This window comes from Streptomyces sp. NPDC023723, from assembly GCF_040639815.1.
Classification (GTDB): Bacteria; Actinomycetota; Actinomycetes; order Streptomycetales; family Streptomycetaceae; genus Streptomyces.
The window spans coordinates 55,663-110,099 of the sequence record NZ_JBFAAP010000010.1 but is presented as its reverse complement, the minus strand read 5'-3'; the positions used below and the strand labels follow the sequence as shown (position 1 = coordinate 110,099).

The 54,437-nt window shown below is 70.4% G+C and carries 69 protein-coding genes (2 of these 69 only partly in view); 52 read left to right on the top strand and 17 right to left on the bottom strand.

Going from position 1 to position 54,437, the window contains the following annotated elements; all coding sequences use genetic code 11:
- Positions 1-1,041 carry the 5' portion of a tyrosine-type recombinase/integrase gene (locus tag AB0G32_RS14515; RefSeq protein ID WP_361162513.1) on the bottom strand. 333 nt of this gene lie to the left of the window's left edge, so only the first 1,041 of its 1,374 coding nucleotides appear in the window; the start codon lies at positions 1,039-1,041; its stop codon lies off the left edge, out of view.
- Between the two features lie 188 nt (positions 1,042-1,229).
- On the opposite strand from AB0G32_RS14515, the gene AB0G32_RS14510 reads away from it, so the two are divergent.
- The 3 genes from AB0G32_RS14510 to AB0G32_RS14500 all read left to right on the top strand — a co-directional run bounded on the left by AB0G32_RS14510 (position 1,230) and on the right by AB0G32_RS14500 (position 3,028).
- Positions 1,230-1,607, top strand: coding sequence for a hypothetical protein (locus AB0G32_RS14510; RefSeq protein ID WP_361162512.1), 378 nt, complete (start codon positions 1,230-1,232; stop codon positions 1,605-1,607).
- 420 nt (positions 1,608-2,027) lie between these two features.
- Positions 2,028-2,261: a DUF6233 domain-containing protein gene (locus AB0G32_RS14505; protein WP_361162606.1), complete on the top strand. Its 234-nt coding sequence runs from the start codon at positions 2,028-2,030 to the stop codon at positions 2,259-2,261.
- Positions 2,262-2,359: 98 nt separating this feature from the next.
- Positions 2,360-3,028, top strand: a complete 669-nt coding sequence (locus AB0G32_RS14500) for a hypothetical protein (protein WP_361162511.1) — start codon at positions 2,360-2,362, stop codon at positions 3,026-3,028.
- A 100-nt stretch (positions 3,029-3,128) separates the two neighbouring features.
- On the opposite strand, the gene aroA is transcribed toward AB0G32_RS14500, so the two are convergent.
- Positions 3,129-4,439 carry a 3-phosphoshikimate 1-carboxyvinyltransferase gene (gene aroA / locus AB0G32_RS14495; protein WP_361162510.1) on the bottom strand — a complete coding sequence of 437 codons (1,311 nt, stop codon included), beginning with the start codon at positions 4,437-4,439 and terminating at the stop codon, positions 3,129-3,131.
- A gap of 583 nt (positions 4,440-5,022) precedes the next feature.
- Between aroA and AB0G32_RS14490 the strand changes: the two genes are divergently transcribed.
- Together AB0G32_RS14490 and tcmP are read left to right on the top strand one after the other, a co-directional pair.
- Positions 5,023-6,321, top strand: a complete 1,299-nt coding sequence (locus tag AB0G32_RS14490; RefSeq protein WP_361162509.1) for a hypothetical protein — start codon at positions 5,023-5,025, stop codon at positions 6,319-6,321.
- Positions 6,322-6,721: 400 nt separating this feature from the next.
- A complete protein-coding gene (gene tcmP / locus AB0G32_RS14485; protein ID WP_361162508.1) occupies positions 6,722-7,903 on the top strand; it encodes a three-Cys-motif partner protein TcmP in 1,182 nt (393 codons plus the stop codon).
- A gap of 17 nt (positions 7,904-7,920) precedes the next feature.
- Here tcmP and AB0G32_RS14480 read toward each other — a convergent pair whose 3' ends face one another.
- Both AB0G32_RS14480 and AB0G32_RS14475 read right to left on the bottom strand, forming a co-directional pair.
- A complete protein-coding gene (locus tag AB0G32_RS14480) occupies positions 7,921-8,667 on the bottom strand; it encodes a phage Gp37/Gp68 family protein (protein ID WP_361162507.1) in 747 nt (248 codons plus the stop codon).
- A gap of 945 nt (positions 8,668-9,612) precedes the next feature.
- Positions 9,613-10,305 (bottom strand): hypothetical protein, encoded by a 693-nt coding sequence (locus AB0G32_RS14475; protein WP_361162506.1) that lies wholly within the window; start codon positions 10,303-10,305, stop codon positions 9,613-9,615.
- Positions 10,306-10,422: 117 nt separating this feature from the next.
- Between AB0G32_RS14475 and AB0G32_RS14470 the strand changes: the two genes are divergently transcribed.
- Positions 10,423-11,268, top strand: coding sequence for a hypothetical protein (locus AB0G32_RS14470; protein WP_361162505.1), 846 nt, complete (start codon positions 10,423-10,425; stop codon positions 11,266-11,268).
- A gap of 119 nt (positions 11,269-11,387) precedes the next feature.
- Positions 11,388-11,570 (top strand): hypothetical protein, encoded by a 183-nt coding sequence (locus AB0G32_RS14465; RefSeq protein ID WP_361162504.1) that lies wholly within the window; start codon positions 11,388-11,390, stop codon positions 11,568-11,570.
- Between the two features lie 403 nt (positions 11,571-11,973).
- Here AB0G32_RS14465 and dnaB read toward each other — a convergent pair whose 3' ends face one another.
- The 10 genes from dnaB to AB0G32_RS14415 all read right to left on the bottom strand — a co-directional run bounded on the left by dnaB (position 11,974) and on the right by AB0G32_RS14415 (position 23,067).
- Positions 11,974-13,410 (bottom strand): replicative DNA helicase, encoded by a 1,437-nt coding sequence (gene dnaB / locus AB0G32_RS14460; RefSeq protein WP_361162605.1) that lies wholly within the window; start codon positions 13,408-13,410, stop codon positions 11,974-11,976.
- A 16-nt stretch (positions 13,411-13,426) separates the two neighbouring features.
- Positions 13,427-13,993, bottom strand: coding sequence for a DUF721 domain-containing protein (locus AB0G32_RS14455; protein WP_361162503.1), 567 nt, complete (start codon positions 13,991-13,993; stop codon positions 13,427-13,429).
- Positions 13,990-14,553 (bottom strand): hypothetical protein, encoded by a 564-nt coding sequence (locus AB0G32_RS14450; protein WP_361162502.1) that lies wholly within the window; start codon positions 14,551-14,553, stop codon positions 13,990-13,992. The genes AB0G32_RS14455 and AB0G32_RS14450 overlap by 4 nt, the downstream gene beginning before the upstream one ends.
- A 42-nt stretch (positions 14,554-14,595) precedes the next feature.
- The gene (locus tag AB0G32_RS14445; RefSeq protein WP_361162501.1) at positions 14,596-14,865 is read right to left on the bottom strand and encodes a hypothetical protein; all 270 of its coding nucleotides are present in this window, start codon (positions 14,863-14,865) and stop codon (positions 14,596-14,598) included.
- 295 nt (positions 14,866-15,160) lie between these two features.
- Entirely contained in the window at positions 15,161-17,473 is a 2,313-nt protein-coding gene (locus tag AB0G32_RS14440) for a hypothetical protein (protein ID WP_361162500.1), read from the bottom strand.
- 1,268 nt (positions 17,474-18,741) lie between these two features.
- Positions 18,742-19,653, bottom strand: a complete 912-nt coding sequence (locus AB0G32_RS14435) for an FAD-dependent oxidoreductase (RefSeq protein ID WP_361162499.1) — start codon at positions 19,651-19,653, stop codon at positions 18,742-18,744.
- On the bottom strand, positions 19,650-20,240 hold the full coding sequence (locus AB0G32_RS14430) for an isochorismatase family cysteine hydrolase (RefSeq protein WP_361162498.1): 591 nt from the start codon (positions 20,238-20,240) through the stop codon (positions 19,650-19,652). The genes AB0G32_RS14435 and AB0G32_RS14430 overlap by 4 nt, the downstream gene beginning before the upstream one ends.
- The gene (locus AB0G32_RS14425) at positions 20,237-21,406 is read right to left on the bottom strand and encodes a helix-turn-helix transcriptional regulator (protein ID WP_361162497.1); all 1,170 of its coding nucleotides are present in this window, start codon (positions 21,404-21,406) and stop codon (positions 20,237-20,239) included. The genes AB0G32_RS14430 and AB0G32_RS14425 overlap by 4 nt, the downstream gene beginning before the upstream one ends.
- Positions 21,407-21,613: 207 nt before the next feature.
- Positions 21,614-22,312 carry an AAA family ATPase gene (locus AB0G32_RS14420; protein ID WP_361162496.1) on the bottom strand — a complete coding sequence of 233 codons (699 nt, stop codon included), beginning with the start codon at positions 22,310-22,312 and terminating at the stop codon, positions 21,614-21,616.
- Positions 22,309-23,067, bottom strand: coding sequence for a GntR family transcriptional regulator (locus AB0G32_RS14415; protein ID WP_361162495.1), 759 nt, complete (start codon positions 23,065-23,067; stop codon positions 22,309-22,311). Before AB0G32_RS14415 ends, AB0G32_RS14420 begins: the two co-directional genes overlap by 4 nt.
- A gap of 379 nt (positions 23,068-23,446) precedes the next feature.
- On the opposite strand from AB0G32_RS14415, the gene AB0G32_RS14410 reads away from it, so the two are divergent.
- From AB0G32_RS14410 to AB0G32_RS14335, 16 genes are all read left to right on the top strand, one after another.
- Positions 23,447-24,043, top strand: a complete 597-nt coding sequence (locus AB0G32_RS14410) for a hypothetical protein (RefSeq protein WP_361162494.1) — start codon at positions 23,447-23,449, stop codon at positions 24,041-24,043.
- Positions 24,044-24,109: 66 nt separating this feature from the next.
- Complete coding sequence (locus AB0G32_RS14405; protein WP_361162493.1) at positions 24,110-24,301, top strand: hypothetical protein; 192 nt, start codon at positions 24,110-24,112, stop codon at positions 24,299-24,301.
- Between the two features lie 203 nt (positions 24,302-24,504).
- Positions 24,505-24,786 carry a hypothetical protein gene (locus AB0G32_RS14400; protein WP_361162492.1) on the top strand — a complete coding sequence of 94 codons (282 nt, stop codon included), beginning with the start codon at positions 24,505-24,507 and terminating at the stop codon, positions 24,784-24,786.
- 160 nt (positions 24,787-24,946) lie between these two features.
- Positions 24,947-25,348: a hypothetical protein gene (locus tag AB0G32_RS14395; RefSeq protein WP_361162491.1), complete on the top strand. Its 402-nt coding sequence runs from the start codon at positions 24,947-24,949 to the stop codon at positions 25,346-25,348.
- Entirely contained in the window at positions 25,348-25,545 is a 198-nt protein-coding gene (locus tag AB0G32_RS14390; RefSeq protein WP_361162490.1) for a hypothetical protein, read from the top strand. The genes AB0G32_RS14395 and AB0G32_RS14390 overlap by 1 nt, the downstream gene beginning before the upstream one ends.
- A complete protein-coding gene (locus AB0G32_RS14385) occupies positions 25,538-25,708 on the top strand; it encodes a hypothetical protein (RefSeq protein WP_361162489.1) in 171 nt (56 codons plus the stop codon). The genes AB0G32_RS14390 and AB0G32_RS14385 overlap by 8 nt, the downstream gene beginning before the upstream one ends.
- 114 nt (positions 25,709-25,822) lie before the next feature.
- Positions 25,823-26,110 (top strand): WhiB family transcriptional regulator, encoded by a 288-nt coding sequence (locus tag AB0G32_RS14380; protein WP_361162604.1) that lies wholly within the window; start codon positions 25,823-25,825, stop codon positions 26,108-26,110.
- A gap of 184 nt (positions 26,111-26,294) precedes the next feature.
- Positions 26,295-26,486 (top strand): DUF5999 family protein, encoded by a 192-nt coding sequence (locus AB0G32_RS14375; RefSeq protein ID WP_361162603.1) that lies wholly within the window; start codon positions 26,295-26,297, stop codon positions 26,484-26,486.
- A 113-nt stretch (positions 26,487-26,599) separates the two neighbouring features.
- Positions 26,600-27,172 (top strand): hypothetical protein, encoded by a 573-nt coding sequence (locus tag AB0G32_RS14370; protein ID WP_361162488.1) that lies wholly within the window; start codon positions 26,600-26,602, stop codon positions 27,170-27,172.
- A 151-nt stretch (positions 27,173-27,323) separates the two neighbouring features.
- Positions 27,324-29,894 carry a hypothetical protein gene (locus AB0G32_RS14365; protein ID WP_361162487.1) on the top strand — a complete coding sequence of 857 codons (2,571 nt, stop codon included), beginning with the start codon at positions 27,324-27,326 and terminating at the stop codon, positions 29,892-29,894.
- 227 nt (positions 29,895-30,121) lie between these two features.
- Positions 30,122-30,598 carry a hypothetical protein gene (locus tag AB0G32_RS14360; protein WP_361162486.1) on the top strand — a complete coding sequence of 159 codons (477 nt, stop codon included), beginning with the start codon at positions 30,122-30,124 and terminating at the stop codon, positions 30,596-30,598.
- Positions 30,595-30,903, top strand: coding sequence for a hypothetical protein (locus AB0G32_RS14355; RefSeq protein ID WP_361162485.1), 309 nt, complete (start codon positions 30,595-30,597; stop codon positions 30,901-30,903). Before AB0G32_RS14360 ends, AB0G32_RS14355 begins: the two co-directional genes overlap by 4 nt.
- A gap of 561 nt (positions 30,904-31,464) precedes the next feature.
- The gene (locus AB0G32_RS14350) at positions 31,465-33,258 is read left to right on the top strand and encodes an ATP/GTP-binding protein (protein WP_361162484.1); all 1,794 of its coding nucleotides are present in this window, start codon (positions 31,465-31,467) and stop codon (positions 33,256-33,258) included.
- A gap of 17 nt (positions 33,259-33,275) precedes the next feature.
- Positions 33,276-33,695: a conjugal transfer protein TraB gene (locus tag AB0G32_RS14345; protein ID WP_361162483.1), complete on the top strand. Its 420-nt coding sequence runs from the start codon at positions 33,276-33,278 to the stop codon at positions 33,693-33,695.
- A gap of 80 nt (positions 33,696-33,775) precedes the next feature.
- Positions 33,776-35,914 (top strand): chromosome segregation protein ParM, encoded by a 2,139-nt coding sequence (locus AB0G32_RS14340; RefSeq protein ID WP_361162482.1) that lies wholly within the window; start codon positions 33,776-33,778, stop codon positions 35,912-35,914.
- A 76-nt stretch (positions 35,915-35,990) separates the two neighbouring features.
- Positions 35,991-36,179: a hypothetical protein gene (locus tag AB0G32_RS14335; protein WP_361162481.1), complete on the top strand. Its 189-nt coding sequence runs from the start codon at positions 35,991-35,993 to the stop codon at positions 36,177-36,179.
- Here AB0G32_RS14335 and AB0G32_RS14330 read toward each other — a convergent pair whose 3' ends face one another.
- Complete coding sequence (locus AB0G32_RS14330; protein ID WP_361162480.1) at positions 36,180-36,341, bottom strand: hypothetical protein; 162 nt, start codon at positions 36,339-36,341, stop codon at positions 36,180-36,182.
- A 154-nt stretch (positions 36,342-36,495) separates the two neighbouring features.
- Here AB0G32_RS14330 and AB0G32_RS14325 point away from each other — a divergent pair, with 154 nt between their 5' ends.
- The 7 genes from AB0G32_RS14325 (at position 36,496) to AB0G32_RS14295 (ending at position 40,508) form a co-directional block, all read left to right on the top strand.
- A complete protein-coding gene (locus AB0G32_RS14325; protein WP_361162479.1) occupies positions 36,496-37,041 on the top strand; it encodes a hypothetical protein in 546 nt (181 codons plus the stop codon).
- Between the two features lie 126 nt (positions 37,042-37,167).
- A complete protein-coding gene (locus AB0G32_RS14320) occupies positions 37,168-37,938 on the top strand; it encodes a hypothetical protein (RefSeq protein ID WP_361162478.1) in 771 nt (256 codons plus the stop codon).
- Positions 37,939-38,017: 79 nt separating this feature from the next.
- Positions 38,018-38,266, top strand: coding sequence for a hypothetical protein (locus AB0G32_RS14315; RefSeq protein WP_361162477.1), 249 nt, complete (start codon positions 38,018-38,020; stop codon positions 38,264-38,266).
- Positions 38,267-38,425: 159 nt separating this feature from the next.
- Complete coding sequence (locus AB0G32_RS14310; protein WP_361162476.1) at positions 38,426-38,557, top strand: hypothetical protein; 132 nt, start codon at positions 38,426-38,428, stop codon at positions 38,555-38,557.
- Positions 38,557-39,006: an RRQRL motif-containing zinc-binding protein gene (locus AB0G32_RS14305; RefSeq protein ID WP_361162475.1), complete on the top strand. Its 450-nt coding sequence runs from the start codon at positions 38,557-38,559 to the stop codon at positions 39,004-39,006. The genes AB0G32_RS14310 and AB0G32_RS14305 overlap by 1 nt, the downstream gene beginning before the upstream one ends.
- Before the next feature lie 57 nt (positions 39,007-39,063).
- Positions 39,064-40,188 (top strand): tyrosine-type recombinase/integrase, encoded by a 1,125-nt coding sequence (locus AB0G32_RS14300; RefSeq protein WP_361162474.1) that lies wholly within the window; start codon positions 39,064-39,066, stop codon positions 40,186-40,188.
- The gene (locus tag AB0G32_RS14295; protein WP_361162473.1) at positions 40,185-40,508 is read left to right on the top strand and encodes a helix-turn-helix transcriptional regulator; all 324 of its coding nucleotides are present in this window, start codon (positions 40,185-40,187) and stop codon (positions 40,506-40,508) included. Before AB0G32_RS14300 ends, AB0G32_RS14295 begins: the two co-directional genes overlap by 4 nt.
- On the opposite strand, the gene AB0G32_RS14290 is transcribed toward AB0G32_RS14295, so the two are convergent.
- The gene (locus tag AB0G32_RS14290; protein WP_361162472.1) at positions 40,499-40,750 is read right to left on the bottom strand and encodes a hypothetical protein; all 252 of its coding nucleotides are present in this window, start codon (positions 40,748-40,750) and stop codon (positions 40,499-40,501) included. The genes AB0G32_RS14295 and AB0G32_RS14290 overlap by 10 nt on opposite strands.
- 1,179 nt (positions 40,751-41,929) lie before the next feature.
- Between AB0G32_RS14290 and AB0G32_RS14285 the strand changes: the two genes are divergently transcribed.
- Positions 41,930-42,769: a hypothetical protein gene (locus tag AB0G32_RS14285; protein ID WP_361162471.1), complete on the top strand. Its 840-nt coding sequence runs from the start codon at positions 41,930-41,932 to the stop codon at positions 42,767-42,769.
- 30 nt (positions 42,770-42,799) lie between these two features.
- On the opposite strand, the gene murJ is transcribed toward AB0G32_RS14285, so the two are convergent.
- A complete protein-coding gene (gene murJ / locus AB0G32_RS14280; RefSeq protein ID WP_361162470.1) occupies positions 42,800-44,482 on the bottom strand; it encodes a murein biosynthesis integral membrane protein MurJ in 1,683 nt (560 codons plus the stop codon).
- A gap of 263 nt (positions 44,483-44,745) precedes the next feature.
- On the opposite strand from murJ, the gene AB0G32_RS14275 reads away from it, so the two are divergent.
- The 21 genes from AB0G32_RS14275 to AB0G32_RS14175 all read left to right on the top strand — a co-directional run.
- Positions 44,746-45,294 carry a hypothetical protein gene (locus AB0G32_RS14275; protein ID WP_361162469.1) on the top strand — a complete coding sequence of 183 codons (549 nt, stop codon included), beginning with the start codon at positions 44,746-44,748 and terminating at the stop codon, positions 45,292-45,294.
- 2 nt (positions 45,295-45,296) lie between these two features.
- The gene (locus AB0G32_RS14270; protein WP_361162468.1) at positions 45,297-45,584 is read left to right on the top strand and encodes a hypothetical protein; all 288 of its coding nucleotides are present in this window, start codon (positions 45,297-45,299) and stop codon (positions 45,582-45,584) included.
- Between the two features lie 123 nt (positions 45,585-45,707).
- Positions 45,708-46,292, top strand: coding sequence for a hypothetical protein (locus AB0G32_RS14265; protein WP_361162467.1), 585 nt, complete (start codon positions 45,708-45,710; stop codon positions 46,290-46,292).
- On the top strand, positions 46,289-46,627 hold the full coding sequence (locus AB0G32_RS14260; protein ID WP_361162466.1) for a hypothetical protein: 339 nt from the start codon (positions 46,289-46,291) through the stop codon (positions 46,625-46,627). The genes AB0G32_RS14265 and AB0G32_RS14260 overlap by 4 nt, the downstream gene beginning before the upstream one ends.
- Positions 46,627-46,794, top strand: a complete 168-nt coding sequence (locus AB0G32_RS14255; RefSeq protein WP_361162465.1) for a pRL2-8 — start codon at positions 46,627-46,629, stop codon at positions 46,792-46,794. Before AB0G32_RS14260 ends, AB0G32_RS14255 begins: the two co-directional genes overlap by 1 nt.
- Positions 46,795-46,888: 94 nt before the next feature.
- Positions 46,889-47,869 (top strand): ATP-binding protein, encoded by a 981-nt coding sequence (locus tag AB0G32_RS14250; protein WP_361162464.1) that lies wholly within the window; start codon positions 46,889-46,891, stop codon positions 47,867-47,869.
- A complete protein-coding gene (locus AB0G32_RS14245; protein WP_361162463.1) occupies positions 47,866-48,132 on the top strand; it encodes a hypothetical protein in 267 nt (88 codons plus the stop codon). The genes AB0G32_RS14250 and AB0G32_RS14245 overlap by 4 nt, the downstream gene beginning before the upstream one ends.
- On the top strand, positions 48,129-48,341 hold the full coding sequence (locus AB0G32_RS14240) for a hypothetical protein (protein WP_361162462.1): 213 nt from the start codon (positions 48,129-48,131) through the stop codon (positions 48,339-48,341). Before AB0G32_RS14245 ends, AB0G32_RS14240 begins: the two co-directional genes overlap by 4 nt.
- Before the next feature lie 14 nt (positions 48,342-48,355).
- Entirely contained in the window at positions 48,356-48,676 is a 321-nt protein-coding gene (locus tag AB0G32_RS14235) for a hypothetical protein (RefSeq protein WP_361162461.1), read from the top strand.
- 82 nt (positions 48,677-48,758) lie between these two features.
- A complete protein-coding gene (locus tag AB0G32_RS14230; RefSeq protein ID WP_361162460.1) occupies positions 48,759-49,061 on the top strand; it encodes a hypothetical protein in 303 nt (100 codons plus the stop codon).
- 89 nt (positions 49,062-49,150) lie between these two features.
- A complete protein-coding gene (locus AB0G32_RS14225; protein ID WP_361162459.1) occupies positions 49,151-49,828 on the top strand; it encodes a GGDEF domain-containing protein in 678 nt (225 codons plus the stop codon).
- Positions 49,825-50,268, top strand: a complete 444-nt coding sequence (locus AB0G32_RS14220) for a hypothetical protein (RefSeq protein WP_361162458.1) — start codon at positions 49,825-49,827, stop codon at positions 50,266-50,268. The genes AB0G32_RS14225 and AB0G32_RS14220 overlap by 4 nt, the downstream gene beginning before the upstream one ends.
- A complete protein-coding gene (locus tag AB0G32_RS14215) occupies positions 50,265-50,543 on the top strand; it encodes a hypothetical protein (protein ID WP_361162457.1) in 279 nt (92 codons plus the stop codon). The genes AB0G32_RS14220 and AB0G32_RS14215 overlap by 4 nt, the downstream gene beginning before the upstream one ends.
- 26 nt (positions 50,544-50,569) lie before the next feature.
- The gene (locus AB0G32_RS14210; protein WP_361162456.1) at positions 50,570-50,743 is read left to right on the top strand and encodes a hypothetical protein; all 174 of its coding nucleotides are present in this window, start codon (positions 50,570-50,572) and stop codon (positions 50,741-50,743) included.
- Positions 50,744-50,754: 11 nt separating this feature from the next.
- Positions 50,755-51,615: a histone-like nucleoid-structuring protein Lsr2 gene (locus AB0G32_RS14205; protein WP_361162455.1), complete on the top strand. Its 861-nt coding sequence runs from the start codon at positions 50,755-50,757 to the stop codon at positions 51,613-51,615.
- Positions 51,615-52,085 (top strand): hypothetical protein, encoded by a 471-nt coding sequence (locus tag AB0G32_RS14200; protein WP_361162454.1) that lies wholly within the window; start codon positions 51,615-51,617, stop codon positions 52,083-52,085. Before AB0G32_RS14205 ends, AB0G32_RS14200 begins: the two co-directional genes overlap by 1 nt.
- Positions 52,085-52,261, top strand: coding sequence for a hypothetical protein (locus tag AB0G32_RS14195; protein WP_361162453.1), 177 nt, complete (start codon positions 52,085-52,087; stop codon positions 52,259-52,261). Before AB0G32_RS14200 ends, AB0G32_RS14195 begins: the two co-directional genes overlap by 1 nt.
- Positions 52,262-52,283: 22 nt before the next feature.
- Entirely contained in the window at positions 52,284-52,445 is a 162-nt protein-coding gene (locus AB0G32_RS14190) for a hypothetical protein (RefSeq protein ID WP_361162611.1), read from the top strand.
- Between the two features lie 117 nt (positions 52,446-52,562).
- Positions 52,563-53,750 (top strand): site-specific integrase, encoded by a 1,188-nt coding sequence (locus tag AB0G32_RS14185; RefSeq protein ID WP_361162452.1) that lies wholly within the window; start codon positions 52,563-52,565, stop codon positions 53,748-53,750.
- On the top strand, positions 53,747-54,082 hold the full coding sequence (locus AB0G32_RS14180) for a helix-turn-helix transcriptional regulator (RefSeq protein WP_310875186.1): 336 nt from the start codon (positions 53,747-53,749) through the stop codon (positions 54,080-54,082). The genes AB0G32_RS14185 and AB0G32_RS14180 overlap by 4 nt, the downstream gene beginning before the upstream one ends.
- Positions 54,083-54,278: 196 nt before the next feature.
- Positions 54,279-54,437, top strand: partial view of a hypothetical protein gene (locus AB0G32_RS14175; RefSeq protein WP_361162451.1) — the start only. Its footprint extends 1,941 nt past the window's final position; the window shows 159 of its 2,100 coding nt (coding positions 1-159); the start codon lies at positions 54,279-54,281; its stop codon lies beyond the right edge, outside the window.

Genomic DNA, 54,437 nt, shown 5'->3' with positions numbered 1-54,437 from the left:
GCGCTCGTTGGCCCGGCGGAACGCCGACTGCCACGTGGAAGGCTTGAGCGGAAACCCGTCCTCGCCCAGCCACAGCGCCAACGGCTCCCGCGGCAGGCCGGCGGCATCCACACGGAACAGGTTCCGCCGCACGCCGACGCCGATCTTCGAGTACGCCCAGGCGCGGGAAGAGCCCACCACCGTCAAAGCGTGACGCCCCGCGCGACCCACCGGAACGAACTCCTCCAGCCCGACGTACCGCTCACGGGCCCGCGCCCGCTCCACCACGGCCGAACGCTCGATCGACAGGTAGTGGTGCCACGCCCGCAGCGTCCGCCGATTCCCGAACACCCTGCGCGCCTTTTTCCGCTTGGCCACCTGAGCCGCGAGGTAGATCTCGCCCCGTCCCCCTGCGACGGGAGGAAGCTCGGTCGTCAGCAGACTCGCCCCCTCGCCCAGACGCATGCCGGTGTAGACGAGCGAGTCGGCGAACAGCGCATTGCGCTCACCGTGCCGGCCACGCCACTTCGGGTCCGGCCTGCCATCCGGCAGCTCTCCCCGCAGCCCGACATTGCGCCACAGCAGGTAGTCAACGAACTGCACGATGTGCAGGGGCTCTTGGTCGTCGTCCACGTCGTACTCGGCGTTGACCCGGACGCGCTTCGGTCCCTGCGGCGTCATCACCGTCTTGTCGATGTACCGGAACGGCTCGTGATCCAGCAACTCCTCGTAAAGGGCCCACTCCACCCATTTGTCGAGAGCTGCGATGGACCGGCGCCACGTGGCAGCGCTGATCGAGTTCTCATCGTCCATGCGCATGCGGACAACCTTGTAGGCGCGCAGATCAGCGCTGTCCGTCTCCCATATCGACTTCCCTCCCCGGGATTCGTGCAGGAACCGGCAGTACAGCATGATGTCGCGCATGTAGCCCTCGTGCCCGTTGTCCGACCGCACGCCCCAGCTGTCGAGTTCGCGCCCGAACCGGTTCAACTGGACGTCGTACGAACCGTCGGGGCCGAGGATGAAGCACTTGCCGTCGCATGCCCCCGCCCGTTCCAGCACGGCCGACGCGTCGAAGGGCCACGGACCAGCTGCCCGAGCCTGCGCAGTCCGATGCAAGAGGACCACGGCCTCCGGCGCCGACTTCCCGAAGGGGGCGACGACTCCCTGTCGAGCGGTGGCAGTTGACGTGCTGGAACTGGCGCGCTTCATCGGACCCCCTGAGACAGCAGCTACGCGAACATAACTGCGTGCTACGTGAGACAGAACGAAGCGCCAACATAAACGCCGACCTCGCCGTCGACTCCGGCCAGGCCCTCCTCGACCTCGGCGACACCGCCCGGGCCCACCAGCTCATCACCGACGGCGAACGCCTCCTGCCCGCCACCCGGGACAAGACCCGCAGCATCTTCCTCGCCTACCGCGCCACCAGCCACCTCGACGCAGGCGAACCCGAACCCGCCGCGGCCGCCGCCACCCACGCCCTGCTCCTGGCCCGCCACACCCACGCACCCCGCTGCACCAGCCTCATCACCGCCCTCCTCCCCCGCTTCCAGCCCTACCAGCATGCAGAAGGCGTCGACGAACTCCTCCACCTCGGCGGGGCCAGCCGCAGCACGGGAACGTAAGCCGGAAACTTTGTCGTAGGCCAACGCCGCAGGCTCTGGGCACCGACGACGACCAGGTCGCGTTCGACGCCGGCAGCACACCAGCGACACCGTGCAGCCGGAGTCCAGTGCCTCGATCCCGCGCGGGTGACGTCACTCCTCACATGCACAGTGAAGGTCTCCGGGCGATCCGCAGTGCCTCCCCGGCGGGCCTGGTCGTGGACGGTCCCGGCAGCTGGCCGACCGGGCGTCCGCAGTCCTTCCCCGGCACTGGGGGCGAGTCGTAGGGTGGGCGGATCGCTGAGAGGGGGGGCACCTTCTCCTAGCGCCCGAAGTGGCCCGTCATCTGGGGATTGTCCTGGTGGCGGGCTGCATTTTTCAGACCCGTAGTATCGAACACGTGAACGATCCGCTCGTGTCGACCCGGCTTGAGAGCGGCGCCTGCTCGAGGAGCAGCAGAGAGCAGAGGCGCGCCCGCCGGCGCCGGACTGGCTGCTGGAAGCGGGCCTGAACCGGGACGCCCCGGCCGTGTACGTGCATGCCGGGGACTGCTGGTATGCGGGGAAGCGGTCGCGCGGGGTGGACCGGGCGGTAGCGCTGCGGGCGCTGGCGGAGGGCGTGACGGCGTGCTCGCACTGCCGGCCGGACAGCGAGCTGGGATTCCTGGAGGGGTGATGCAACCACCTCCTGCCGACGGAGAAGGTCAACGTCTGGCGGCGGTGGGCACATCCGCCCGGTCCCGACGGGGTGTACGAGACCGGGCGGACGATCGGGTGCTGCACTCCTCAGGCCCCACCGTCGAGGTCCGGAAGACCGCGGGCACGTCGGTGGAGATCGCCCTGTCCCGCCACGCCGGCGAGCGGGACATCATCACCTCGATGTCACCGCGCGACGAGGCCCTGCGGACGGCCGAAGGCGGCCGGCCCTCGCAACACCACCTGCTCCCCGGCCACACCCCAGGCCCCGAACCGGTACCGCCCGGGCCCGGGCCGGGCGTGCGCTACTACAACCACATGCCCGCCCGCGAGATCCGCGCCACGCTCGGGACCGCAACCTGGAACCGGTACCTGACCGTCTGCCTGAAGCGCAGCCCCTACGAGAAAGTCCTCTCGCTGTACTTCCACCGCCACCGCACCGAACCACGCATCGGCATCGCGGCGTTCATCGGCTCCGGCGAGTTCCGCGACGCGTTCAGCTGGCCGCTGTACACCGACGCGACGGGCGCCGTCATGGTCGACGTCGTCATCCGCCACGAACACCTCCAGGCCGGCCTGGACACGCTGTGCGCCCGGGTGGGCCTGCCCCCGCTCGTACTGCCCCGCGCCAAGGCCCAGTTCCGGCCGCCCGGAAGCGACTACTGCCGTCTCCTCACCCCCGCCGCCCGCCAGGCCGTCGAGGACGCCTACGCCACGGAGTTCACCCACTACGGATACACCTGGTAGCCAGGCACCCGTTCCCAGGTCGGGGTCGACTGTGTTCACCAAGGGATCGCCTGCTGCCCGTGTGACCAGCAGGCGATCCCTCGAACGGCAGGTGGGGTGGCTACGCGGCAGGAGCGGCGGCCGTCCCGGTCAGGCGCACCAGGTCGCCGGCGAAGCCCGGGTAGCTCGTGGCCACCGACTCCCAGCCGTCGATGACGGTCGGTCCCTCGGCCGCGCACGCCCCGGCGACGGCGGCCGTCATCGCGATCCGGTGGTCGCCGTGGCTGTCGACGCGGGCCGCGCGCAGCCGGGAGGTGCCCTCGATGACCATGCCGTCCTCGGTCTCGGTCACCCGCACCCCGAAGGCCCGCAGCATCGCCGCGGTGGAGGCGATCCGGTCCGACTCCTTGGCCCGCAGGTCCTGCGCGCCGGAGATGACGGTCATGCCGTCGGCGACGGCGGCCGCCATCGCCAGCACCGGCACCTCGTCCACGATCCCCGGGATGTCCTCGGCAGTCAGCTCGATGGCCCGCAGCCGCGACGCGCGCACGACCAGCGTCCCCGTTGTCAAGTCGAAGTCGATGTCGGCGCCCATCCGTTCCAGCACGCCGACGAAGTCGCTGCGCCCGAAGCCGGGGTAGAGGTTGTCCATGGTGACCTCGCCCTGGTCGGCGAGGAGCGCGGCCACCGCCCAGAACGCCGCCTGGGACGGGTCGCCGGGCACGGCGAGGTCCGTGCCCGTCAGCTCCCCCGGCTCGAGGGTCACCCGGTGCCCGTCGACCCGCACCCGACCGCCGAACTCCAGCAGCATCTCCTCGGTGTGCCGCCGCGTCGGGTGGATCTCCTCCACCGTGGTGGTGCCCGTCGCGGACAGCCCGGCCAGCAGCACAGCGCTTTTGACCTGAGCGGACGCCACCTCGGGGGCATAGGTGATGCCGGTCAGCGCGCCGCCGCGGACCACGAGCGGGGCCAGCCTGCCGCCTTCGCGTCCGTCGACCGTCGCACCCATGGCGCGCAGCGGCTCGGCGATCCGGTCCATCGGCCGCCTGCGCAGGTAACGGTCCCCGGTGAGGACGGACAGGCCGTCGATCCCGGCACAGACTCCGGCCGTCAGCCGGATGCCGGTGCCGGCGTTGCCGTGGTCCAGGACGTCGTCCGGCGCGTGCCGGATGGGTCCTTCCACCCGCACACGGCCCTCACCGGCGTCGGTGACGTTCACCCCGAACCGTTCGACCGCCCGCAGCGTGTGCGTCACGTCCTGCCCCCGGGACAGGCCGGTGATCACACTCGGGCCGTGCGCGATCGCCGCCAGGAGAGCAGCCCTGTGCGACATGCTCTTGTCACCGGGCACCCGCAGCGAACCGCGGGCCGGGGCCGCCCCGGTCACCTGGAGGCTCGAAACGGCGTCAAGACCGGAAAGATCGGCAGTCATGGATCTTCTCTCTGCAAAGGGAACAGGCAAGGCCGGCCACGGCACCGGTCGGCACCCGCCGTGTCCGGAAGATCACACCTCGACCCTACGCTCCGGCCACGGCCCGACGGGACCGAATCCGCAGAACCGAACGCCCCGGCCGCGCCCCCTGGCCGAACGACCCGATTAGCCGAGGTAGGTGATCTGGAGCACCGTCTGCCGTCCGAGCCCCGACCACGCACTCGCGACCGGGGCGCCGGGCCTCAGCGTGCCAACTCGAAGATGACGGTTCGCTCGGGCAGTCCTCGGCGCGCTGCTGGAGCCGCTCAAGACGGACTTCACCTCGCCGACGCGCGCCCCGATCTGCCGCGCCGCAGCGAGTCCGAGGACGACGGGCACGGCGGTACCGCGACAGCGGCCGAGACGGGGACGGAGACGGTCCCAACCAGGTCAGCCACCCTGTCAGCTGACCACCCGATCGGTTTCGGCCTGAACAACTGGTGCTCTTAGGCCAGTTGACGCGATCTCCCCACGCGGTGTGACCATCCGAGGCAGCATACGCAGCGAACTGGTACGACTACTCAACGCGACGAAATGGGGGATGATGGCCCGCCAGCCGAACCCGGACCTCACCAACACCCTGACGATGCTCCACACAGCCGTCGTGCACACGGACAAGAACATCCGGGACGCGCTCGACAAGAGCGTCGACAAGCTGGAGTCGGCCGGCCGGGACGCGCATGAGAAGACGACCAGGGAGGTCGTCGACGAGCTCGGCAGGATGCGCGCGAACTTCCGCGACGTCTACAACAAGCTGAACTCCAACGGAGAATCGCTCAACAGCACCGTCCAGGACGTCGTCGCCCAGTTGCGCGCCGAACTGAGGGAGGTGCGCGTCGTGCTCGCGGATCTCACCGCGCCCGCACCAGCCCCACTCACCAGCCCGTCCTCGCACGCATCGGCCGAGCAGAAGACATCCGGCGCCGAGGGCGGCCATCGTGACCCCACCGTCGCGCCCGTCACGACCCTCACCGAGTCGGACGGCGACCGGGAAGACAATGCCCTGCAGCCCGCGATTCCCGCGCAGCGCTCCGCCGAACAGGAACCGGACTCCTCGTCCAGCCCGGAAATGTCGGCCGACGTAGTCCGCCAGGCCGTCCGTGACGTCCTTACCGAGGAACTCGCCCCCGTGCTCACCGCACTCACCACCCCGGTCAGCACTGGCGGCGGCCCGGCTGGCAACGATCAGGATGCCTCGGACCGAGTGCGCGAAGCGGTTCGAGAGATCAAACAGGAGGCGGGCGCCGCCCTGGCTGAAGCCCGGTCCGCGCTCGCCTCACTGCGGCAGGAGATCGCGGACCTGCACGCCGCCGTGGAAGACCTGCGGCCGCAGCCGGACGCTGCTACCGAGCCCGTAGCCCCCGAAGCAAGCCAGGAACACAGCTCCCTGCTGAAGACCGCGGCCCGCGTCTCCTCGGCCAGCCTGCTGTGCCACCGCGACATCTGGGAGTTCATCACCGCCCACGCGGGACGGCACCCGCACTTCCGCGTACCGCCGGAGGTCGCCGACGAGGGAGACGAACGGATCCGCGCCGCCCTGTCCGGCCGCTCCCTGATCGCCCTGCTGATCAGTCTCCACTCCGTCAAACACACCGCCAGCGACGGCGACGGCGACCAGGAGCTCGCCGCCGCTTTGTACGAGCGGATCGAGGAAAGCCTGAAGAACCTCGCCCCCAGCGGTCAGCCGGTCACCATCACCCTCGACGACCGCACCGCTCCCGGAACCCAGACGGCCGCGACCCATGACGAGGCCGACCGCGAGCCGGAGACCCACGGCGCCCCGCAGGCTCCCGCGGAGCCGGACACGGACCCGGACAAGGAGGCCGGCCCTCCTGCCGCATGAACGACCTGGCTAGGCGCCGTCGCTCAACCCGGTGCCTAGCCACTCCACGCACCAGCGGCTGTCAAGGCAGCCCGGCGCCCACCGTTCAAGTCGGCTCCTGAAGCGAGGCCAGCTGCGGCAGTACGCCGACATCCCCGCCTCGCGCGCCAGGCGATCCTTCCGGGCCCGGCGCAGCACGGCTGCCCGCGAAACCCTGGCCAGCTCGGTGAGCCCCGAGCGTTTCACGGCGAGGTCCTCACTCGAACGGCTTGCCCCTGCAACCGCGCCCCGGCGCCATACGCTCTCAGCCAGCGCAGCCGTGCGGGCACCGGGAGCGGGGCATCGGGCCTCTTGTCGGACTCCGGAACGTGGCTGACGATGCGTAGCAGACGGTTGTCCGAACCGTGACGAGGTGGGGGCCATGTCGACGGGAACAAACGGGGACTACTGGAAAGACAAAGCACTGCCCAGCGTTTTCAAGCATGACCTGCTGAAGCGCTATCTGGCACAGTTCGGCGGCATGCTGAGCGGCCAGTCGCACGACAAACGGGTGGTCTACCTGGACGGGTACGCGGGCGAGGGCCGTTACGAGAACGGCGAGCCGGCCTCCGCGGAGCTCGCGCTCAGGGTCGCCTCCTACTTCCGCGCCCGGCACGGGGTGACGGTGGAGGGCTTCTTCACCGAAGCACAGGCCAGGTCGTTCCAGCGGCTGCAGCAGGTCGTGGAGGGCTACCGCCGCCAGGGCGTCGTCGCGCACGCTCACCGCGGGGAGGTCGACGGCGTCCTCGACAGCGTCATCAAGCGGGCTGCGGGCAGGCCGCTGTTCCTCTTCCTGGACCCGTGCGGGCTGGTGCTGCCCCAGGACCGGCTCGTGGACGTGCTAGCCAGGCAGCGGCCGGACAAGAAGCCGGCGACCGAGCTGCTGATGAACTTCAGCATGATGGCCGTGTGGCGGCTGGGCGGGCACGTCCGTTCGCCCAACGGTAACGAGACCTCGCTGCGGCGCTTCGACGAGGTCTGCGGGGGCTCCTGGTGGCGCGAGTACTTCGCCGAGGCGGCGGTCCCCGGCGCGCAGGCCGGCGCCGCGGAGGACGCCATCGAAGCGGTGGCAGCCGAATACACCCGCCGTCTCAAACACCGCACGGGCATGTTCGTGCAGTCCGTGCCGGTCTCGCATGCACCGCACAAACGCGCCGTCTACCGGCTGGTGTTCGCCACCCGCAGCCAGTACGGACTGTGGGTCTTCGGCGACACCGTGGCCCGGGCCCGCACGGAATGGTGGAAGACCCTGGAACTGCAGGAGACCCGGGACGACCCCGACGCACTGTTCTCCGCCGCCTCCATCCGGCGGCCCGACCCTGCCACCGTGGAGAAGGAAGCCGTCCCGGCGATGGCCGCCAACCTGGAAAGACTGCTGAGCGCCGGGCGCCCGGTCCGGCTGGTCGACCACACCCTGGCCGTCTTCGGCGACTACTTCGGGCAGGTCACCGATCCGGCCGCCCGCAAGGCCGTCAAGTACCTGCACAGCCAGGGCAAGACCCCCACCACAGGCATCGGCGGGGACAAGACCCGCGCACTGGTCGTGCAGCCCGCACGCCCCTGACCGCGCCACCCGCGGTGCTACACCGTCGCGGGCAGCGGCATCTCATCCCAGGTACGGCCGTCCAGCTCGCGGCCGCCGGCCTTCGGCGTACGGCCACCCCACTGCTTGAAGAAGAACGCCACACCGGCCTGCTGGCACACGTCCCGGATCTGCGCAACCCAGGCCTCGTCCAGCGGCCGGTGCCCGCGCCCGGACTCGCCGCCCGCGATCACCCAGTCGATCCCGGACAGCTCGAGCCCGTCCAGCGGCCCCAGCAGCGGCTCGCACGACAGGAACCGCACCGCCGCCGGCACTCGCCGCAGGTCGTCCACGCGCGGCAGTTCCTTCGCGCTCTCCACCGACACGCCCATCCACAGGTTGTCCGGCCACTCCAGACGGCCGGCGACCTGCCGAACGCGCCGCGCCCGCTTGGTCAGCACCTGGTAGGTGTGCTGCGGGGTGTCGGCCATCACCTCGAAGACCCGGCGCACGTAGTCCAGCGGAACCCGGGCGTGAAAGAGATCGCTCATCGAGTTCACGAACACCGTGCGCGGGCTCTTCCACCCGTAGGGCACCCGCAGGGCGTCCGGATGGACCGTCAGCCCGAAGCCCGGGCCGGAGGTCCGCGGATCACCGTCCGTCTGGTACTTCGGCGAGCCCATCGCCTTCAGGCGCTTCGCCAGCGTCAGCGCGTAGCAGTTGTCGCAGCCCTCCGACACACGGTCGCAGCCCGTGGTCGGGTTCCACGTCGCCTCGGTCCACTCGATCGCACTACGGTCGCTCACTGGTCCCCTCCTGCTGTGTGCTGCCCAACGATGCCCTCCGCCGCCGCGTTGCGGGAAGCGATGACCGGGACTGCTGATGTTCGTAACCGATCCTGAACATTCATCGAATAGAACATGTGTTCACACCGTAGTTGTCCACGCACTGCCCGTCGAGCGGCCCCGCGCAGCCCCTCCGGCCTCCTGGCGCCAGCCCGCACCGGCCACCCACCGCTCAGACCTCGGTTTCCCAGGCCGCGCGTTCCTGCCGCGCCCGGCGCAGGGCGGAAGCCTCGGTTGCCGCGGCCCGGGCGGCGCTGCGCACGGCCCGCCTCGGCTGCCGGAAGCTCCCAGGCCCGGCCGGCCAGCAGGCCCTGAAGCACGGCGGCGACCTCCGGCCGGCTCCCCACCGTCACGTCGCGCGGCCGCGGCCGTGGCGCGGGGTCGCGGGGCACGACTCTTGCTCGCCCCGCGCTTTCCGGCGGCTTCGCAGGCATGGTGCAGCGCGCCCCGGGCAAGGCCGACGCGGGACGTCTCGCTGCCGCTCATGCCTGCCCCCACGGGGTGTAGCCGAGGTCCAGGTGCCCGAGGCCCGCGAGGCGCTGCGCGGAGTGCTCGCAGTACTGGGCGATGTGGTCGTGGACGACCTGGTGGTCGGCGGCGGCGAGGGTGCGCCAGAGCGGCTACGACGAGCAGGACCCTGTGGGCAATGGGTCTGTCGACGGACACGCGGGCGTGTTCCCGTCCGGAACCGCCAGCGGGGTTACGTTTCCGACGTCCGCCGTCTGTTCAAGGATCTGAAAGTTGCGGCTGGCCGGCCTCAGCCCGTGCGGATGACGGCTCCGGAGACGAACCACTGAACCAGGGTGGCGGCGAGGTGGATCCCGGCCCGGGCGGCGTCCAGGGTCTCAGGCACCGTCGCGGTGCGTGCGCCGTGCCGTGACGTCTGTCCCTCCCACGGGGCGCGCATCATCGCCTCGACCGGGGCGATCGAGTCGTCGGCCGGGGTGGGGATCGCGGTGCTGAACTTGTGCCGGGCGCCCTTGAGTTCACCCAGCATGGTGCCGAGTTGGCCTTGGCGTGGTTGGGCTGGATGACAGCGTGCGCCGCGCACTCAACCGCCTTGATGGCCTCGCTATACGCGCCCACCGGGTCGGGGTGCAGTCCGTATGCCGCCCTCCAGGCCGTAGTCAGGTGATCGGCAGCGGAGCCGGTAGAGGGGGCGGCAGCCGCGTCGATGACGGTCTGGCGTACGGCTTCGCTGACTCCCGGACTGACGCGGATCTCCAGGCCGCCCTCGTCATTGGCAACGCGATAGGCCGAGCCGGCGTTGTCCAGCACCATGGTGAGGGCAGAGACTGTCATCGAATCATTCTTCAGGCCCAGTTCAAGTGGGAAGGCCAGCAGGGCGTCCACCGCGTCGAGCAGGACCATGCCCTTCTGCTGGCTCAGGTGCCACGCCGCGTTCGTTTGCTCGGGCACGGTAAGGCGGAGCCTCAAGCACATGATCCTGGCGATCTCCCCCTCCGCCCCTTTGGCGTACATGTAAACCCACTGCTGCAGAGGGCGGAGGAGGTGGTCCGGTACGCCTTCGTACAAGGCATCCACGTCGTCGGCGATTCCGAGACGGACGGAGAAGCGGCGGCGGGGGCTGGTCCTCATAGTGGAACGGTACCGGCGCGGGTAATCTCGTCGGATAGGTTCACCCCTTATCCGACGCGACAGACAGGGATTGACGACCGGGCAGTCCGGGCGCCGGAAGGGGGAGGGAACCCACGCATGAGCACGCACCCCGACCTGCCGGACACGCTGGTCCACTTCACCGGTCGGCCCCGGCGGCAAGGTGACGAGCCGCCGAACTTCGCCCGTGGCACCGCCGAGGACCGCATGGTGAGCATCCTGCACGGCGGCGTGCTGCGCGGGGCGCCGGACTTCTGGGCCGATGCGCCGGTGCTCTGCTTCAGCGAGGCCACCGCGGCCGCCCGCCGCGCCATGCTCCGCGACGGAGTGGGGGGCCGCGGACCGTACGCGCCCTGGGGTGTGGTGCTCGACCGACAGAAACTCATCCAGGACGGTGCCCGGCCCGTCCTCTATCTCTCCAAGGAAGAGATGGACCAGACTCGGCACCTGCCGAGGCGCATGCGCAACCGGCGGGTGCGCTACGACCCGGGCTCCTCGGACTGGCTGCACGAGCGGGAGTGGCGGCTGTGCTTCGAGGAAGGGGAGACGCCGGAACTGCCCGTCACCCGTGACCTCGTCGTCGGCGTCATCGTCGGCACCTCGGGCTGGATGCCGCCGCCGCGCGTCGCTGACGCAGCGGAAGTGGTGGCCGACCTGCAGGAGCGAGTGCGGTCGGTCCGGGCCCAGAGGGAGTCCCTGCAGGCGGAGGCCGACGCCCTGCCGGGTGTTCACAGCATGAGCGTCAGTGTGAGCACGACGAGCATCAGGTTCGCCGGGGCCGCCGATCGCCTGGCCCGCTGGTACTGGGACGGCGACGACCTCGTCCCGGACGGTGTCTTCGACATACGGGAACAGCAGATGCGGTCCTCCCAGCACGGCCCGGGCCCTGGAATCGAGTTCGGCTGGAGCAGTGGCTGCTCCGGGAACAAGGAGGAGGTCTGGTGACCACCAAGGGGGAGACGGTCACCGCCGACGCCGCCGGTCCAGACGGCACGGCGGCCCTGCCGGCCCCGGCGACAGCGGGGAGCGGTAGACGCTCATGAAACGGTGGGCGGAGAGACACGGTGTCGACACTGCCCGCTGGCTGGCCGAGGCCGAGGACCTGGCCGACGCGGGTTGCCGCCGAAATCACCCTGGACAACCCGCTCGACGCCTACGCCAAGAGCTGGCGGTTGTGGAGCCGGTTCTGCGCCGCCACCGGCCTGCCGGAGCTGGAGGGCTTGGGGGCGCGCTGGTGGCGTTCGTGACCTGGATGCCGCGCGAGGGCCGGTTGGAAGGCACCGGCCACGCCCCCCGCCTCGGCCTCCACCCACCTGGGGCGTCTCGACACGGAACAAAAACTTGTGAGTGGCCGCCGCTTGGCCATCGTCCCTGAGATTTGGCCACGGAATTTGAGATCCCACAACTCGTGTAGGTTCTCGCAGCCCGTGTCATCTGCCGGGCCTCTGAACTGCTGGTTCGGCGGGCTTCTCACGCCGTGTCATCCGCTGGATTCTCAGCTCCGCGTCATTTCCTTGCCGCTGCGGGCAGGTCCGCCGGAAGCGGCGAGTCTCTGACCTGCGCTGTCTCACGGAGATGTCATAAATGCCATCCAGATGACACGGCGACTGAGAAAATGACACGGGATTTGAGAACCTACACAACTCGGAACTACGTCTGGGCCATGTCGACGAACCGGGAGTAGTGGCCCTGGAAGGCGACGGTGATGGTGGCGGTGGGGCCGTGTCGGTGCTTGGCAACGATGAGGTCGGCCTCGCCGGCACGGGGCGAGTCTTTCTCGTAGGCGTCCTCGCGGTGGATAAGGATGACGACGTCGGCGTTGTCTTCGAGTGCTCCGGAGTCGCGCAGGTCGCTGATCATGGGTTTGCGGTCGGTGCGCTGCTCGGGGCCTCGATTGAGGGTGGATATGGCGACGATGGGCAGCTGAAGTTCCTTGGCCAGGAGTTTCAGGCAGCGGGCGATCTCGGAGATCTCTTCGTAGCGGGAACTGAGTGGCCTGGTGCCGTAGGTGAGCAGGTGGACGGCGTCGATGACGATGAGCCGGACGCCTGCGCGGGCGTGCAGGTAGCGACAGTGGGCACGGAGGTCGTGCAGGTTGGCGTAGGAGCCGTCCTGGATGTAGATCGGGGCGGCGCTGACGTCGGGCATCCGTCGGGCGAAGCGGGTCCAGTCCTCGTCGGTCATGGTGCCGGAGCGGATGTGATGCAGAGCTACGCGGGCCTCTGCCGAGAGCAGTCGCATGCAGACCTCGTTGCGGCCGGCTTCGAGGGTGAAGACGGCACTGGGCAGCTTGTGCTTGATGCTGGCGGAGCGGATGAAGTCGTAGGCGAGGGTTGACTTTCCCATGGCGGGCCGGGCGGCGACGACGATGAGCTGGCCGGGGTGGAGCCCGCCGGTGAGGGAGTCCAGGTCGGTGAAGCCGGTGGGGACGCCGGGCAGTGCGGCCTCGCGACTGCCGGTGGCCTCGATCCAGTCGAGCGTGTCTTCCATGACGTCGCCGAGGGGGCTTGCCGGCGGGAGCAGGGGGCGCCGTGTGGTGGCGGCGAAGATTTCGGCTTGGGCCTGGTTGGCGATGCGGTCAGCAGAACCGGGCTCGCCGTCCGCGGTGAGGTTCTCGATGTTGATCGCAGCGATTTTCGTGCGGCGCAGCAGGGCGGCGCTCTGCACGCGATCGGCCTCGGTCATCCAGCTCCGTGCCGAGGACGGGCCGCTGACGAGAGCGGTGATGTAGGCCGTGCCCCCGGCTTTTTCGAGGTTTTCTTCGAGGCTCAGGTGGGCGGCCACGGTGATCGGGTCCGGCGTCTCGCCGCGCCCGTACAGGTCGAGGATCGCTTGGTAGATCAGTTCGTGAGCGGGGCGGTAGAAGTCGTGGCCGCCGAGGACGTCGACGATGTCGGCGATCGCGTCCTTGGACAGCAGCATCGCTTTGAGTACGGCCTTCTCGGCTTGGAGATCGTGTGGGTGGTGCAGTGCGGCGTCGGTGTCGTCGCTGGTCATCTCAGATGCCCCCAATGTGGTCCCCCGGGGCCGTACCCCATTCGCGGGACGCGGCACCGGGCCAGCGTAGTCGCGGCCGGAATCGGTGATCGCCGGTTCACCGTGGTCACCTCGTATGGGTGAACGGCCGCGGTTCGCGGGGTAGTTGGCGCAGCTGGCGTTGCAGAGCCGTGTGAATGGCAGGGTCTGGCAGGAGGGGACGGGGTTCCGTCGCCGGTGGCATGCTGTTCCCGACGGCCGGCTGTGCCACGACAAGGGGGAGGGTGGCTGTCTTCACCAGCCGGATACGGCGCACGGTGTCCGGGCCCAGCTCGGCGTTGAGACGTTCGATGAGGGCAGGGGCCAGGAGCTTGGTGTGGGTGAGCCAGGCTGTTGAGTCGCAGGCCAGGGACAGTGTTCCCGAGTCCTTGTCGAAGGCGTCAGGGGTCACGTGCCTGGCCAGGGGACCGGCTACGGAAGGCCATGCCGGCAGCGGGGAAACGTCGGCGTGCGGGATCAGGTCCAGCAGGACTCGTGCGATGTGAACCGTCGGCTCCCGCCCCCGGGCCCGGCGCCGCCGCGGCGTGATGGATGCTGTGAAGCGTCCGAGTCTGGCGTCCTCGCGGACCCGCCGCAGTGTGATCGTGGCCAGGTCACCACGAGTCCCGGTCGCGGAATGCGGCTGCCTGTTCACGGCTCATTCCGGCGCGGCGCGGGGGTTCCCCAGATCCGTTGGATGTTGTGGTCGGTGAAGGCGTACACCAGCCGGTAGGCGGATGCTGGGTCCGGCCCGCGCATCTGTTGCAGCAGGCAGTCCTGGGCGTCGCGTTCGCTGCGCCGCGGGGTACCGCACACCTGCCAGGCCTCGCCGTTCCACATCTCCGGGATCCACCGTTTGCGCGGTTCGGGATGGTCGGCGCGCAGCCGGTGCTGGGACTGCACCCGGCTGGGCGCTTCCTCGTCCGGTTCCGCAGCACGTGGCCGGGGGGTGTCGCGGTGGGCTGCCCGGCGGCGGGTCTCGCACAGCAGGCACAGGTCGGCGGCGTCCGGATCGACCGGGCCGCTGGGGTGCTCGGGGCAGCGGGTGACCGGCTTGGGTCCGCTGATCGCCTCGTCCAGCAGGGCTGCAGCGCGCTCGAGGTCTTGGCGGATCTCCGTCACGTCGGCCGCAGTGTCGCCGGCGGTGAGACGTTGCTCGTGTTCTCCGGCGACGCGCAGTGCTCTGCCCAGAGCGATCAGCTGGGCGTGGTTCACGGTCATCTCCTCTGCACCCCGGCGCGCGGCCCGGAGTGATGGTCAGTGGCTGGTACGGGGTTGGCGGAGCAGCCGCAGCCGCATGGCGCGCCACAGCTCGTTCGCACCGCGGCTGGTCTTTGGAGGGGACGGGTGCAGACCGGGGCAGCACACGGCGTGCGCGACCTTGGCGTTGCCGTAGTCGCGGTGGTGAGGACCGGGCCAGGCGATGCCGCCGGCGAGGTGGTAGACCTCGGTGTCGGCGAAGAACCGGGCGGGGTAGTCGCCCGCCGGGGAGCAGCGCGATCCATGCCACCTCCGCGTCCGGTTCATGCCCGGCCATCACGCGTGCCGGGTCCGGGCCCGCGTGGGAGCGGTAGATGTTGACCCCGTCGTAGTCCATCGTGCGGTGCCGGTGGGCGGGCAGTCCGCACGCTGGGCACGGCACCGTCAGCCTGTGTCCCCACGCCGGGACAAGGTCATCTTCTGTCCCGTGCCGGGAAAGACCACTCACGCTCAGCCTCCGAAACCAGAAGATTCACAGACCCCGGCCGTAGCACAGCAGACGTGCCCCGGCGGGGCAACTACCAGGGTAGCGGCGGGAACTGACACTTCGGCGGCTCCCGGTTCAACGGATCCCGAGTGGCGGCCTGCCGGCCGCCACTCGGGCCCGCAGCACCCGCAACCGTCCGAGCCTGTCGCGCAGCAGGTAGTGCGCGGTGCGGTGGCGGGCTTTCTCGGCAGCGGCTCGGGCGGCCTCGGGCCGCCGTGGGCTGCGCCGCAGTTCGGCCGCGCGCACCGCCTCCGCCTCGGCGTCGGCCTCCTCGCTCATCGCCAGCCGCCGCAGGGCGTCGGCTTGTTGGTTGTCGCGGACCTGCTCGGCCACGTGCACGGTGGTGAAGGCGTCGACGGCCGTGTTTCCGCCCTGCCTGCGGGCGGCCTCGGCAACCAGCGTCCGGACGCGGTCCTCGCAGGCCGCCGTCAACGCAGCGATCTCTTCCGGATCGTCCAGGGCGGTCCTTGCTGCGACGGCCAGGTCCACGGCCTCCGCCACCAGCACGTCCGTACGCCGGCTCCAGGTGCAGTGCGGGCACAGGCCCGCCGCGTCGGCGATCCCGCAGTCGGCACACGGCGCCGACGCCCGCGCCCGCTCCGTCTCCTCCTCCCGCTGGCGGCGCTGCGCGACAGCGGCACGACGCCGCTCTGCTTCGACGGCGGCGCGGGCGTGCCGGGCACGCGTGAGGTCCGCGCTGAGGGCGGTGTGCGTGCGCAGACGCGCTTCGTACGCGGCCCGGCCGGCCGGGCCGCGACTGTGTTCGCCATCCACGGCTAAGCGGATCCGGGCCCGCAGTGCCCGGCGGTCGGCGATCACTGAGGTGCATGACGGGCACTCAGCACGCGTGTCCAGCCGGGTTCCGTCGTCGCACCGTGGGTCCGAGCAGGCCGGGCGCTGGACCAGGCCGCGCCGGATCAGCCACGGATACGGGCGGTCGACCAGGGCCTCGCCGCCGGTCTCCTCCAGGCGGTCGGTGAGCCGGTCGGCCAGCATCTGCGGTGCCACCCCCGGCTGCATCAGCAGGCCCGCCAGCCGTTTCACTTCCGCTTCAGCTGCCGCCTCGACCTGGTCCTGCTGCCAGCCTGACAGCCGCTCCCACAGCCCTGCCACCGGCCCCAGCGCCACCCGCAGACCGTAAGCAGCCGGAAGGGTCACCCTCCGCTGCCGCTGCGTCTTCTCCCAGCCCACGGGCTTCGGCCGGCTACCGGTCCCAGCCGCGGCGGCACGCTGCCCCTCACGCTCATCGAACGGGGACTCACTTGGCTTTTCCCCGCGCAGCGGGCCGTCCTGCGCGACCGGCGGCCTGTTCCCGGCAGCGAGGCTCCCGCCGTCGGCGGCCTGGTCCTCGCGCACGCACACGCGCTCCGGCCGACGGCCTTCACCCCCACGGCCTTCGCCGGAAAAGCCACAAGAAAGCTGCGGAGGAACGACGGGAGTAACCAGGTGAGCGTGGTCTGCGTGGAGCTCTGCACCATCGGGACGCTCCTGATCCACCGCATCCCCGACACCCTCGGTGCCCCCGATCCCAGGTGTACCAGGGACACCAGCAGTCCCGGCCGGACCATGATCCCCGCACGCACCATCGGGACGCGCCGAAAAGACCGGACCGGCGCTCTGGGCAGCCTCCACAGAGGCCAGCGTGCGGCCGTACGCGCAGGCGACCGGCAGCAGCATGACCCGGCCCCGGCCGCGCATCCGCGTCGACGTCTCCCGGTGATGCCGCGCCACGACACCGGCCTCCGTCAGCCGGGCCAGCACCTTCCGCGCCCCCGACGGCGAGCAGCCCAGCAGCCGGGCCAGCGTCGCCGCCCCGCGCCCCTCGCGCTTCTTCACCGAGCCGCCGACCAGCTGCAGCCAGCCCGACGCCCTCGTGTTCAGGACCAGCAGCAGCAGCCCGAGCCGGTCGGTCGCCGCGCCTTTGCCCGTCCGGCCGGCCAGAAGCCCAGGCGGCGTCGGCTCCTTGTCCTTCGGTGTCCAGCCGTGCCCGAACAGAGCCTCGCACAGGTGCAGCAGCGTCGCCAGCTCCGCCTTCGTCAGCGCCAGCGGGTGCCCCGCTCCCCCGCCGTGGTGAGCGCGCCACAGCGGCATGACCAGGCAGTCCAGCCCGGTCGGGTGCCCCTTCCCGTCCCTTACGACCTGCGTGTGCACCGCGTCCGTACCGCGGAGCACCGGCAGCACCTTGTGGTGGACCGTCGACTCCTTCATGCCCATCCACCGGCCGAGCTCCGCGCCCCAGATCGAGGTCTGGAGGTCGTCTTCCTCCCCCTTCGGCGCCCGCGACTTCGCGTACAGCACCACGGCCGCCAGCTTCGGCGCGTCCTTCAGCTTGGCGATCGACGGGTCCGCCAGCAGCGCCTGGACCGCGTCGCGCAGCCGCAGCCGCATCGTGCGACCGAGGCGCAGCGGGTCCTCCGGGCCGTCGCCGTCCGGCTTCCCGGAGGCCGGCACCGACCGGAGCCCGTTCCGCTGCGCGGGCAGCCGGGGCTCGTCGACGGAGTTGCCGATGATGTCCCGCAGAGGGTGAGCCAGCACGGCCGACGCCGCGGCCGCGCTCACCGGGTACCCGGGAAGGAAGTCAGAAGATGATCCATCCGGCGACCCTGGACCACGTCACCTGTGGACAGAGACCGGTCAGCCCCAGCTGTGGTCATCCCTCCCGCCACGCGCCAAAAAATCTTGGAACCCGTCCCGTCGTGCGGGACGACGTTCCCGGGGACGGCGACTGTCTGCCGGACCGCGGACAGGCCGGTGCCAGCGGCATTGATGTTCGCGCGGGGTGTGATGTCGGCCATGACTGCGCGGCGAAATGGCTGCTCTGCGCGGTAGTACCGGTATGTGCGGGCATGCCGAAGCTGGCGGCCCGCAGGACGGTCATGCACAATGACTCCTGCCGGGGCTTCCGCCTCACGGCACGACGAAGCCCCTGTAAAGGTGCTTCCGGTTTCGGGTGAAACCTGATTACGAACCGTCCGACCGGCTTCCAACCGGCGGGCAATCCCTTCGGAGGGGCCTCCCAAGCCCTCTCCGGTGGCAGATGGGCGCTGAGCCGAGGTGACTCCCAATCACCAGTGGCTGAGCAGCCCAGGCGGCATCAAGACGGGTGCCGCCCCGGAGACCTAGGTCACCAACCCGGCCCCCTCACTCGAGGCGCGGACCGGCATGTGCGCGGACAGCACGAACACCCCGTCGAAGGACCAGCAGTCGGCACGGCTGCTGACTCCACGGCGGGGTGCGGTGTGTCGGGTGACGGGTACGGGTACCCTGATCACGCTGGCACCTTCCTTCTGCGAAAAGGGTGCTCGGCAGGCTCTCGGACCCCTCCTACAAGGTCCGTCGGCCACGTGGCCCCTCTCGCCTTACTCAAGGGCGATTGACGGGGCCACTTCTTTTGATCAACGATCAGAGCCACTGTACCGGCCCGTCGGCACGCTTGGCGCCGGGCGGCGCCACGTGTCGTACCCATGGCTGGCGACCTGCGATGGGAGCCGACTCGTTCAGGGCATTCGCAGCCGTCAGTCACCTGTGCTCCTCTGCCCGCCGACGTGCACCCAGTCAGCGTGGCATGCGACTTGACTACGTGTCTGGTGACATCTGCTGGTGACATCCGGATGTCACCAGCAGATGTCACCGCCCCCACAGCCATGAAACCCGTATCAGGCATGACGGACCACGCTGGAGTAGTAGCCGGCAAGCACGGCCTCGGCCCCCGACCCCTGGGCAATTGCGATGCGCTGATACTGCTTCGACCTCAAGTCGCCAGCGGTCCGGATTCGTGGGTGCTGTATTCCGGGCGGGCAGTAGCCATCCTCGCCCTGGGCTAGTCCGTCGAGGGCAGCCGGCTTGTTGCCCAGGTTGTTCAGCACGGTGGTTACGGCATAGATCTTCCGTTCTCCGTCCCGGTCCTTGACTTCCACCTCCCAGCCGTCATCGAAAGAAGACCGGGTGACGGTGACGTGCGAGACGGGGACGATGCGGAGACGATCATCGCCTGCGACTTCGGCAATCTTGTATTCGTCCGCGGGAGGACAGAGCACGTGCAGCGTCTGTGATGCCTTCGGGTAGGCCCGGAGCCAGGTCCCGAGCGGGCGATCGGCCCCGAGCACGTACGTGCGTTCTCTGATGCTGTCGGGTGTGGCACGCCAGAGGGGCGGCGCGATTAGATCTTCGGGAGCGGTCACCCAGTCAGCTTCCACTGGTGTAGACGATGCCACGCCGGTGGCGACCACGATGGCTCGGCTGGTCAGCACCTGACCGCTGCTCAAAGTGAGTTCGGCTCGATGACTTTGACCGCCCACTGCCACAGCGCGGCCTTGAAGCAGCGTGCACCAGCCGCCGTCCCGCAGACGCTGTAGGTCCTGGACCAGAGCCTGTGCGAGATCCGGGCCCGTCGACCAGCCCCCAGGCACGTTGTCCAAGGCGCCGACGACGTTGAGCTTGCCTCCGGTTAGCCCAGCCTCTACCACTATGGTGCGCAGCTTCAAGCTGGCCGCCATGACTGCGGCTGACACTCCGGCCGGGCCAGCTCCGACGATCAGGACGTCCGCGTCGTACGAAGATGAACTCATGCGTGTACTCCCCGGGGTCCGCCAAGCCTGGTCAAGATGTTGTCGCTGGTGACGAGCTGATTGGCGCCGAGATTGCGAGCGGCGAGCATTAGGGCGGCGTCATGGTAGTCGGGTCCCCCGGTAGAGGCGCAGGCGTCGGTCACGATCCATGGCCGATAGCCGCTCTGGTAAGCAGCGATAGCTGAGTCGTAGACACAAGCGTCCGTGTCGATGCCGCACAGCACCAGATCGGTCCAGCCCGCCTCGCGAATGGTCCGGGCACCCTCAGAGGTGAACACTGACGCCTGGGGCTTGTCGATGATTGCGGCGGCGCTGGTAGCGAAGGGCAGCAGGTCAGCAACGAGGGCTTGTTCCTCGGGGGTACGCAGTCGCGTCCACCCAGTGATCTTCTCGTACGGTGACCCGGGCACGTTGTGGAACCGCGACAGCACCACGGGAGCGCCAGCTGCTTGCCAGCCCTTCACCAGCCGAACAACGGCGGGGATGACTCCGCGGCTGTGATGGTTGACAAAGCCCTGCTGCACATCAATGACCAGCAGCGCTGTCGATTGAGGGTCCACCCACTCCGCCTTCCACATGGCTGTCACGGATTGCTATCTCGGAGAGCGTCCTGGGCAGCGCGCAGCCGATCAGGAAGTTCGCTGGTGGCCAGGATTGCCTCGCGCATCACCCGGTGTTGGGCGGTCTCAGTGGGGCGCGCGGTAGTGAGCCGGAAGTAGGCGCTGCGCAGAAAGCGCCAACCGTAGGCCGTCGGCATCACCGGGTCTTGGCCGTCTTCGATTGTGTGCAGGATGTGGGACGAGAGGGCCCAGAGTGCCTGCACGTCGCGCTCAAGAGCCACGATCTGGCTCATGGTCAGGGCCCGCTCGTCCTGCTGCGGGTGATAGGCGACGCCGGACCAGCCGACGACGCCGCGGGAGACTCCGCCGTCGAAGGTCACGGCCTCGGGGTGAGCCCAGCCGTCACGGAACTTGGCTTCCTCTACCCCTGGTCCGAGCGGCACCACGTTTGCTGGGTTCTGCCGGTTGACCAGCACTGATGGTGTAGCGAGCAGCTGGAGAGCCGTGTCCAGGCCGGCGCTTGACCAGGAATGTGTGCGGAGCTCGTAGGCCGACAGTACGTACTGCGGAACGAGCGACTGGGCAGGCTGGTCCTTGTCGTCGCTGTGGCGGGCCAGCAGGCGGGCCATCCACTCTCCTACCCAGCCCGGCTCCTTCAGGTACGTGCGGTAACGCCACAGCGCCAGCTCGGTCAACGACTCGAGGCGATGGTGCTCTTCGAGATGCACCACCGCGACACCGCAGGCGTACATGTGCACCGTCGACGACTGCGCGGAGTGGTGGTCAGCCGGCAGGACTCGCTGCTCCAGGCCGCCTGGCCCTGGCTCGCTTGGCGAACCCACAGCGTAGAGGGGCGTACTGCACTCCCCGAGGTACACCGGCAAGAACTTGTGGGATACGACCGTGCAAGGTGCCGGACGTGCTGCCGACTCCGCGTTGTGGGGAGCTGACGTTCCACGCAGCGTTGCCAGACGGAGGCTGAACGCCTCCTGCTCAGCCGGGGTGCACTGGAGGAGCGCCGTGTCCAGGATCTGCGCCATCTGGGGACGACAGACGCTCGTCTTGTTCCGCTGCCAGTTCGAGACGGTCCGGGGGCTGATGCCGAGGCGACCGGCGAACTCGCGTACAGATGCTCGCATCACCGACCGCAACAGCAGTGCCTCCTCACCTGTCCACCTGTCCACAGCGATCACTACACACCTCCTTTGCGGTCACCTTCCAGGTATCAACGGCTGTATTGCCACGCTGTTGCTACACCACTTCCACGGTCGGACATCTCGCTCAAGGCCCCTGGTGCGGATGCTGTTTCTTGTTGATCCACACCCGCAACTCCGGCCGGAGGAACCATGGCGATCCCGGGCACACCCCAGTGCCGCGCCCGCATCGAGTTCTGCGTGCCGTCAGGCATCGAAATGCCTGCTGAGCTGTATGTCGGCCAGCACGCTGTCCGGTTGCCCGTTGTAAACGATGTGCGGCTCATGGTCGGTCGGTGGGGAGAAGCGGCCCGCATGCCTGAGCAGATCCTCCTCGCTGAACTCGATGCTGTTCGCGTCGACCAGCGACTGCTCGTTGCGCTTCCGGATTCGGTCCCAGCGGACCTCATGCGGCACGGGCAAGTAGATGAGGACAGGCTTGCCGCCGGCCTCCATCACGGTCGCTGCCCACTGGGCCCGCTCTTCCGGAGTCCAGAAGCCGTGGTCGACCACGACCTCGTGCCCGGCCGCCAGGAGCTCCTGGAGCTCAAGGGCGATGTCCTTGAGGACGGGTGCCTCCCGGACCCTGAACTCGCCGCGAGGGAAGTCCCTGCCGTAGTGGCCGTAGCGGCGGAACATCTCCTCATCAGGGCACAGGCGCCGGAAACCGGCCGCCTCCAGGGCGCGGGCGAGGGTCGTCTTGCCGGAGCCCTGCAGCCCGGACATGAGGATCGCGCGAGGCGCGGGGCCCGGTCGGCCGGACAAAGCGGCGGCGATGCGCGTGATCTCGAATCGTCCTTCCAGCGTGAGGGTGTCGACGTGCTCGGCTCCAAGGAGCTGGCTGAGGCGGGCTTCGAGGCAGGAGACGAGCGTGTCGTCCAGTACGGCGGTGTCGTACGTGCTCACCGCTGCACCTCTGTCGTCGTGCGACGGGTGCGGCCGGGGGCGCCCAAGTCCACGCCGTACTCCAGTAGCTCGCCTTCGGCGTCCAGGAAGCGTGCGGTCAGCACAAGGATCGCCGCGACGGTGTCGGCTTCCAGCTCCAGGAGCTCGAGGTCGCGTGACGTTGCGATGCGAGCCGATTCTTCATCCACGCGTTTCACGACGTGCCGCCCGGTGGCCCGAGCGATCAAGTCGAGTGACAACCCGCCTTTGAGTCGCTCGCTCCGCGCCAACTCGGGTACGGCCTGGGCGAACTCCGCTGGGATCCATGACGTGGAGTGGGAGACGATGCCATGACCGTCCCGGTAGACACGGCTACGGCGAATCACGTCGTCACCAGGCGAAATATCCAGCATGTCAGCGACGTCTTCGGGAGCCTCGACTATGCCGGCGGTGTGGCCGGACGACTTCTCGCCGACGCCCCACGACGACTGCGTCTTGCTGCTGCGGTCGTGACGCTCAGCCCCGGAGGACAGCGAGATGGGGCGTTCCATCACCTCGGTGCCGACGCCAGGGATGCCCTGTACGAGCTTCTCTTCGCGCAGCAGCCGCATGGCTCGGTCTGCGGTAGCTGTGCTGACCTCCCACTCGGTCGCCAGCGTCTTGATGCTGGGCAGGAGGTCGCCCGGCGAGAGCTCCCCAGAGCTGATCAGGTCGCGGTAATGGCCCGCGATGCGCGCGTACGGCGGCCGATTGTCGGCTCGGGGTGGCCCTGACATGTGCCTCGCCTCCTTCGAATTCACTCTGGGTGCCTCACTATACCGCTTGACACATGAGGGTACCTGATGCAACCTGATGTGAGTAAGGCGCTGGTGATCCTCCGGGAGCACCGAGTGAGCACCATCGCAAGACCGCAGTAACCGCAGTAGTTGTCCGCCCTCTGGGGCGGCCGGAGTAGCCCTCTCCAGCTCGCTGGGATCCGAGGGCGCGAGAGCACCATCGAACTCCTCCGGAGCCTGACGGCCGCGACAACTGTGTGCATGTCGCAGCGCTGTGCGCTGTCTGTCCTGCGGGACGCCGGCCTTGTGCCGTGCGGCCTGGAGGGCGGAGAGAGCATTCGCGACGCGCTCCCTGCCGCTCCGTCCGTGAGGAGTCCACATGTCTGCTTCGACCCTTGAGCGCACCGCCCGCCCCCGCCGGAGCCGGACCCGCTCCCGCACCGTCAGCGCCCGCCCGGCGCTGGCCCTCTCCACCCTCCGGCCCCACCAGTACGACCTGCGCCCCGCCTGCGCGTCGCTGATCTGCCCCGATTGCCTGACGTGGGTGCCGGTCACCGGCCTCGGGACCAAGACGCCCAAGGTGGTGCCGCACGACACCGGCCGCGCGCTCCAGGCCCCGGCCGTCCACTGCCGCCTGGGCAGCAACCGCCTGATCAAGGTCGATGTCACGGTCCGGGCGTGGCAGGAGCGCCTGGAGGACGGTCACGCGGAGACCGGCCACCGCCGCAAGACCACCGTGCGGCGCAAGCCCACGGTCGCGCCCGCTCTGGCCGTCAGCCAGATCGCCGCACGGGTGACGGCGTCGGAAGGCGAAGGCCGGCTCGTGTGGCAGGTGCGCAAGGAACAGTGGGCGGCGACCGAGACCGCGGTCCGCGACGCCGACACCCGCCGCGCGCAGCTGCCCGACGGCGACGCGCCGCTGGGTGCGCCGCCGGTGCCGCTCACGACACAGCACCCCCAGCGCCGCACGAGCTGACCCGCTCCGAACAAACGGCCACGGCCCTGGCTGCTCGTACGGCACTTCTATATAGAGGAGGACGTCATGCCCGTACCCACCGACCCGCGGACGCCGCTGCAGCGCGTCACTGACCAACTCGCCGCTGCCAACCGGAAGCTGACCGGTCCGAGCCTGCCCCGCTCGGAGCGAGCGGCGCTGGCCAGGCGAACCCAAGAACTGGAGCGCGAGATAGGCCGTCTCACTGGCCCGGTCACCCGGACACGCTTCGCCGACTGACCGGCCACCTGCTGCCCCGTCACTTGCCCTGCAGCCTGCGCTGCCCCGGGCGGCCGCCACCGATCGCGTGGCGACCGCCCGGGAGTGCGCAGGACGCACTCCCCGGCTCTTCCCCGCCGTGTGGGGGCCGGTGGTTCGAACCCCCAGGGATGCCGCCCTGGGGGTTCTTGCAGGTCACCCTTTCCGAGAGGACGACCCATCCCATGATGCCCCGTGTCATCTCTCTGCCGACCGTCGCCGACGAGATCGGCCCCCGCCACCCCGGCGCGATCTACCAGAACGTGACTGGTCGCTACGAGGTCCTCGCGCTCGTCACGGACCGCGCAGAAGTCGCCCGGCTGCTGCGCCGGAACAGCGCTCGCTGGGCGGTCATCGTCCGCGACACCCTCCGCCCCGACGGCCAGCCCGTCGCGATCGGCTCGGTCTGGACGACCGAGGACTACCTGCTCCGGCCCGGCAGGCCCTCGTACGCCGCCGCTGCCTGACGGCCGGCCACGGTCCGTCTCCACCCCACCGGCATCACGAGGGTGGAGGCGGGCCGTGGCCGGCCGCCCGGCCGGTCACGGCGACAGCCCCGGAACTCTGACCTTCCGGGGCTGTCCGGTCAACGGAAACCATTGGGAGATCCCCTTGACCACCGCGATCATGACACGCCCCGCAGCCCCGACAACAGAGACCGCGACCACTTCGGTTCCCGCCGACCGTCAGCTCGGTGACCTCCTGGCCCGCATCGCTGGCGAGGCCGACGCCCGCATCCCCGCGGAGCGCCGGGCCCGCCGCACGCTCCAGGAGATGATGCCGGGCTACGAGCGGCAGCCCGTCCTGGTGCTGCACCGGCCGGTGATGGCCGACGACTCCTGCCCGCTGTGCCACCGCTGGAACTGCGACCCGGCCACGTGCCCGCCCTCGTCTGCGACCCCGGTGCCCGCCAGGGCGGGCACCGGGATGCAGTGCGACATGTGCGGCGGCGTTTTCGGTGCCGTACCCGCGCGGCCTGGTACGGCGACCGCCTGGACGTGCAGCGCCTGCCAGCGCCTCGGCAGCTGATGCCGCACCTCATACAGGCGGCCCGGGCGGCGCAGCATCGCGCCGCCCGGGCCGCCGCCACCGCCGGCGCCGCTCATCCCTGGACCCGCCTGCTCCTCGCGGCCGCCGCCATGGCCGCGACCGCCGCGTGGGAGGCGGGCCACCGCGTCGCCGACCTCCACTTGACCCGCCGGCACGAAAGGCACCCCAGTGCCTGAATCCCCGCTCTACCAGCGCTACATGAAGGCTCACCGCGCCCACCTGGACCACCGCGCCGCCTGCTCCACCTGCACCGACGAGGCCCGCTGCCGCGAGGGCCAGGAGATCTGGACCGTGTTCGCGCGGGCCCAGGACTCCTACCTCAAGCGCCAGCGCGGCTGACCGCCGCTCCCCCGGCGTCTCGCCGGGTGCCGACCTGCAGAACGGCCCCGGGGCTCACATCCCCGAGGCCGCTTCGTACTACACCGGACCTTCTGGGAGGCCCTTGTGCACACCATCGTACGCACCGCCCGGTACGGCAACGGCTCCGTCTCCCCCGCCGCGCCCGAGCGTTCCCGCGCGGCCTGCGCCGACGAGGATCCCGAGCTGTTCTTCCCACGGAGCAAGTCGGGCGCCGACCTGCTGCAGGAAGAGGAGGCGAAGGCGGTGTGCCGTCGCTGCCCACTGCTGCTGCCTTGCCTCCGCGGCGCCCTGGAGCGCAACGAGCTGGGGGTGTGGGGCGCGACCAACGAGGATGAACGGCGCCGGATGAAGCGCCGCGCCGCCCGCAAACGCACCGCCTGACGGGAGCGCCGGGTACCTTCCGGCCCGCCCCGCAGCACCGCCGCACAACGGCCGCCCGCATGACGGGCGGCCGGTCTTTCGCACGTCTCCAGCCCGGGAAAGCCTCGGGATTCCATCCTCTCCGGGAGAGCTCATGGATCGCACCACCCAGACCGTCACCGGCACCCGACGGCTGCCGGACTCGCTGTGTACGCACACCCCGAGGTGCCCGTCGGCTGCCAGCCCGGACCGAGAGGCCGCGCACGTCGTGGCGGCTCACCCGGAGCAGGGCTGGAGCCTGCTGTGCAACGCCGTCCTGCTGTTCGAGGACACCGGCGAGCTGCTCCCCGACGGCCGGATCGTCGCCCCGCACCGCTCCGTCGCCGCCCTGGTCTGACGGCTGCCTGATCCGCCCGCACCGACCCGCCCACCACCGTGGCGGCCGGGTCGGGCGGTGAGGGGGAGCCGGACAGCCCGGACCCACCCACCGAACCATGGAATGAGGCTTGCATGACCGAGACGATCACCACCACCCCCGCCTCCACTGCTGCGGTGTTCTCCGACGTGACGCTGAGCAGGGCGGCCGAACTCGCCGCCGACTTCTACCAGCCGCTGTGGATCGGCCCGTCCGGCGAGAAGTCCTCCGGGGAGGCCGTGGCCCGCCACCTGGAGGCCACCATCGCCCTGCTGGACAAGGACGGCTGGATCCGCGCCTACGACTACAGCAAGGACTGGTCGGCTGGCGCGGACCTCGCCGACGACGACTCCATGACGGTCAAGGCGATGCTCCGGGCGCTGATCCGCTTCGTCCGCGACGAGAGCGGAACCACCCCGCAGCGGACCCTGTCCACGGCGCTGCGTCACGTCGGCGAGGACGGCGCCCACGGAGACACGGACACCGCCTACGTGGCGGGCTTCGTCCTGGACCGGCTGATCCAGGCCCACACCGGGTCCGACTCCGCCCGCGCCACGCCCTGGTCGGAGCGGCAGCACCGCAACCACGCGGACGTCACCGCCCTGCTGACCGCGGGCGCCCGGTTCGCCCGCACCTACGGGCCCAGTCAGGACGCGGCGGCTGCCTGATCCCCGGCGCTGACCGCACCAAGACGACGGCCCTCCGGGACCCCGGCATTCAAGCTGCCGGGGTCCCGGAGGGCCTGGTCCACGACCCTACCCACCGCCGCAGTTCCACGGTGCCCCTTCTCGGAGGCGCCCGGAAGAGAGAGGACATTCCGTGGCCACCAAGCCCGCCGCCCGCCGCCGGCGCCCCGCGGCGAACCCGAAGCCCCGCAACGGGCGCGCCAAGGCACCCGCGACGCCGGCCTCCGTTCCCGCCCAGGCCGCCGCTCCCGAGGAGACGGTGCCGCTGGTGCACCTGGAGGCCGACCCGGTCCTGGCCGACGCCGCCGACCGCGCCGCCGACCTCCGGGGCCAGGCCGCTGACGACGTCGCGCGGATCCTCGCCGACGGCCAGGTGCTCGCCACCGAGCTGCTGGACGGAGCGCGCACCGAGGCGGCCTCGATCACCGCGGCCGCCAACGCGGAGCACTCCCGCATCCTGGCCGCCGCCGCGACGGACGCCGACCGGGTCCGCACGGAAGCCGCCACCACCGCGGCCGCCGACGCCGGCCAGGTCCGCGCAGCCGCCGAAGCCACGGCGGAGCAGCTCCTCGCCGACGCGCGCACGGAGGCCGACACCGTCACGACGACGGCGAACGGTGAGGCCGAGAAGGTCCTCGCCGACGCCAACGCGGCTGCCGAGCAGCTGCTCGCCGACGCCCGCCGCCAGGCGCAGGAGGTCACCACCACGGCGGCCGCCCAGGCGGAGCAGGTCCGCACCGACGCTGAGCAGACCGCCGCGAAGGCCCTCGCCGACGCGGAGGCGGCGCGCACCGAGCTGCTCGCGGCTGCGGAGCGCACCGCGGTGGACACCAGCACCCGCGCCGCCACCGACGCCGACCAGCTCCTTCAGCAGGCTCGGGGCGAGGCCGACCGGCTGCGCGAGAGCGCGGACGTCCAGGCCGCGCAGGTGAAGGCCGTGGCTGAGAAGGCGGCCACCGAGCTGCGTGAGGACGCCACCCGCGAGCGGGAGGCGTCCCGCGCGGATGCAGCTCGTACCCGCGCGCTCGCCAAGGAGGACATCGGCCGGCTGCGGGCGACGGCAGCCGAGGACGCCGAGCGCCTGACCCGCGCCGCCCGCGAGGAAGCCGGCCGCATCCTGGCCGCCGCCCGCACCAAGCGGGACGCGGATCTCAAGGAAGCCGAGCAGGCGCTGGCGCAGGCCCGGCTGCGGGAAGCGGACGCGGACGTCACGCTGAAGGCGGCCGATGACATGGTGGCCGAAGCCGCCGCCCGGATGAAGCGCGCCACTGACCGCACCGAGCGGGCGCTGGAACGCAAGCGCCTCAAGCTCGAGGCCAAAGGGGAGCGCCGGGATGCGAAGGAGGCCCGCAAGGCGAAGGCCCGTGAGCTGCGGGCCGCATCCCGTGCCGGGAAGCCGGCCGTGGCCGACCGCGTGAAGCAGTTCGTGAAGGTCAACGCGGAACGCCTGATGGTGATCGGTCCGATCACCGCCCCGATGGCCGTCGCGTGGACGGGCCAGGCCGGCTTCGCCGAGGACATCCTCGGCTGGGTCGTCCCGTTCACGATCCTGTTCGCCGCCGCGTGGGAGCTGTCGACGGCGTTCGTGGGCTGGATGTACCACCAGGCCCGCCAGGGCGGCGACGCCGGAACCCTCTACCGCGTCAGCACATGGATCTTCGCCTTGGGCGCTGCAGTCATGAACTTCTGGCACGCCTCCGGGCAGCCGGTGGCCGGCAGCCGGGTCTGGGACGCGAAGAAGGAGATCTGGACGGAACAGATCACCTACTGGCACTTCACCCCGAAAGCGGTGGCGTTCGCCGCGATGAGCATCGTGGGCATGGTGCTGTGGGAGCTGTACGCCTCCCTGATCCACCGCCGCAAGCTCCGTGAGGACGGCAAGGTCGCCAAGGCACGGCCCTCCATCGGGGCGGTCCGCTGGGTCCGCTATCCCGTCCACAGCTTCACCGCCTGGTCCCTCGCCATCACCGACCCGCGCCTGACCACGCTGGACCGGGCCTGGACCGCGGCCGGTGCCCAGCTCGCGGACCGCAAGGCGGTCCGGACCGGCATGGCCCTGCACCGGGTCGTCGTCCCCCGCATCGGGGCCCACGACCACGGACCGGCCGCCATCCCCACCGTCCTCACCCTGACCCGCACGGACCGGCACGGACCGCTGGAAAGCCCCGCTCCGGTCCGCCCGGTCCAGCACGGCGGGTATCCGGTCCGGTCCGGTCCGGGCGACCGGAACGCGGTCCACGGTCCGGTCCGGACCGCAGTGGCCACGGACCGGACCGGCGGACCGGCGCGCGCCCTGGAGGCCGGTCCGGCCGGACCGCAGGGCGCTGACCTGCGGACCGATCCCGGTCCGGACCGGGGTTCCCGGACCGTGTCCGCTGCCCAGGGCCCGGCGGCCGGCCGGGGGGTGACGGTCCGGACCGACGACGTCGCCCCCGGACCGCAGGAGCCGGGGTGGACCGGACCGGCCGACCAGGACGCTCCGGAAGGCGTCTTGGGTCCGGACCGTGGCGAGGAGGGCGGTCCGGACCTCACGGTCATCACGCTCACGGACCTGGAGCGGACCGCACTGGACCGGCTCCGGACCGAGGATGAGCCGCTGAACCGGGCCAACATCGCCAGGGCGGTCCGGACCGAGGGCGGCACCATCGCCACGGACCGCGCCGGGCAGATCGCGGTCGCCCTCAAGCAGCACACGGTCCGCTGACCGGACCGCCCGCACAACGCCCTGCCGCTCATAGTCGTCACCGGTCCGCGCTCGCCCACCGAGTGCGGACCGGTGACGGCCACGGCCGGCAGGCCGCTCGCCCGTACTCCCGCCCCGAGCGGGGGCAGCGGGCCAGGCACGAACCGAGTACCACCAGCCCCGCGCAACAGCCTCGGGGACCAAGGACTCCTCCCCTCCCCCAACCCCGAGACCTGGAGGTCTTCCACGTGAACAGCAACGACCCGAACCACTTCCCTCTGCGCGACGTCGCGCAGAACCCGGAGGCAACCGCCCGGTACCTGGCCGACGTTCAGCGGGTCCTGCTGGACATCGGCAAGAACCTGGAGACCCTCGCCCAGGAGATCCGCGTCCACTGCCGCGACACCCACGTCGAAGGCGACCGGTTCTACGACGCCTGGCTGCGCGCCCAGCCCGTGGAAAGGGCATTCAAGGACGTCCTGAAGAACGTCGAGGCCGTCACCAAGGGCCTCGAAAAGGGCGCCTACAAGCGCCGCGCCCACGATGAGGAGGTCGCAAGTACCGCCCGAAAGCGAAAGGAAAAGGAGTTGGAAAGGCAGCGGAAGAAGAACCCGCAGCCGATCCAGGCCGCGCCGAATCCGCCGCAGCAGGGTGCGCAGAGCCAGAATCCCGGCTATGGTGGTCCCACGTCGATTTACGACCTGGGTAACAGGGAGTCGGCGTGACGCGCCCCCTCAGCAGCGTCGAACGCTCCATTCATGGGCGGATGAGCTGGCTGCAGGAAGAAGAGCGCAAGGCGATCGAAAGCCGCGGGGAAATCGGCCGGATGGAATTCTGGCTCCGCCTTGCTCGATCCGAAATCGCCAAGGAAGTCAAAGCCGGTCGCGGCGATGTCATCACCGCGTTCACGCTGCTCTGCCGTCTCTTCAAGCTGGTGCTGGAGAAGCGGCAGGCGGGCGACCCGAGGCTGTTCGACCACCTCATGCAATACGCGGACACCGTCCTGAAGCAGCACGGCCCGCGTAACTGAGCGTAACCAACGAAGGTCCCGCCGGGCTCCGGCGGGGCTTCGCGCGCGTAAAGCGTGCACACGTGCACGTGCACGCGCGTGCACACGAGACCCCACTGTCTGTCAAGTCCCCCTGGAGGGAGGTGCACCGTGTCCGACGACTCCGACGAGGCCGGCGGCGGAACCCTGGTCCATGGCCCCTGGAGCGGTGATTCCTCGTACGCGCTGCCGCCGATCCCGGATTTCATCGACACCATTCCCCCGCCGGAAGACATTCCGGAGGCTCCCCCGGAGAGCCCGGAGGAGACGACGATGGAACTGCCGCCGATTCCGGCGGCTCCGGACCCGGCGACCGCGCTGCGTTCGGAAGGGATTACGGCACCGGAAACCGGTGAAGATGAAGGCGAATACGAGGAAGGTGAATACGAACAGCCTCGTTCCCTCGCTGATCGTCTCGGTGACTGGCTGGAATTCCGGCTCGAAAGGGCGCGGGCGCTTCACGAGGGTGAAACGCCTTTCCGTGAGGCTGAAATAGCGCGGAAAGCCGCGCTGCTGGAGGGTCGCACCGCTCAGGAAGTCGCGATGATGGAGCAGAACGGAAAGCTCCACGCCGCGATGATGAAAGCGAAGGGCGACAAGGCATCGGCGCGCGGAAAGGCCGACGCCGACCGCATGAAGTCCTCCGGCTCTGGCTCCGGCTCGGGGCTGGGCGCGGACAAGGGCCGCTCGAAGTCCGGCGGCGGAGGCGGCTCGCGCGGCGGCGGAGGCGGCACGGGGCCGTCCCGCAGCAACTCCGGCTCGTCAGCAAACCGGCCCAGTTCCTCGCGCGGCTCCAACTCCGGCGGCCCCGCCGGGCGTTCCGGCTCCGGGCCGTCCGGGGGCAGCGGTGGCGGCAAGGGCGGCACGAAGGGCTCTGACCGCTCCCCTGGCGGCCGTACGGCCGGTTCGGGGCGCGGCGGGACCGCCGGGGGCCCGAAAGGCTCTCAGGCGGGCTCTGGCAGCTCTCACCGGAGCGGCAGCGGCGGCTCGAAGGGCGACGGCGGCCGGGGCCAGCACGGCCCGCCCTCCAACGCCCGTGCCGAGCGGGCCCGCGGCCGCCAGGAGCGCGCCGGCACCCGCCAGGCCGGACGGCAGGAACGGCGCACCGCCGGTCACGCCGGCGCTGTCGCCGACCGGACCAAGGACCGCGACCAGGCCCGTGCTCAGCGCCAGCAGGCATGGGAGGACCGCCGGGCCAAGAGGGCGGAGCGCGGCGAGGCACGGAAGGCGAAGCGGGAAGCCGCCGCGTCCTCCGAGCCGGACCGCACGACCTTCGGCAAGGCCGTCGGTGAGGAGGCCCAGCACCGCTGGGACAAGCGCCGCGCTGACGAGAAGGCCGCCCGGGACGCGAAGGCCGGCACGGAGAAGGCGAACCTGTCCAAGGACAAGGACGCCAAGGGCGCCGAGGACGTCAAGGGCAAGGGCACGGTGGACAAGAGGGAGAAGTCCGCCGGGGACAACTCCGGGGACGCCTCCGGCGCCGCGAAGGGCGGCAAGGCGTCCGACGAGGGCCAGGACGCCCATGCCGGTGACGAGAAGGCGGACGGCAAGAAGAAGAAAAAGAAGAAGCGCCGGTTCCGGCGCCGCCGTACCGCGGCCAAGGACCGCCGCGGCCGCCGTCACAGCAAACGAGGGAAGCGGGAAAAGCGGCGCAAGGGGCGCAAGCGGCGGAAGGACAGCCCGTTCGGGGCGGAGCCTCACACCGTCACGACGGAGTGGCCCGGACACGAGACCGAACCGTCCGCAAGCTCCGCGGACAGCGAGGACGGCATCGAGGACGCGGTCATCGTCCCCGACACCCCCGACGGCCCCGCGAAAGCAGGCGCACAGGCCAAGAGCCTGCCGCGCGCGCCGGAGAAACACACCCAGCGGCCCGGCACCAGCCGGCCCACCAGCACGGAAGGGAGCAACGTGAGCAGTTCGCAAGTCAGCAGGCCGTCCGGGCGCAGCCGCTTCGACCAGCACGCCACGGACATCACGTTCGACGAGTACCTGATGGAGATGGCGAACATCGCCATCAAGGCCGCCTCCGATGAGGAGCGCGCCGAAGCCCTGATGGAGGCCCTCGCCATGGTCGCCGACGCCCTGCGGGAGATGGCTGCCGACCTGGCCGTCGACCACAACATCTCCACCGCTGTCACCGACCTGATCGCGGACCTGGCCGACTCCGCGGCCGCGATGAAGACCCAGGCCCAGCGCTGTGCCGAGCAGTGCGGCCTCGCCAAGGAAGCTGCCAGGCTCGCCGCCGCGATGGTGGCCCGGGTCTACGGCGAGGACATGGCAGCCAAGGAAGACGCCGGCCTCGCCAAGGTATCGGCCGCCGCCCACCACGACTGAACCTCAGGAGACCGTTGATGAGCAGTGACCTCGCACCCCGAAACACCAGCGCGGCGCCCGTCGTGGCCGACGACGACAACCGGTACAAGGCCGTCCAGGCCAAGCTGAAGAAACTCTCCGCGGCCATGGACGACGCCACCCTCGAGCTGGAGGGACTGCACCGCGACATGAAGGGCAACGCCGCCCATACCGAGGATGTCGTCACCGCTATCGAGAACGCCGACCTGGACCCGAAATTCGTCCGGCTGACGGTCAACGTGGCCCTTGCCCTGGTCGGCGCCGCCCGGGAGGTCGGCTCGCTGTCCGACATCGCCCAGGACACCGCCGACCTCACCCACCAGACCCGCCGCACCCACTCCCAGCTCTACAACGAGCTGGACGAGATCCGCTCGAACCGGCCCGAGAAGACGCCCCGGCCGGGCTTTTTCAACCGCTGACCCCCTCCCCCACCCACCCTCACCACGGGCGGCCCCGCGAACTGCGGGGCCGCCCGTGCCCGTTGCCGAAGGAGTAGCCGGTGCCGCGCAGTGTCGCGCTCGAACGCCTCGCCTACACCCTCGCCGCGCCCGTGCTGGCCGTGGCCCCCAACGTCTGTCCCGACAGCCCCGTCAACACCGTCGTGCAGCTGGCCGGCGCCGCCGGGATCGGCGGCTGGATCCTCGCGGGCAAGAGCGATGAGCCCGGCGCCGGGCGCAAGATCCTGCGCTGGTCCCCGCTGGTCCTGGCCGCCGCCGTCGACGTCGCCGCCGGGCACACCGCCGGCTTCGGCCCGTACTGGCTGGACGGGCTGCTCGCCGCCGGGTGGGCGGCGGCCGGCTGCCTGGTGATGCCGTTCTCCCGGCACACCCGCCGCCGTCACCGTCCCGCCGTCGCGGCCCCGGCCCCGCAGCTGGCGCCGGCCGAAGCGCCCGAGCCGTCCCCGATCGTCCCGGACGACGGAGCCGACCTGCTCACCCGCGACGCCCGGATGCTGTGGGAGCGGGCCGGAATGCCCGGCCGCACGCACATCGTCAAGGCCACCCGGCACCCCGGCATGCAGCACGACATGACGATCCTGCTGCGCGCCTCGGAGACCGGACGGCCCATCACCGGCCTGTCCGAGGCCGCGGTCGCCGCGCCGTTCGCCGTGCACTCCAGCGACGTCGTCCTGGCGGAGGTCGCCATCCAGCCCGGTCGCCAGGGCGGCCCCGGCTGGATGGAGGCCCGCATCACCCCCGACGCCAACCAGCGCCGCCGCAAGGCCCCCACTGACCAGGAGCGCTGGACGGACCGGATCGGCAGCCCGAAGGGCGGCGCCCCTGGCTCCGAGCTGGTCCACAAGACCCGTGACGACGCACGTGGCGTGACCTTCTACCGGGCCAAGATGGCCGACATCACCGAGACCCCGCGCATCGACCTGCCCAAGGTCTGCCGCGCGTTGGGCTTGCCGGAGGACGACTCCTGCGTGTTCGTCCTCATCGACGGCGCGGAGTTCCTGATCAGCGCGTTCGACGAGCCGCCGCTCAGCGCGGTCTTCCCCGCCACCCGCGAGCTGCTCACCCCGGACGCCAAAGGCATGTACGTGTGCGGGTTCACCATCACCGGCCAGCCGGTGAAGACGATGGTGTACCAGCACGACAAGAACGCCCCGGCCCACGGCCTCACCCTCGGGGTCAGCCGGTCCGGCAAGACGCAGTTCTTCGCCATCCACATGGCCGCCCAGTCCCTGGACGGGCATGTCGTGTGGCTGGGCACCGTCCGCAAGGACGAGAAGACCAGCGTGCTCGGCCGGTACATCGACCGGCAGGGCTCGAACGCCCTGTGGATGGCGCGCTCGCTGCGGGCGGGGAAGGCGCTGTGCGAGATCAGGGCGGAGATGCCCTGGCCGCACGACGGCCAGCCGCACGACTACAAGCCGGGCGACCCGCGCTGCCCCTACCGGCAGCTGAACGTCTACGGCGATGAGTTCATGACCGCGGCGCAGGACGCGGACTTCGGCGAGTTCATCCAGAAGGACGGCGAGGACCTCACGGTCACCGGCCTGAAGTACGGCATCGGCTTCAACCCCGCCGGGCAGTCGCCGTTCGCGCACAACGGGTTCTCCACGGAGATGAAGGACAACCTGCGGCAGAACAGCCGCCCCGTCATCTTCAACATGGGCTCGCCCGGCGCCACCCGCAAAGCGGCGGAGGGCACCATGGAGAACGCCTACGACGTGCCGACCATCCCGGCCCGCTACTCCCGCAGCGAAGGCTCCGCGATCGAGCGGGCCATGCGCGGCGAGGCCGACCCGGAGAACGGCGTCTCCACCGGCGGCGTCGCCGTCATCGTCCTCGACAACGGCCGCGCCGTGCTCATGCGGTCGCTGTACGCCGACTTCGACACCGACCTTGCCGAACTGTTCCCCGACGAGGTCAACCGGCTCACCGACTACGAGATCAGCGAGCTGGACAAGCGCGGCCTGTGGTTCGACTGGAACGGGCCCGTACGGCCCGGCGAGTTCTGGCCCGAGCCCGACGAGGACGACGAGGGCGAGGGCCGCTCCCGCCGGCGCGGCGGCGGAGGCGGCGGCAAGGGCGGAGGCGGGCGCGGCTCAAAGAGCAGCACCCACCGCTCCGAGCAGGTCGCCTCTCCCCGCCAGGCGCTGGAGGCCATCAAGAGCCTCACCGACGCCTGATCACACCCCATCCCCCGGGGCCGGACCGTCCGAGCACGGCCGGCCCCACCCGACCCCTTTGTGAAGGAGCACCACCGTGGCCCTGTCCATCTCCGCCGCCGTGCTGCTGGGCATCATCGTCGTCGTCCTGGTCAAGGGCGGCTACGTCCGCGTCGGCTCCGCGCTGGCCTGCGCGCTGTTCGGCTTCACCCTCGCCGCGACCGGCCTGGCCCCGACCATCAACAGCGGCCTGGTCTCGCTCGCCGGACTGATCTCCAGCCTCTGACTACGCCTCCGTCCACGGCGGGTCCGGGGTGTAGTTCAGCCCGTCGCAGAAACGGCAGTGCCACTCCGACGGGATCTCCCACCTGTCGACCCAGAAGCCGACCTGCTTGCCCACGAAGTAGTTGTCCCCGTCGCACCATCCGCACTGGAAGACGAACTCCACTCCATCCCCTCCCCCACGCCTGATGATCCGAGGATGCCCGGAACACGGGCGCGCCGACACCCAAACGCCCACTTTCCCCGCCACACAACGCCGAAGGGCGCCGCCGCGGACCAGTCCCGGCGGCGCCCTTCGGCGCCCCCTGCCTGGAGTCCCGATGCCCCATGCCTCGCTCTCCCCCGCCGTAGACCACCCCGCCCCCATCACCGGGGCCGCGCCGCCGGCGGAACTGAGCCTCGAGGAGCGCCTCGCTCTGGTGACCGCAGCGATGACCGCGCGCCTGGACGAAGCGGCCGTCGCCTACGAGGTCAACACCGCGCACATCCCCACCGAGCCCGTGGACCTCGCCGACGTCGTCACCGTCCCGCTGACCCCGACGCTCCCACCGCCGCCGGCCTCCTACCCGACCCCGGTCGCCGCCCTTCTGCAGCGCGCCCACCACCGGCTGCTCACCGGCGGCTGGTGCTCCGGCTCCCTGGTCGACGAGGACGGCGCCCGCTGCATGCTCGGAGCCATCCGAGCCGAGGCCCGCGGCGACAGCGGCCTGGAAGCCAGCGCCGCCTCCGTGCTCCTGGACGCGCTCCGCCGCGAGTTCGGCGACGTCGACTCCGTGCCGTCCTTCAACGACGCCCACCGATCGGCCTGCGTCCCACTCCGCATGGTCGACCAGGCCGCCAGCCTCGCCGACGCCCGCGGCCTGTAACCGCTCCGGGTCCCCTGCCTCGCGCCCGAACCCGGCCTGCCCGGGGGCCGGGCGCAGGGGCAGGCCACCCGGCTGGACACCCACCACGCGCACTACCGACTTCCCCGCCGAAGGAGCGACTGCACCATGTCCCACAACGACAGGCAGATGAACGGCCAGCACCGCCCGAACAGCATCCTCGACCAGTTCGAACTGCCGCTGGCCAAGAAGAGCAGGCAGCGCCTGGCGCGGCTGCGCACCGCGTGGCGGGAGTCCTGGGAGGAGGGGAGCTTCCTCCACCAGCGGTGGGAGGATGTCGGCCAGGCACGGCACGCCAGCTGGCACGAGGTCGCTAGCTGGATCAAAACGGCCGGGCTGTTCGGCGGAATCAGCCTCATCGTGCTGATGCTGGACGCCGCCGGCGACATCGCCTCCGCCACGCTCAAGGGCCTGTCCAACGTCCCGGCCACCAGCACCAGCGACGGCAGCGGCCTGTGGGGCACGGTCGACCACCCCGTCCGCGTGTTCCTCGCCGGCCAGGCCGCGCACCTCGCCGTCGCCCCCGCCGCCCTGTACGCGTTCTGGCAACTGACCGGGCTGCTCGGGCTGGTCGGCGGATTCTTCGGCAACGCCGGCGCCCGCATCGCCTGGCTGCTGTTCGGCCTCGGCAGCCTCGCCATGATCTGGTCCGCCACCCCGGCCGGAGGCCGCGCCGCCGCCACCGGGCTCGCCGCCCTCATGTGGGCCCTGGCCAGCATCTTCGCCCTGCGCGGCCTGACCCTGCGGCCCATCGTCCACAACCACCCGCCGCAGTTCATGCCCCAGTTCAACCCCGAGCTCCACCTGCACGCCACGCTCCCCGCCCCGGCCCCGGCGGGCGACGACTTCGACAACAACATCCACCCGCTGCAGCGCTGACCGCAACGCCACTTCCACCCACCAGCCGCGAGCGCCGCGACCGACCAGGGCGCGGCGCCCCGGACACGAACGGAATCCCATGAAGCCGCAGACGACCTTGTTCTGGGTCGGCACCTACCACGGGAGCCACGACGGCCTCCCCGCCGAGGCCACCGCGACCCGCGACGACACCCGCCCCGAGCCGTACGCCTGGACATGCACGTGCGGCGTGTCCCGCTCTTTCCCGACCGAACACGGCGTGTGGCCCACCGCCTGGCGGCACACCCACCCGACCCTCTTCGACCGGCTGCGGTCGTGGGCCACCCGCCGCTTCCGCACCGCCCGCTGACCCGACGCCCTGCCTGGTTCCCGCCCGCCCCCGCACCACGGGGCCGGCGAGAACCGGTCAGGCCGCCCGGCCGAACGCACCACCCGCCGCGCCCCGTCGACATCAGCACCACGTCGACGGGGCGCAGCGCTGCCCACCGACGACTGGAGGAGATCACTCGTGCTCATCCCCCGCCAGCGCCGCCGGATCGGCCGGCCCCGCCCGCAGCGCCCCGGCCCCCACTACCCGCAGCGCCCCGGCCCCCACTACCCGCAGCGCCCCGCCCGGCTCCCCGGCGCCTGGCGCAGGTGATGCCCCGCCCCCGGAAGAAGCGTCACCGCGAGATCAAGAAGGTGCCGCGCAGCGACGCGATGCTGGAGGAGTTCGACCGGCGCGCTTGTCCCGAGGGCCTGGTCACACGCAGACAGTTACGCGAGCGCGGGCTGAGCCCCGGCGGGCACGGCCCGGTGGCGGTGCTGCGCTGCAAATACTGCGCCTACCGGCCCGACCAAGCGTGCATCCATCCCACCCGAGCCTGGCTCTACAGCCTGGAGTTCGCCCGACCCAAGCGGGTGCCGACGCTGGCGCAGGAAGAGGCGCTGGACCGGGCCATGGCCGCGAGGTCCACATGCCCGCAGTGCCGGCGCCGCTACTACTTCTGCCTCAAACGGGCCATATTGCATCGGATGCAACATACGACATCGGCGATGAAGGGCCTGCTGCCAGCTCGAACTGCACTCTACGCGGCGGCCCTTAGGTAGAAGAGCGGACTTGATCAGGCTAGCAATCAGACACATCGATGTTGCATCATAAGCAACATGAGTGATGCGACGGGATTGCCGGGTAGTGCCCACCTGGTTCTGGCTCAGGGGGTTGTCCACCTCGATCCCGAGCCCGCAGTGTTCGACGCGATGTTGGAGGGTTGGGCAAGGCAACAACGCTCGCGGTTCCTCAACTTCGAAGCGACGATCAAGCCCCGCCTTTCGCTGCTGAAGCGCTTCGCGGAGTTCTCCAACCAGTACCCCTGGCAATGGCAGGCGGTTGAGGTCGAGGCCTTCCTAGACCACCTTCGAGCCCGACGGCCGACGTTCGCGGTGTCGACGGCGCGCAACTACCAGAACGCCCTGCGGATGTTCTGCGACTACGTCACCGACGAGCGCTATGACTGGCCGAAGGTCTGCTACGACCGCTTCGGTCAGCGGCCCATCCAGATTCTGCACGAGTGGAACACGATCACCCATACCAGCGAGTACGAGGGAGGCCCGGGGCGACGGCCGCTGACGTACGACGAAGTGCAGCAGCTCTTCGACGCTGCCGACGACAGAATCGACAAGATCCGTAAGCGCGGCCGCAAGGGTTCCCTCGCAGCCCTTCGCGACGCGATGGTCCTGAAGACCGTCTACGCGTACGGGCTGCGCCGACAGGAGACCTGCGGCCTCGACCTTGCCGACATGCGCCGGAACGCCAAGGTGCCGTCCTACGGCCGTTTCGGCGGAGTGTTCGTGCGCTACGGCAAGGCGTCCAAGGGAGGCCCGCCCAAGCGGCGCCTGGTGCTGACCGTGCCCGAGATGGACTGGTGCGTCGATGTCCTCGAGCAGTACTGGCAGGAAGTACGACCAGCGTTCTCACCGGGCCGCCACCCCGCCCTGTGGGTCACCGAACGGCGGGGACGCATGTCTCTCAGACGTCTTAACGACGCCTTCAATAACGCCCGACAGGACGCCGACCTCCCGAAAGAACTCGACCTTCACTCGCTGCGGCACAGCTACGTCACGCACCTGATCGAGTTCGGCTATCCCGAAAGGTTCGTCCAGGATCAGGTAGGTCACGCCTACGCCAGCACCACGGCTATCTACACCGGCGTGTCGGACGACTACCGCAACCGGCTCCTGGAGCGTTCGCTCAAGGAACGCCACAGCGACCTGTGGGAGGAACCCGCATGATCCGCAAGATGGGCATCACCTGGCACCTGCGCCTCCGCATGGCCGAGAAGGGCATGTTCCAGACCACAGCCCTGCAGCCCCTTCTCGCCGAGCGCGGTATTCACCTCTCGCGTGAGCAGGTCTTCCGCCTGGTCACTGGGACGCCTCAGCGGCTCTCCACCGACACCCTCGCAGCTCTCTGCGACATCCTGGAATGCCAGCCCAACGACTTGATCGAGGTCAAGGCGATCAACGCTGAGGTCCGCAAAACAGCAGGTGAGACCAGCCCCTCGCAGCCCCGTCCGCGCAGAACGACCGTCCGGCGGCCCGGTCAGACGTGAAACCGCCGACCAAAACGGCCGCCGCCCTGAGCCGCATCCGACAGCACATCCTGACAGCAGCCCCCGAACTGGCCGACGACTCGCTCCACCAAATACTTGAGGACGCAGTGGTACGCGGCAGTGCCGCTCTCCTCCTCGACGAGCATCTCCGTCAGCACCCCACGGCCCTCGCGGCGCCCGGAGGCCGGATGCCCGGTGTCCTGGTGCGACTTGCCGACACACTGATCAGCCACGGCATCCAAGGCGTCGTTGCACCCACCTGCAGCTTGTGCGGCCGGGCCTCACGTCCCCTGGACCACAAACTTGAAGAGGGCAACGTCTGCAGCGGCTGCTATGCCCGAGCGAAGGTACGCCGCGCCGAGTGCTCGCAGTGCGGGCGGCACATGCGGCTTGCACTCCGACGTGGGGACTCTCAATTGTGCGGAAGCTGCTACGGCAAATCCCAGCACGCGGAGTGCGGCCGCTGTGGCAGGCACAGACGACCGACCGCCCGGCTCACCGACGGGACGGTCCTCTGCCAGGGATGTGCGCCCCGGCCGCTCCACCGTTGCCACTCATGCGGCGAGGACAGACCCGCCCAGGCCCTCACCCCCGACGGCCCGGTCTGCCGGCGCTGCTACCGGCCGCCCACGCGCATGTGCGGCATCTGCGGCCAGCAACGCAAGATCATCAAACGTGGCCGGGGAAAGATTCCCGACGTCTGCGCGAGCTGTTACCGGCTTCCGACCGCTACCTGCTCGCAGTGCGGCCGCACGCGGCCGTGTCTGAGGTCGTCTACGGACGCTCCGATCTGCGGACCGTGTCTTCCGAGGCAACCGCACCCCTGCGCTCTATGCAAGCGGGTCCTCCCGGTCCAGGCGCAGTGGCCACTGGGCCCCGTCTGCAACACCTGTTACACCCGGGTACGCCGCACGCCGAGTGCTTGCTCCAGTTGCGCCGCCGTACGGCCGCTCATCGGCCGTAGTCCTGACGGAGCGACGATCTGCGGGCCGTGCGCTGGCACCGAACTCACCTACAGCTGCCGGGGATGCGGCACCAGCGGCCTGTTCTCCCGACGGGGCTACTGCACCCGTTGCGTCCTCGACCAGCGGTTGAACGAACTCCTCAGCACGTCCCCGAAGGGGACCGCCCCCCAGGTCCGAGCTGTTCACACGACCCTCCACGGCGCCGACCGCCCCATACGGATCCTTCACTGGCTCAACCACCAGGGTGTCCCCGAACTCCTGACCCACCTCGCGCGAACTGGTGCCGAGCTCCGGCATCACGACCTCGACGAACTGCCCGACACTCCGACCACCTCCTATGCCAGAGACCTGCTGTCGACCGCAGGGGTGCTGCCACAACGAAACGAAGCGGTAGAGCGCCTGCCTCGCTGGGCAGACGCCGTTCTCCGGGAGGTACGCGCTCATCACCGTCAGATAGTGAGCCCCTTCGCCCACTGGCACCTGATCCACCGCCACCGGCGCATGGCACGCGGACATGCCGGCCAGGCCGTCAGGGACGGTCACCGGCGTTCGCAGATCAAACGCGCATTGGAGCTGCTGACCTGGCTCGACGAACAAGGCATCGCGCTGCCGGATCTCAAGCAGACGAACCTCGAACAATGGTTGGTCAGCGGCTCTCCGAACCGCAGGGACGTCAGAATTTTCGTCCTTTGGACCAACGAGCGCGGTCTCACCTCAAGCCTCGAAGTGCCGACCCGGTCCCCCGAAGACCCCGCAACCTTCATCGAGGACGACGACCGCGTCGAACAGCTCAGGCGCTGCGTCAACGACGCCACGCTCCCCCTCGACGTCCGTGTTATCGGCAGCCTTGTCCTGCTTATGGGACTGCAGGTCACACGCATTCTTGAACTGACCGTCGACGACGTCGTCGTGCAGGATTCGGCTGTCCAACTAAAACTCGATGGAGGCTTCCTGACACTGCCTCCACGGCTGGCTCACCTGGTCCGGCAGCAGCTCCATCACGCCGAGGACGCCTGGGAATCCAACCGTGCTGCCAGCACAATTCCGTGGTTGTTCGCCGGGTTGAACCCGGCCCGCCCCATCCAGTCGCAGTACATCTACCTGAAGCTCAGGCGGCTCGGACTGGGCGGCCTTGCGGGCCGCAACACCGCCCGTCTCGCGCTGGCAGCCGACGTTCCTGCCTCAATCCTTGCCGTTCTCACCGGGACTAGCATCGACAACGCGACAGACTGGGCGAATTTCGTCAAACGCAACTGGACTGACTACATCGCCAGACGCGCGCAGGACCGCCCATGAAGCACGCCTCCTTGCATCGTCTGCCTGGACTCAGCGCATCCCGGGCAGACGACGCAACTCGTTGACCTTCATCAGCCGGGCGAGAAGGAGGTACCCCACGGCTGTCGCCAGCGCCCCGGCAGCCAGTGCGACGGCCGTGGGCCACGTTCCACTTCCCAGGCCCGCGCACGCACGCGCCGCAGCCCAGCCCAGCCCTGCAGCCGGACCCGCGGCGCAGAACAGTTTTACGTAGGTGCGGCGCAGAACGCCGTCGTCGATACGCCCCCCGAGCCGCTTGCGCAGCAGATACGCGGTGAGAGCGAGACCGGCCACGTAGGAGAGGGTGTAGGCGCCGGCCATGCCGACGACCGCCCACCGGGCAGGCAGCAGCACGTGACAGGCGGTGACCAGGGCAACGTTCACCACCGCGATCCAAGCCGCCATGAAGAACGGAGTGCGGGTGTCCTCGAACGCGTAGAAGCCGCGCAACAGCAGGTACTGGGCGGAGAACGGGATGAGCCCAAGCCCGAACGCCTGCAGCATGTACCCCAACGGGCGGACCGAGTCGGCGTCCGCCGCTCCGTGGGCGAACAGCAGCGACGCGATCTGCGGCCCCAGAGCGAGGAAGAGGAAGGCGGCTGGCACGATCACCACCCCGCTGATCCGCAGCACCCGGGACAGGTCCGCGCGCAGATCCGGGATACGTCCCTCGGCGACAGCCCGGCTCATACGCGGCAGCAACGCCGTCACCAAGGACACCGTCACGATCGACTGCGGCAGCATCCAGATGGTCTGCGCGTAGGTGTAAGCCGAGTAGCCCGCGCCGGCCTGCGGCAGCTCCTGGTCGGCGGCATTGGCGTAGTTCGTGACCACTGTCAGGGCGACCTGGTTGGCCAGGACGAACAGCAGCGTCCACTTCGCCGCGTGGACGCTCTTGCCCAAACCGGTGCCCCGCCAGTCGAACCGCGGCCGGAACCGGAAACCCGCCGCCCGCGCGAACGGAATCAGCGCCAGGGCCTGCACGGCGATGCCCGCCGTCGTCCCGATCCCCAGCAACCACACCTGGTCGGAGGTGATGTCCTCCACCCGGTCGGGCACCGCCATCAGCCCCAGGTAGGCGGCGAACATGCCGACCAGCACGACATTGTTCAGCACCGGGGTCCACATCATCGCGCCGAACTTCTCGCGGGCGTTCAACACCTGTCCGTAAATGCTGAACAGCCCATAGAAGAAGATCTGCGGCAACAGAAACCGCGCGAACGTCACCGTCAGCTCGAACGCCTCATGACTGCTCGGGGTGTCCCGCATGTACAGGCTCACGATCTGCGGCGCCGCCCATACCGCCAGCGCCGTCCCCACCCCCAGCACGCACACCACGAGCGTGACCAGACGCTGCTCGTAGGCACGTCCGCCATCAGGCTGCGTCGTCCTGGCCCGTACCAGTTGCGGCACGAGCACAGCGTTGAGCGCGCCACCGATCAACAGCGTGTACAGGCTCGTCGGCACGGTGTTCGCCGTGTTGTACGTACTGGCCAGCAAGCCCGTTCCCAGCGCTGCGGCCTGCAGCACTTGGCGGATCAGTCCCGTCGCCCGTGACACCACCGTGCCGACAGCCATCAGCAAGGACGAACGAGCCAGCCCGCCCTTGTCCTTCTTCCGCCGGGCGGCATGCCGCCCCCTTGTCTGCTGCTCCTGCGGCATGGTCTGCGCCGCGGAGTTCGCCCCCTCCACCATGCCGTCAACCTATGCCCCAAGGTCGCAGAGCCCCAATTCGCTCTCCAACAGGGCAGTTTTGCGAACCATGGCCGAGACCGTGGCCACAGGAATACGACAGCAACGGAACAAGTGCTCTGCGCCAGTACCGCTGCGCACCCAGGGCTGCTGCGACCCCTGCGCCAGGGGCTACGAGCCCAGCCCCGACACGTACTTCACGTCCACGGCACCGGTCACCCACCGGCTCGCCGCCTGATCAACGCACCCCTCGAAGGAGAGTCACCATGGCCCTGTTCGCCCGTACCTCACCCGTACCCGCCCCTGCTCCCGCCCCCGTCCCGGAGACCTGGACGCCGGAGGGCACGCTCGTCTCCCAGCGCTACCGGGCGCTGGAGGGCGCGATCGTCCTCGTCTACACCGCCGACACCGAGCGGGGCACCGCGTACTACGCCGCCGCGTGCCTGGGCTGCACCTTCCGCGCGGACCAGAAAACCGGCCACAACCCGATGTCGGAGACGGAGGCCGCCAAGGCCGCCAACGCGCACGCCACGGCCTGCCGGGCGATGCCGCGCGGCGTGCCCGCCCGGCCCGAGGACTCCGAGGCCGTCGAACTGATCCGCTCCCGGCTGTGGCGCCACCGCTACGGCACCAGCCCGCGCCCGGTGCACCTCGCCGACTTCAACGCGCTGCGCGTCGACCTCCAGCGCTCCACCCACTGGATCAAGGAGCTGCTGGAGTCCCTCACGCAGGCCGAACCCGGCTTCCTCACCGCGGCGCCCACCAGCTCCGGGCAGGGCACCCGCTTCACCGTCCAGCCCTTCGGCCGGCCCTGACCGTGCGCGCCCGAACCGCCCTGCTGGTGGTCGCGGCTGCCGTGCCCGTCACGCTCGCCGCGGCCGCCGCCGTCCTCAAGGCCGGCCACTGGGACCTGCACGCCGACCGGCACCGCATCCACCTCACGCCCGTCGCCCGCCGCTCCTGCCCCGACTGCCGGGGCGCGGGCGGCTGGTGGGTCGGCGGACCGTACCCGGAGATGGAGGCGTGCGGCTGCTGGTCCGACCGGCACGAGCTCCGCATCCGGCTCCTGCCCGTCCCGGCCCGGCCGGACGAACCGCCGTTCTGAACGACCTCCGCCCCAGCCACACAGGCCGGGGCGGAGGCGCACACGGGGTCGACCGCAGCATCGGCAAAGAGGCTGGCCGCCCCGCTCCCCTCGCCCGAGATTCGAGATCAGGAGAACCCCAGCATGCCCCGTCTGCCGATCACCACCGAGCGCCTGGCCCTCTTCGGCACCCTGCTGGCGACCTTCGGAGAGCTGCATCCTGCCTGCGACCACTGGGTCCAGGGCAGTAAGACGGCCTCGAGGAAGCGACTGTACGGCGAGGACCTGGTCCACGCCGACGGCTCCCCCGCTGACCCGGACTCCACCCGCCCAACCATGACCACCAGCGCCCTCGGCAGGCGCGCGGTGGCTTGCCACGTCGCCTCGTACACCGCCGTACAGCTCGGGGCGACCATCGCGATCACCCGCGCGTTCGGCTACCACGTCACACCGGCCGCGCTGCTCGCCGGCGCAGCCATCAACGCCGGAACACACGCCGCGATCGACCGCGGCGCCGCTCTGCTGTGGCTGGCGAAGAAGACCAAGAAGACGGGCTACATCGAGCACTGCAAGGCCGCCCGTGTCGACGACGACGGCAAGGCTACCTCCGAGCTCACCGGGCCCGGCAGTGCGTGGATGGAGCTGGACGCCGCACTGCACCGCGCGATTGGAGTCGGCGCGGCCGCCGTCACCGTCTGGCTCACCACCCGCCCCGGCGCCCGCCGGTGACCCGCACCCGCATTGAACGCGTCCGCGCAGCGGTCGGCATCGCCTCCCTGGCCCTCCAGCAGATCGAGGACGACCTCAGCGCCGACGACGTCGACCAGGAGGAGCTCGCCGCAATCCTGCGCGAGCTCATCGAGGACACCGACCCGCCCGGCGGCTTCATGGCGGCCCTGGCGCAGATGCTCACCGTCGCCGCGCGCCGTGCCGAGCAGGTCGAACCCGACCGCGACGGCGACGCCTCGTGCCCGCTGTACGAAGCCGCCGCCCTGATCACCGACAACGCCGGGCAGCGCCTCATCTGGGCGGCCCGCGCCCTTCACCCACAGGGAGACAGCTGATGGCGAGCGCCAAGGCGGAGAACCCGCCCAGGGGGCAGTGCACGCAGTGCTCCTTCCACGCGTACGCCAGCCGTCAGGCCCACGCCGGGCTCGGTCCGCGCGAGGACTGCCCGCAGTGCGTGAACCACATGAAGCACGGCCACCCCAACCACATGATCGTCCGCTGATGGCGCCGCGCGCAGCCGCCGCCCTCATCACCGAAAACGCCAGCCCGCAGACCCACTACGCCGCCCGTGTCCTTGACCCGCAGGGAGAAGCCGCATGAAGCCCTTCCGTCTGGAAAACGCACTGCCCGTCGACACGACGATCCCGGAGCCCTCATTGGTCTGCCTGATCGGCGCGGCCGGCTCGGGGAAGTCGACGTGGGCCTCCACCTGGCCCACCACCCAGGTCCTGGAGCTCGACAGGTTCAGGGCTTTCGTCAGCGATGACGCGGGATGCCAGGAGTCGACCGGCGACGCGGTGTTCGCGCTCCAGGCCGTCCTGGAGGCCCGCCTCGCCCGCCGCAAGATGACGATCGTCGACGCGACGAATTGCGAGCTGGGCGTGCGCGCCGACCTGATCGCGACCGCCCGCCGCCACGGCGTGCCCACGGTCGCCCTGATCGTCCCGACCCCGCTCTCCGTGTGCGTCGCACGCCAGGAAGGCCGGCCCGCGAACCGACGAGTACCCGAGCAGGTCGTCCGCGCGCAGCACGCCGCGATGGTCGACGCGTTCCCCGGCCTGCCCGCCGAAGGGTTTGACCACGTCGTCGTCGCGGAGAACCTCTACCGCCTCCAGGCGCTGCTCCAGCCGCTCAGCGACACCCGACGGGCGGGCCTCGGGTGGGACGACAACGAGGGCCTGGGCGACCTGCTCCTGGTCCGCCGCATCTTCGGCCCCAAGATCCTGCCGATGTGGCGCTGGCGCGACAACTCGCCGCTCGCCGGCGGCGACCGCGTCGCGGAGATCCGGCTCGGAGCGGACCGTATCGTCCTCGCCCAGCGCAACGACGTCGACGGAGCGGGCGACGTCGGCTTCGAGGTCCTCGTGGGCTGCCCGGCCGATGACGAGTGCGAGGGCCAGGCGTGGGCCCCGGCCTACAACGTCACCAACCTCCTGCGCGCCCTGACCGGCGAGCTGATGACCGACCCGGACGTGCGCTGCACCATCCACGGCCACCACGGCGACAAGGACCAGGACGGCGACCCCGAGGGCCGCGCCGACCTCGAAGCGCAGGCCCTGGAAGCGATCAGCGGATGAGCACCACGACCCCGGCGTGCGGATGGGACCAGGCCGTCTTCCGGTGCGGCCGGTGCGGCACCGAGCACACCGCCACCACCGAGGCCGACTACCTCAAGGCCATCGGCGTCCACGGTGACGCCCACGCCGTGTGGGACCGGCTCAACGCCACCGAGCGGTCCGGGATCACCTCGATCCTGCGCACCATCCTGTCAGCGCCGGAGCTCGCCGCAGAGCTCCTGGCGCTCGCCGACCGGCAGCCGGCGGGAGACGAGGGCCAGTGAGCCGCGCCGCAGAAGGCCCGCACCCGCACCCGCTCACCCCGGCCGACCTCCCGCCCGGGGACGACGAGTGGTCCCTCGGCTGCCCCGAGTGTCATCTGCCCATCCAGGGCGGGGGCGCCGGCCTCGCCGCGCACCGCCGGACCGTCCACAGCCCCCGCCGCGACTACGGCGACCACCGCACCCCCATCACCATCCGGCTCGACTACTGACAAGGGGAAACCCCATGACCGCTCTGACCAAGGCCGACACCTTCGCCGCGCTCGACGCCTGCTTCACCGCAGACCTCGCCGCCCTCAGCGGCAGCCAGCCGACGCGCGGCCTCACCCCGACCCGGCTCATCGACCTGGTCGAAGAGGTCCGCGACCTCCTGGCCGACTCCCGCCTCCCCCACTACGAGGACGCCAGCGACGACCTGGACCACGCCGCCGACCACCTCACCGAGGCACTGACCAGCACGGACGACGAACAGCACGCGCTCCTGGCGCAGGCGCGCACGCACCTGCGCTCCGCCGTCGCATCGGCGGGCTGCCCTCGCCTGAGTTGAGCGCACTCTGTGCCGCCCCGGACCCCACTCGAAGGGGGCCGGGGCGGTCGCAGTGGCCCCTCAACACAGAGAGGAGACGGACGTGCCGCTGCCCTACTTCGAGGTGGACGTCCCGATACGCAGCACCGAGGCACCCGGCCTGCGCGGTCTGCACGTCTTCACCGGCCGGGCCGACAGCCGCAGCACCGCCGCACGGATCGCCCACGAGGTCTACGACACGGCACGTGCCGCGACGGAGGCCGGACGCGAGATCCCCCACGGACGGCCGGACGGCTGGGGTGCCTGCGGATACCGGCCCGGCTGGGAACTCGACTGGCCCGCCGCGAAGGCCGACCCCTGGAGGAGCCCGTACAGCTGGCCCAACTCCAAGCACTTCGAGATGTAGCTCTGCCCCGGGACAGCCGCTCTGCTTGGCGGCTTGACGACTGTCCCGGGCCCATCCATCCCGTACGAGACGAGACGGAGAACCCAAGTATGTCCTCCCTCCTGCGCGTTCAGGGCCAGATCGGCCCGCGCACCCTTCTGATCACCACCGCCGCCCTGCCGCTCACCGGCTGGGCGGTGCACGCGGTTGCGCTGCACAAGCAGCTCGCCAAAACCCGACGCGACCCGCTGACCGGCCTCCTGCGTCGCGACGCGTACACGGCCCGCGCCCGCCGGCTCCTGGCCCGCCACGGCGACGACACGGCCGTGGTCATGATCGACGCCGACAAGTTCAAGGCCATCAATGACGGCCTCGGGCACGCGGCGGGCGACACCGTCCTCGCGTCGATCGGCGCCCGACTGACCGCCTGGGCAGGCCCCCGCGCGGCGATCGGCCGCCTCGGAGGCGATGAGTTCGCAGTCGTCCTGGAGCTGACCGCCGCACGCCGCGCTCAACGCCTGGAGCAGCTGGTCCGGATGCTGCACACGCCAGTCGTCCTGGACGACGGCCGCACCGTCGACGTCGCGGCGTCGGTCGGCGCCGCGACGCCGGACGTGCACGGCACCCGCGACCTGCCCGCGTTACAGAGGGCGGCCGACGCCGCTCTCTACGACGGGAAGCACACCGGCCGCGCCCACCTCGCCACCGCCGCGCACGCCACGACGCCGTCCATCAACGGCCGCCGGGCGGGCAGGCCGGGCACAGCGACATGGGGGCGAGCCGCATGAGCGCCGCGACCCTGCCGGAAGGCGACTGGATCCGCGGCATCACCATCCGGCAGCCGTGGACCACCGCGATCCTGACCGGTGCGAAAACGATCGAGAACCGGCCCCGGCCGTGGCGCACCGGCTGGGTCCTCCTGCACGCGGGCCTGCAGACCGACCGGCCCGCCCTGCGCCTGCCGCTGGTCGCCCACACGATCCGCGTCCGCGACCTCGTGACCGGCGCCGTGGTCGGCGTCGCCCGCATCACCGACTGCCATCAAGACCCCAACGGCTCCCCGCCCTGCACCGAGTGGGCGCAGCCCGGCGGCGTCTGGCACCTGGTCCTCGCTGACGTCCAGGAGCTGCCGCTACCCGTCCCCGTCGGCGGACAGCTCGGTCCCTGGAAGCCGACGCCGGACCTGCTCTCCCAGGTGTTCCAGCAGCTGCCCGACTTCCGGCCGTGACCCGCAAACGAGACAAGAAGCCGCCGTTCGAGCCGGGATACGTCCCGGCCCCCGGCGGCCTTCTCGACTGGCGCGACAGCCAGCACTACGACCACTGGCAGATGCGCCCCTGCGCGCTGTGCGAGCAGCCCACACCGCTGCGCTCCCACTCCAGGGAGCCCGCTCACAAGGTGTGCGCTGAGTCCTGGATCTCCGAGCACCCCACCGAGGCACGCCTCGGGAGGTTCGCCTCCGACGTCCAGCCCAAGCGCCGGCGCGACGACAACCACGCCTGACTTCTACCTCCAGCTGGAGGCACCCCATGAGCAGCACCGACCGCGACGTCGACCACGCCCTCGCCTACCCCGAGCCGCCCGCCTCCCCGCTGTGGCAGCGCCACGGCGCGAGGACGCGGCCGCTTACCGACGCCCAGCGCCGCCGCAACCTTGCGCTGCTGGACCTTGTGCAGCGCAAGCCCCGCAGCAGGGCCGCGTAGGGGGCCGGACTGTGTTCACCGACAGGGAAGAAGCCCTCGCGGCCGAGGACCTCGAACTCACCCCGCTCGGCAGCGACCAGAACACCGCTGCCGCCCTGGTGGTCGCCCACTACGCCCGTGACAAGGACGACCTCGCCACCCTGCTGGGCGCCCACGGGCTGCCCAGCGCCGAAGACGATCTGGTGCGGCTGCTTCCGCGCCTCACCACCACCCCCGATGACACCCCCACGGGAGAATCCATGACCGCCAACGCCATCACCGCCACCGCCGTCTCCATGCTCAGGAACGGTGACAGCCCCGAGCACGTCCGCACCACGCTCGGACTGTCCGAGGGCGAGCTCACCGAAGCCGTGGCGCACATCGACCTGCCCGCCACCACCGTCCCGGCCCCGGACGACAGCAGCACCCCGGGGGCGGCCGTCCAGACGGCCGACGGTACGACGGACTCCACCGGGATCGAAACCCTGCTCGCTTGGGCGGAGAACCACCCAGCCGCCAGCATCCGCAACCGGGCCGCCCGCGTGCGCAGCGACCTCACCGAGCTGACCGAACGCCGCGCCACCGACGCCGCCCAGCGGGAGGCAGAAGAACGCGTCGCCAAGGCCAAGACCGAACTCGAGGCCGCGCAGGAGCAGCTGCGCGCAGTGAAGGCCGGCGGCCGCGCCGCCACGGCGGTCCAGGACGCCACGCCCCTGGCCCCCGCCACGGCCCTGGCCGCGACCGGCAAGCGCAGCAAGGAAGAGCTGGCCGCGATCCGGACGTGGGCGCGGGCCAACGGCTACCAGGTCGCCGACAAGGGCAACCCGGCCAAGGCCGTCCTGGACGCCTACGCCGCCGCCCACCGCACCACCAACCTGGCGGAGGCGATCTGATGGACACCAAGAACCTCACCGTCGACGGCTTCCTCGACACCGCCCCCACACCCGGCGCCGCGCCGTACACCGCCCGGTTCCAGCTGATCGTCTCCCCCACCGACGACGTCGTGGACGACGTGAGCTGGTCCTGCACCACCAGCAAACCCGGGATCGCGCACGCGCTGCTCACCGAGATCCAGCCCGGCGACCTGCTGCACGTCTCCGGCGTCCTCACCCAGCCCGACAACCCGGCGGAACCCGCCCGGCTCACCGTCGACGCCCTGGAGGTCCTGGCCACCACACCAGCCCGCGCACTCCAGGAGATGGTTTTCGACAGGTACGGCGACTACGTCGTGGTGTTCGACGCCGACACCGACGCCGTGCCCGTGTTCACCGCCCAGGGGCAGTGGGTTGGCGAGGCGGAGAGCCCCGACACCATCGGCACGCTGATCGAGATCCACGAGCGCGTGAACGGCGGTGACGCGTGATGCCCGCGACCACCGCGCAGACCCGCACCGTCCTGGAGCGGTTCCCCGCCGGCCACGCCCGCGGCTCGTGGCTCGCCGACGAATACGCCGCCGCCCAGCGCGCCCAGGGCACCGATGCCCGGGTCGTGATGGACCTCGGCAGCGACCAGTTCCTCGTAGTCACCGACACCCACTGACCCGTCCCACCGAGAGGCACACATGACCGAGACCGAGGCCGAGAAGTTCGAAACGATCCGCTACACCGCCGACGTGGTCGCCCTGACTCCCGACGGCAACGTCCTGCTGATCGAGCGCGACTGGCCGCCGTACGAAGGCGAGTGGGCCCTAACTGGAGTACGAGCGGGTTCCTGCGAGTGCTGAAGCGGTACGTCGTTCCATCTCAGCTGGTAGGAGGCTCGCCCGGCTCGATGAGCGGCCACCCCGGATCTTAGGCTGTTCTCCTGAATTTCAGGAGTTGCTGCGGTAATTTCTCCATCCATGGCAGATCTCAGGACGCGCGTGCTCTCCCTCGTGCCGCCGCCCAGCGAACCGTCCTCCGCGGATGTGGGGTTGCCGGGCGGCGAACCGGGGCTGAGCGATGTGTTGCTGCTGCAGCGCCGGTACGCCGGCGCGGTCGACCGGGAGGACGAGCAGCTGTTCTTCATGGACACGCTGGTCGAGTACCAGTGGGCGCGAGATGTGGCGGGCCTGGCGTCTTCGACGCTGGACCGGCTGACGAAGCCGGTGATCGAGGTGTGTGACCACTACGGGGTGGCGCCCTGGCGGTTGACGCCGCGTCACGTCGATGCCTACTTCGCCGGAGTCGGCAAGCGCCAGGCGCCGACGGTCCGATCGAAACTGAACCGGATCGACCACTTCTTCGCGTTCCTGGAGCAGCGCTACGCGCACGAGATCTTCCGGCGGTTCGGGGCGGCGGTCGAGTCGCCGATCGATCCGTTCAACCGGCACGCACACCGCGGCGACTTCGGCCTGCGGGTGCCGCCGTCGGCGCGGGCGGTCGGCGAGTTCTTCGCCAGCTGGCGGCGGGAGCTGGCGCACGCCCGCAAGGAGGCGGTGGCGTGCAGGGACTACGTGATGGCGAAGTTGATTTACACCTCCGGGGTACGCGCTTCGGAGCTGTGCCAGATGCGCATGAAGGACCTCCACTGGGAAGCGGGCGACTTCGGGCGCTTCGTCGTCCAGGGCAAGGGCGCCCGAGGATCGGGCCCGCGGCAGCGCGAGGCGTTCCTGTTCGCCGAGGGCCGCGAGTTGCTGTGGTGGTACGTGGAGGAGGTGCGCGGGTTGTTCTCGGACGACCCGGAGCACCCCGAATCGCCGGTTTGGCCCTCGGAGCGGCTGGCCCGGGATCTCGGGGGCGGGCCGAGTCCGGTGGGGCCGGCGGTGACGACCTCAACGCTGCGGAAGGCGCTGGTGCGGGCCTCGGCGGCTCACCTGTCGGGTCCGGTCGAGCGGATCTTCCCGCATCTACTTCGGCACGCTTGTGCCACACACCGCTACGAAGCCGGCATGTCGCTGTGGGAGGTGCAGAAATTGCTTGGCCATGACTGGACGACGACCACGGTTCGGTACATTTTGTCTGCTCAGGGCGATCCGGAGATGGCGAGCCGGCGCTCGTCGGCTCGGGCATCACAGCGATTGCGCGTGGACGCGGGGGGTCTGTCGTGAAGTGGAACTTGCGGTGGGCGGCGGCCAACCGGGGCATCTGGAGGCCTAGCGAGCTGATGCCCGTGTTCGCGGAGGTCGGATTCACTCCGTCGCTGTCGAAGGTCTCCGCGCTCTGGTCGGGCACACCGGTGACGGTGCGGCTGGAGGACCTCGACCTGATCTGCGCCGCGCTGGACTGCACGGTCGCGGACCTGCTGGTCGCGGAGCCCGTGGCCCGGAAGACTCCGGCAGTCCAAGACGAGGAACTGGCGAAGGCCGCGGGAGAGCAGCCGCGGCCCGTGCCACGCCGGCCGGGCGGAACGGGGCGACCGAGGTCGCTCCCGCCGAACTGACATGACCCGACCACGCATACGCGTCCCTTCGCTGGGGCAGTGCTCGGGGTGTCTCGGCTGGGGACCGCGAGCGCAAACACCTTTCTGTTCCCCGTGCCACCAGTGGCGCTCCAAGCCTTACCACCCGGCAGCCGAGTGCCGGCGCTGCAAGCGGCTGTGGCGGGTCAACAAGGAAGGCTTCTGCCGCGCATGCGTCGTGGCGATCACCGAGTACGACGCGGCCTGGTACTACGACCCCGTCCAGGCCGCACACCACCCGGTGTGGACCCAGCTCTCGTTCTGCCTGCCGGCATCCATCCGGCGGCCCGCGGCGCCCACCGGCACCTACCGCCTGCACTCCGACGGCCGCTACCAG

What these genes read in the sequence shown, in the direction of transcription:
- aroA (WP_361162510.1), bottom strand. Translation starts at nt 4,439, where the DNA reads ATGACTGCCGATCTTTCCGGTCTTGACGCCGTTTCGAGCCTCCAGGTG.
- AB0G32_RS14490 (WP_361162509.1), top strand. Translation starts at nt 5,023, where the DNA reads ATGGCCCGCCAGCCGAACCCGGACCTCACCAACACCCTGACGATGCTC.
- tcmP (WP_361162508.1), top strand. Translation starts at nt 6,722, where the DNA reads ATGTCGACGGGAACAAACGGGGACTACTGGAAAGACAAAGCACTGCCC.
- AB0G32_RS14475 (WP_361162506.1), bottom strand. Translation starts at nt 10,305, where the DNA reads ATGAGGACCAGCCCCCGCCGCCGCTTCTCCGTCCGTCTCGGAATCGCC.
- AB0G32_RS14470 (WP_361162505.1), top strand. Translation starts at nt 10,423, where the DNA reads ATGAGCACGCACCCCGACCTGCCGGACACGCTGGTCCACTTCACCGGT.
- AB0G32_RS14445 (WP_361162501.1), bottom strand. Translation starts at nt 14,865, where the DNA reads ATGAACCGGACGCGGAGGTGGCATGGATCGCGCTGCTCCCCGGCGGGC.
- AB0G32_RS14440 (WP_361162500.1), bottom strand. Translation starts at nt 17,473, where the DNA reads ATGCGGCTGCGGCTGCGCGACGCGGTCCAGGCGCTGCTGGCGGACCCG.
- AB0G32_RS14435 (WP_361162499.1), bottom strand. Translation starts at nt 19,653, where the DNA reads ATGAGTTCATCTTCGTACGACGCGGACGTCCTGATCGTCGGAGCTGGC.
- AB0G32_RS14415 (WP_361162495.1), bottom strand. Translation starts at nt 23,067, where the DNA reads ATGTCAGGGCCACCCCGAGCCGACAATCGGCCGCCGTACGCGCGCATC.
- AB0G32_RS14410 (WP_361162494.1), top strand. Translation starts at nt 23,447, where the DNA reads ATGTCTGCTTCGACCCTTGAGCGCACCGCCCGCCCCCGCCGGAGCCGG.
- AB0G32_RS14405 (WP_361162493.1), top strand. Translation starts at nt 24,110, where the DNA reads ATGCCCGTACCCACCGACCCGCGGACGCCGCTGCAGCGCGTCACTGAC.
- AB0G32_RS14400 (WP_361162492.1), top strand. Translation starts at nt 24,505, where the DNA reads ATGATGCCCCGTGTCATCTCTCTGCCGACCGTCGCCGACGAGATCGGC.
- AB0G32_RS14395 (WP_361162491.1), top strand. Translation starts at nt 24,947, where the DNA reads ATGACACGCCCCGCAGCCCCGACAACAGAGACCGCGACCACTTCGGTT.
- AB0G32_RS14390 (WP_361162490.1), top strand. Translation starts at nt 25,348, where the DNA reads ATGCCGCACCTCATACAGGCGGCCCGGGCGGCGCAGCATCGCGCCGCC.
- AB0G32_RS14370 (WP_361162488.1), top strand. Translation starts at nt 26,600, where the DNA reads ATGACCGAGACGATCACCACCACCCCCGCCTCCACTGCTGCGGTGTTC.
- AB0G32_RS14350 (WP_361162484.1), top strand. Translation starts at nt 31,465, where the DNA reads ATGATGGAGCAGAACGGAAAGCTCCACGCCGCGATGATGAAAGCGAAG.
- AB0G32_RS14345 (WP_361162483.1), top strand. Translation starts at nt 33,276, where the DNA reads ATGAGCAGTGACCTCGCACCCCGAAACACCAGCGCGGCGCCCGTCGTG.
- AB0G32_RS14325 (WP_361162479.1), top strand. Translation starts at nt 36,496, where the DNA reads ATGCCCCATGCCTCGCTCTCCCCCGCCGTAGACCACCCCGCCCCCATC.
- AB0G32_RS14320 (WP_361162478.1), top strand. Translation starts at nt 37,168, where the DNA reads ATGTCCCACAACGACAGGCAGATGAACGGCCAGCACCGCCCGAACAGC.
- AB0G32_RS14315 (WP_361162477.1), top strand. Translation starts at nt 38,018, where the DNA reads ATGAAGCCGCAGACGACCTTGTTCTGGGTCGGCACCTACCACGGGAGC.
- AB0G32_RS14305 (WP_361162475.1), top strand. Translation starts at nt 38,557, where the DNA reads ATGCCCCGCCCCCGGAAGAAGCGTCACCGCGAGATCAAGAAGGTGCCG.
- AB0G32_RS14300 (WP_361162474.1), top strand. Translation starts at nt 39,064, where the DNA reads ATGAGTGATGCGACGGGATTGCCGGGTAGTGCCCACCTGGTTCTGGCT.
- AB0G32_RS14295 (WP_361162473.1), top strand. Translation starts at nt 40,185, where the DNA reads ATGATCCGCAAGATGGGCATCACCTGGCACCTGCGCCTCCGCATGGCC.
- murJ (WP_361162470.1), bottom strand. Translation starts at nt 44,482, where the DNA reads ATGGTGGAGGGGGCGAACTCCGCGGCGCAGACCATGCCGCAGGAGCAG.
- AB0G32_RS14275 (WP_361162469.1), top strand. Translation starts at nt 44,746, where the DNA reads ATGGCCCTGTTCGCCCGTACCTCACCCGTACCCGCCCCTGCTCCCGCC.
- AB0G32_RS14265 (WP_361162467.1), top strand. Translation starts at nt 45,708, where the DNA reads ATGCCCCGTCTGCCGATCACCACCGAGCGCCTGGCCCTCTTCGGCACC.
- AB0G32_RS14255 (WP_361162465.1), top strand. Translation starts at nt 46,627, where the DNA reads ATGGCGAGCGCCAAGGCGGAGAACCCGCCCAGGGGGCAGTGCACGCAG.
- AB0G32_RS14250 (WP_361162464.1), top strand. Translation starts at nt 46,889, where the DNA reads ATGAAGCCCTTCCGTCTGGAAAACGCACTGCCCGTCGACACGACGATC.
- AB0G32_RS14245 (WP_361162463.1), top strand. Translation starts at nt 47,866, where the DNA reads ATGAGCACCACGACCCCGGCGTGCGGATGGGACCAGGCCGTCTTCCGG.
- AB0G32_RS14235 (WP_361162461.1), top strand. Translation starts at nt 48,356, where the DNA reads ATGACCGCTCTGACCAAGGCCGACACCTTCGCCGCGCTCGACGCCTGC.
- AB0G32_RS14225 (WP_361162459.1), top strand. Translation starts at nt 49,151, where the DNA reads ATGTCCTCCCTCCTGCGCGTTCAGGGCCAGATCGGCCCGCGCACCCTT.
- AB0G32_RS14220 (WP_361162458.1), top strand. Translation starts at nt 49,825, where the DNA reads ATGAGCGCCGCGACCCTGCCGGAAGGCGACTGGATCCGCGGCATCACC.
- AB0G32_RS14210 (WP_361162456.1), top strand. Translation starts at nt 50,570, where the DNA reads ATGAGCAGCACCGACCGCGACGTCGACCACGCCCTCGCCTACCCCGAG.
- AB0G32_RS14200 (WP_361162454.1), top strand. Translation starts at nt 51,615, where the DNA reads ATGGACACCAAGAACCTCACCGTCGACGGCTTCCTCGACACCGCCCCC.
- AB0G32_RS14195 (WP_361162453.1), top strand. Translation starts at nt 52,085, where the DNA reads ATGCCCGCGACCACCGCGCAGACCCGCACCGTCCTGGAGCGGTTCCCC.
- AB0G32_RS14190 (WP_361162611.1), top strand. Translation starts at nt 52,284, where the DNA reads ATGACCGAGACCGAGGCCGAGAAGTTCGAAACGATCCGCTACACCGCC.
- AB0G32_RS14185 (WP_361162452.1), top strand. Translation starts at nt 52,563, where the DNA reads ATGGCAGATCTCAGGACGCGCGTGCTCTCCCTCGTGCCGCCGCCCAGC.